We start from the raw sequence: 57671 nt of genomic DNA, 5'->3' as shown, positions 1-57671 counted from the left end.
TGCGGAAGCTGCCGCGTCCGTCGCCCTCGTAGAGCCAGAGGACGCCGGCCTTGTCGCGGGCGACGAGGTCGCCGGCGGGGGCGTCGACGCCGTACAGGTCGCCGGTGGCGGTGAGGTGGTCGTAGACGTTCCATCCGGCGCCGACGCGGGTGCGGCCCGCGTAGGGGGCGTTGGCCTTGCCGGTGCCCTTGTAGAGCCACATGACGCCGGCCTTGTCGGTGGCGACGAGGTCGGGACGGCCGTCGACGTCCAGGTCGCTGCCGGCCGCGATCCGGTCGTAGACCTGCCAGCCGCCGCCGATCCGGGTACGGGTCGTGAAGCTGCCGCGTCCGTCGCCCTGGTAGAGCCAGAGGACGCCGGCCTTGTCGCGGGCGACGAGGTCGCCGACGGCCGAGCCGGCGATGTCACCGGCCGCCTCGACGCTGTCGTAGACGTTCCAGCCGGCTCCCACCCGCGAGCGCTTCGAGATGATCTCGTGGGTGTACGGGCTGTCGAAGGTGCTGTCCCGCCACAGGACACCGGCGCTGTCCCGCGACAGGAGGTCGGGGGAGCCGTTGTCGTCGAAGTCGTGCGGGTTGGCCTTGCGGACGACGGTGAAGGTGCCCTGGGCCGAGACCGGCGCGCCGATGCCGTTGTTCGGAGTGGCGGTGAACTCCCAGGTGTACGCGCCGTTGTAGGCGCTCAGCTCCGGGACGGGCCCGGTCGTGTCGAACAGGTCGCCGCGCCAGTCGAAGTGGGCGATCAGGTCGGTCCCGACCTGGGGACGGGAGACGGTGATGCTCTTGCCGGTCCGGACGTGGCGGAGGGTCACCCGGTAGTCCGCGTTGCCGCGGTTCAGGTGCCACCTGAAGGTGACGTTGCCGCGGTACTTGTCGAGTTCGACGGTGGCGGGCACGTCCGCCGGCTTCGTGAAGGCCAGCCCGGTCGGCTTGCCGGTGGAGGCGACGAGGGTGGCGACGGGCGTGCCGTCCTGGCCGGGGGCGATCCGGTAGAGCCCCTCGCCGCCGTCGATCCGCCCGCCGCGCACCAGCTGGCCGCCGTCGGCCGTGGCGACGGCCGAGGTGATGTGGTCCAGGAGCGGGACCGGGGCGCCGCCCGTGAGGCTGTGGGCGGTGAGCGCGTGCAGCGGGTCGGGCGCGGCGCTGTCGAGGCCGCCGCGCTGCGAGACGGTCAGCCGGTCGCCGACGAGACCGATCTCGATCGCGCCGAGCGTCCAGGTCTCGCCGAGCGGCACGATCGTGTCGTTCGCGCTCGTACCGGTGCCGCGGGCGCGGACCACCACGCGGGCCGTGTGGACGTTCGTGTCGTACTCGACCCAGGCGATGCCGGTCGCGGAGACGGCGACGTCGCCGTAGTAGGCGGACGCGGGGGTCTCGTACGTCTCCGTCACCGCGCCGGTGGCGAGGTCGAGCACCGCGCGGTGGCGCGCGCCCGCGGCGGTGACGTAGGTGACCAGGGCGTGCTCGGCGGTGCCGGGGTGCACCCTGGCGTACTGCAGACCGGTGGGCAGGCCGGTGACGGTGACGGGGCCCTTGCCCTTGACGTGCTGGACGAGGGAGAGGCCGGAGCCTGTCTTCACGGTGGTGAAGAGGGCGCTGCCGGCGGCCCCGCCGAAGGCCACGGTGACGCTGCCCTCGCCGCCGGGGCCGTCGAGGGTGCCCAGCCAGACGCTGTGGAGCGTGGTGTTCGTCCCCATGTCGCGCAGCGACATCGCGTCGGACGCGACCGAGACGACCAGGTCGCCGCTGCCCGTGCCCGTCGTGGCCGGGGTGCCGGGCAGGACGGTCGGCGCGCCGCCGTCGTAGGGCGTCCAGCGGTACTCGGGGACGGCCTTGTCGTAGGTGAGGAAGCCGGTCGTGCCGGAGGCGATGATCACGGCGCCCTCGGGGAAGGCGACGGCGGCCTGCTGGGTCGTTCCGGTCGCGCTCGCCCCGGCGGCCGGGAGCGGCGTGGCCGAGACCGCGGGGACGGCGAGCGCGCCCGCGCCGAGCGTCACGGCGAGGACGGTGGCGACGGACGCGCTCAGGCGCCGTCGGGGGAAGCGTGCGGAAGCCAAGGAGTTCCTCCAGGAGAACCGGGCGGTACGCACGCGTGCGTACCGCCCGGTAAGACTGTTGAACCATAGGTGTGGTTGTACGACCGGATGGCCGAACATCACCGGCGGATGACGGCCGGTCAGGACCAGTGGTCGTACGTGGCGCCCTCGGCGCGGTACGCCGTGCTCACGCGCCCCTTGAACGGGGCCTGCCACCTGCCCGTGCCGGAGTAGAGGTACACCGTGTCGCCGACCGGGCTGTACGCCACCAGGTCGTTGCGCCCGTCGCGGTCGGCGTCGCCCATGGCGACCAGCCGGCTGTACTCGTTCCAGCCGGCGCCGATCCGGACGCGCGGCGCGAAGGTGCCGTCGCCCTTGCCGAGGTGGAGCCAGAGGACCCCGGCCCGGTCACGGGCGACGAGGTCGCCCGCGGCGGCTCCGGCGACGTTCCCGACGGCCGCGATCTCGTTGTAGACGCCCCAGCCGGTGCCGGCGCTCTTCCGCGTGGCCGCGAACGGCGCCGTCTCGCTGCCGGTGCCCCGGTGGACCCAGAGGACGCCCGCCGCGTTGACGCCCAGGAGGTCGGGCCTGCCGTCGCCGGTCACGTCGCTGCCGCCCGCGAGCAGACCGTAGGTGTTCCACCCCGTGCCGACCCGGATCCGGTGCGCGAACCCGCCGTCCCCGATGCCCTTGTGCAGCCACAGGACCCCGGTCCTGTCCCGGGCGACGACGTCGCCCACCGCGGAGCCGCCGAGGTTCCCGGCCGCCTCGATCCGGTCGTACACGCCCCAGCCGGTCCCGACCTTCACGGCGCTGCCGAGCCCCTGCCGGCTCCACAGCGTGCCGCTCGCGTCCCGCGCGAGGAGGTCGGCCGAGCCGTTGTCGTCGAAGTCGTGCGGCTTGGTCGTCCGCGTGATCCGGAACGTGCCGGACACGCGCAGCGGCAGGTGCTCCTTGCCGGTCGCCTCGTCCGGGTACGCCTCGCCGACGTCGATCGTCCAGGTGTAGTCGCCGTTCGGGAGGGCGACCCCGGTCGAGGGGTTCCGCAGGTCGATCACCGCGGGGCTCGACGCGCTGAACGTGTCGACCAGGGTCTGCACGCGGCCGGACCTCACATGACGGATCTCGACGCTGCCGAAGGCGGTCTCGCCGTCGAACGTCCAGGTCAGCTCGGCCGGGCCGGGCCGGTCCAGGTCGGCGACGGCGGGCACGGTGTGCTTGACCAGCTCGATCCGGCTGCGCTCGCCGGTCGGCTGTCCGGTGGACGCCACGAGGGTGGAGACCGGGGCCCCGTCGCCGCCCGGCGCGATCCGGTACAGGCCCTCGCCCTGTTCCTTCGTGCCGCCGCGCACGAGCTGGGAGCCGTCGGGAGCGTCGGCGGCCGAGGAGGCGTACGCGAGGAAGGTGCGGGTGGCCCCGGTCGTCAACGCCCGGGCGGTCAGCGGTCCGGGGACGAAGACACCGTCGGACTCCGCCGCGTTGAGCGGGACGTAGGTGATCCAGTCGCCGAGCAGGCCGACCCGGATCGGCGCGCCCTTCGCGTCCGCCGCGAAGCGCTGCCGGGCGCCGGTGGCCCGGGTGGTGACGACCACCTCGTCACCCTCGGACCAGACGAGGCGCTGCGCGGAGACGGCGACGTTGCCCGTCGTGGCCTTCGGCACCTCGTAGGTCTCGGCGACGGTACCGGTGGCGAGGTCGACGAGGCCACGGAAGTGCTTCTCCGCCCCCTCCACGGGTGCCGCGTAGTCGACGACGCCGTGCGTGGCGTCGCCCGCCCGGACGGTGAAGCCCGAGGCGTCCGCGTGCAGTCCCCTCACCGGGCGGCTGGTGGTCGTGGTGCCGGACCGGGTGTGCATGAGGAAGGTGTCGTTGGTGGTGACCGTGAAGAGCGCGCGTCCGGCGCCGCCCACGTACCGGCCGATGGGGCCCTGGTACTGGCTGTTGACGCCGAACAGCTCCTTGCCGGTCGACACGTCCACGAGGTGGGACCAGAAGGCCCCGTCCTCGGCCAGGACGTTCGGCGCGCCGGAGGGCTGCCGGTTGCTCCCGAGGAGGCGCTTGGCGGTCACGCCGTCGTACCCGGTCCACGTGCCGTCTGCGGAAAGGAAGCCGGTGGTTCCGGCGAGGACGATCTCGGTGCCCTTCGGGAAGGGCACGACGCGGGCGGTGCTCTGGCCCGCCGACACCGCGGCAGGCGCCGCGAACGCCGGCGCCCCGAGGGCCGCGGCGCCCAGCGTGACGGCGAGGGTGACGGTGACGGCCGCGGTGATGCGGCGGCGGGATGCGGCGGTGCTCGACAAGATGAAACGTTCCTCCCCCGGGGAGGGCGCGGCGTGCGGTCAGCGGCGCCCTCGGCACGCACACGTGGGGGTCCCCACGTGTCGCACCGTCAGACACACGGGGATCCCGGATGGTTGCGTCATGTCCTCGCGTGCAGCAGACCCCGCGCGTACGCCGCCTGGCCCGCGTGCTGGAGGTCGTCCGCGATGACGGAGACGAGCCGGACGCCGAGGGTCACCGGCGGGTCCCAGGAGTCGTCCACGATCCGGTCCAGGTCGGCGTCGGTCAGCCCGCCGACCAGGTCGACGGTCCGGGCATGGACGGCGTCGTGGTACCCGAGCAGCAGCTCCGCGGGGGCCCGGACCCGGCCGACCTCGGCGCGCGTCTGGCCGTACCCGGTGGCGCGCTCGGGGAAGGGCAGGGCGAAGCGGTCCGCCCAGCCCTCCGAGGTCCACAGCTGGCCGGTGCCGAAGGCGTCCGCGAGATGGTCGTCCTGGACGCGGGTGAGGTGCCAGACGAGCCAGGCGACCGGGTTGGCGTCCGGTGTGACCCGTGCGGCGAGCTCCGTGTCGTCCAGGCCCTCCACGGCCTCGTGGACGACCTCCCTGATCCGGCCGAACGAGTCGACCAGCAGACCGGCGCTGTTCATGGGGGCTCCTCTCGCCCGGAGATCCGGTCGGGCGGGACGTGGCCCCGACCGGCACGACACCCCCCTCGGCGGCGCGGGACTACGCCGGCCCCTCCCGCTGCGCCCGCTCCTCGCGCCACCGCTCCAGCGTCTCCTCGACGTCGAAGGGCCGGAGGCCCAGCGGCGGACCGGCCGGCGGCCGGGCGAGGGCCTCGGCGATCTTGGTGTTGATCTCGCCGAGGATGCGCCGGACCTGGCTCTCGGAGACGGCGGCGGCCACCGCCTCCGACGCGTCCTCGGCCTCCTTGCGCAGGGCGAGCGAGGGGGGCAGGACCGAGCCGCCCTCGCGGTGCATCTTGCCCTTGATCCACCACAGGTCGTCGTAGGGCGCCGAGTCGTCCGCGAAGGGCTTGCCGAAGCCGGGCAGGTTCCGGAACTCGCCGCGCTCCGCCGCCTCGCGGATCTGCTTGTCCACGAATGACTCGAAGTCGACGCCGGGAGGTTTCCGTTCGGTCATGCGTCCAGCCTACGTAACCGCGGCGGAACGGGGGCGGTTCTCGCGGCCGGTCTCCGCGGCACGCGCTCGCCGCGGGAACGCGGAACGTGAGCGTGCGACAGCATGCGGCTACGTCCGGTCCCGCCGCGAGGCTCCGGCGGGAAAGGCAGGAGCCCCGCTCGTGCCCGGAGGCACGGAGCGGGGCTCCTTGGGTACTGCTCTAGTCGTGCGTGTTCGCCGACCCAGGCACCTTAGGCCGGGGAGACGTTCTCCGCCTGCGGGCCCTTCGGGCCCTGCGTGACGTCGAAGGTCACGAGCTGGTTCTCCTCGAGCGAACGGAAGCCGTTCGCGTTGATCGCGGAGTAGTGGACGAAGACATCCGGGCCGCCGCCGTCCTGGGCGATGAAGCCGAAGCCCTTTTCAGCGTTGAACCACTTCACGGTTCCGGTAGCCATGAGCCCTCCTATGGGCCAAAGGGTCGCCCTGCTCCAGAACCTGCAAACAAGTCTGAAAACTACAAAAGCCTGCGGGTCACATGCTCCGCAGGCTCTGTACTGCAAGGGAAACCAAACTGCAACTTGCGTTGAGCGTAGCACGCAGGACGCTCGCGGCGGTAGAGGGAAAGATCACGTCACCCACATGTTTGATCTTCTTCCGCGTGCTGACGCGGGTCACCCGGCGGGGCGCCGCCGACGGCGTGCCGGAGACCCGGCGATGCCCACGGGGCGAGACGGGTCTAGCCTCACGATGTGGACAATGCAACCGATGACCACCAGCGCAGCCGGCCCCGCGTCGGACACATCCAGTTCCTGAACTGCCTGCCCCTCTACTGGGGGCTCGCACGGACCGGAACGCTCCTCGACCTCGAGCTCACGAAGGACACCCCGGAGAAGCTCAGCGAGAGGCTCGTCCGGGGCGATCTCGACATCGGCCCCATCACCCTCGTCGAGTACCTCCGCAACGCGTCGGAGCTCGTCGCCCTCCCGGACATCGCCGTCGGCTGCGACGGCCCCGTCATGTCCTGCGTGATCGTCTCCCAGCGCCCCCTGGAGGAGCTGGACGGCGCGCGCGTGGCGCTCGGCTCCACCTCCCGCACCTCCGTGCGCCTCGCCCAGCTGCTGCTTTCCGAGCGGTACGGGGTCGCGCCGGACTACTACACCTGCCCGCCGGACCTCGGCCTGATGATGCAGGAGGCCGAGGCCGCCGTCCTCATCGGCGACGCCGCGCTCCGGGCCTCGCTGCACGACGCGCCCCGGCTCGGCCTCCAGGTCCACGACCTCGGGCAGATGTGGAAGGACTGGACGGGCCTCCCGTTCGTCTTCGCCGTGTGGGCCGCCCGCAAGGACTTCCTCGCCCGCGAGCCGGAGACCGTCCACGAGGTCCACCAGGCGTTCCTCGCCTCGCGCGACCTCTCCCTGGAGGAGGTCGCCAAGGTCGCGGAGCAGGCGGCCCGCTGGGAGACCTTCGACGCCGAACTCCTGGAGCGGTACTTCCGCACCCTCGACTTCCGCTTCGGTCCCGAGCAGCTCGCCGGGGTCCGGGAGTTCGCCCGCAGGACCGGCGCGACGACCGGCTACCCGGCCGACGTCACCGTCGAGCTCCTGCCGCCGGCGCACCGATAGGCGCCGGGACGCGAGAGGCGCGGGGCCCCCGATAAGCGGGCGCCGCGCCGCCGCCGAATTACCCGAAAGAAATACCGGTCCGCTCCGGCGGGCTCCCCGGCCGCCCCTTTCCGGGCCCCCGTGGAATGACGCCGCCCCGGTTCCCGCGGACGGCGTCGCGGAATGCCGCGGCCCCCGGCACAGGGGCGGCGGCATTCCACCGCCCGGCCCGGCCCGAAGGGCACGGAATGCCGGGTTCCCGGGCCGCCGCGGCTATTCGCCCGGCCCCGGCAATTCACCGGCCATTCGCCCGCCGCTCGTACGGCCCGGCCGCCCGGCCGACCGCCGCCGACCGTCCACCGGGCACCCTGCGGAAGCCGCCGGGACCGCTGGCGTAGGCTGGTTCGGTCGATCAGAACCCCTCCGAAAGGGACGCACCCGGTGACCGAGAAGGCCGAACTCCAGTCCGTTCTCGACCGCGCCGCCGCGGGTGGCCGGATCACCCCCGAGGAGGCGCTCGACCTGTACCGCTCGGCCCCCCTGCACGCGCTGGGCTCGGCCGCCGACGCGGTGCGCCGCCGCCGGTACGCGGGGACCGAGCACATCGCGACGTACATCATCGAGCGGAACATCAACTACACGAACGTCTGCGTGACGGCGTGCAAGTTCTGCGCCTTCTACGCCGCGCCGAAGGACACGAAGAAGGGCTGGTCCCGCGACCTCGACGACATCCTGCGCCGCTGCGCGGAGACCGTGGAGCTCGGCGGCACCCAGATCATGTTCCAGGGCGGCCACCACCCGGACTACGGCGTCGAGTACTACGAGAAGCACTTCGCCGCCATCAAGAAGGACTTCCCGCAGCTGGTCATCCACTCCCTCGGCGCCTCCGAGGTCGAGCACATGGCCCGCATCTCCGGCGTCTCCGTCGAGGAGGCGATCACCCGCATCCACGCGGCCGGCCTCGACTCCTTCGCCGGCGCCGGCGCCGAGCTGCTCCCCGAGCGGCCGCGCAAGGCGATCGCCCCGCTGAAGGAGAGCGGCGAGCGCTGGCTGGAGATCATGGAGATCGCCCACAAGCTGGGCGTCGAGTCCACCTCCACCATGCTGATGGGCACCGGCGAGACCAACGCCGAGCGGATCGAGCACCTCCGGATGATCCGTGACGTGCAGGACCGGACGGGCGGCTTCCGGGCCTTCATCCCGTACACCTACCAGCCCGAGAACAACCACCTGAAGGGCCGCACGCAGGCCACGCTCTTCGAGTACCTGCGCATGATCGCGATCGCCCGGCTCTTCCTGGACAACGTCGCCCACATCCAGGGCTCGTGGCTGACCACGGGCAAGGAGATCGGCCAGCTGACCCTGCACTACGGCGCGGACGACCTCGGCTCGATCATGCTGGAGGAGAACGTCGTCTCCTCCGCCGGCGCCCGGCACCGCTCCAACCTGCGCGAGATGATCGACATGATCCGCACCGCGGACCGCGTCCCGGCGCAGCGCACCACGACGTACGAGCACATCGTCGTCCACGACGACCCGGCGAACGACCCGGTCGACGAGCGCGTGGCCTCCCACATCTCGTCCACGGCGATCGAGGGCGGCACGGCCCATCCCGAGCTGAAGCTCCTCGACGCGAACTGACGCGCGTGCTCACCCTCCACGTCGCCGAGGCGTCTCCCGAGACCGCCGTGCTCGCCGACGGCGACCGCATCGCCGCCGTCGGCCCCTACGACGAGCTGGCCGCCGCCCACGAGGACGCCCGGCTGCGCCGCTGGCCGGGCATCCTCACGCCCGGCCTGCTCAACCCGTACGGGCCCGAACTCCTCGAAGGCACCTACCACCCCGACCCGCGCGAGGCCGACACGTTCGGCACCGCGCCGATCACGGGGGAGCGGGCCCGGGAGCTCTTCCGCGCCGACCCCGCGCGGCTCGGTGCCTCCGCCCGCCGCGGCGTCCAGCGCCTCCTCGCCCACGGCGCCGTGGCGGTCGCCGGCGACCTGCGCTCCCGGGCGGCCCAGGACGCCGTCCGGCGCGCCGGCCTCGCCGTCGGGCAGCGCCCCGCCTCCCTGCCGGGCCCGCCGTCCCTCGCGCCCCGCCCCCTCGTCCTCCTCCCGCGCCTCGCCCCCGGCGCACCGGCCCGCTTCGCCGTCTTCGACGTCCCCGACCGGGCCTCCCTCGTCCGCCTGGGCCCCGCCACCTGCGTGGCGACCGTCCTCGCCGGCCGCCTGGTCTTCCGCCGCCGGTAGGTCCCGGGCCGAAAAGGTCGAAGCGGTACGAGGGGGAAATCCGGCGGCTGCCACAATGGCCGGGTGACGCGAGCATCCCTGGACAAGCAGCCGCACGAAGTCGCCACGATGTTCGACGACGTGGCGGCGAACTACGACCTCACGAACGACGTGCTCTCCCTCGGGCAGGACCGGCGCTGGCGCAAGGAGGTCGCGAAGGCGGTCGACGCGCGCCCGGCGCAGCGGATCCTGGACCTCGCCGCCGGCACGGCCACCTCGTCGCAGCCGTTCGCGCGCGCGGGGGCGTACGTCGTGCCCTGCGACTTCTCGATCGGGATGCTGCGGGTCGGCAAGAAGCGGCACCCGTGGATGCCGTTCACGGCGGGCGACGGCACGAAGCTGCCCTTCCGCGACGACGTCTTCGATGCCGTGACCATCTCCTTCGGGCTGCGGAACATCCAGGACACCGAGCAGGCGCTGCGCGAGCTGTACCGGGTGACGAAGCCGGGCGGCCGGGTCGTCATCAGCGAGTTCTCGCACCCCACGTGGGCGCCGTTCCGCACGGTGTACGAGGAGTACCTCATGCGGGCGCTGCCGCCGGTGGCCCGCGCCGTCTCCTCCAACCCCGACGCGTACGTGTACCTGGCCGAGTCCATCCAGTCCTGGCCGGACCAGCCGACCCTGGCGGGGCTGCTGCAGAAGGCCGGCTGGTCGAAGGTGGCCTGGCGCAACCTCACCGGCGGCATCGTCGCCCTCCACCGGGGCTTCAAGACCGACTGACCCGCGCCCGCGCCCGGGGCCGGGTCCGGGCACGCGGCGGGAGCGGGGCAGCGGGGCGGGGCGGGCGAGGGCCCTCCGTTTCCGCCGGGTCCGCCCGCCATAGACTGCGATACGTCCTCAACGCCGAACCTTCGGGAGACCCCGCCGTGACTGAGCAGCCCCTCTCCGAGCACACCGCAGATGTGATCGTCGTCGGGGCGGGCCCGGCGGGTTCCACCACCGCGTACTACCTGGCCAAGGCGGGGCTCGACGTCCTGCTCCTGGAGAAGACGGCGTTCCCCCGCGAGAAGGTCTGCGGCGACGGCCTCACCCCCCGCGCCACCAAGCAGCTCGTGTCGATGGGCATCGACATCTCCGAGGAGGCCGGCTGGCTGCGGAACAAGGGCCTGCGGATCATCGGCGGCGGCGTCCGCCTGGAGCTCGACTGGCCCGACCTCGCCTCGTACCCGGACTACGGACTCGTCCGCAGGCGCGACGACTTCGACGAGCAGCTCGCCCGGCAGGCGCAGAAGGCCGGCGCGCGGCTGTACGAGCGCTGCAACGTCGGCGCCCCGGTCATCGACGACCGCACGGGCCGCATCACCGGCGTCCACGCCAAGCTCGGCGAGGAGAAGCGCGAGGTCACCTTCCACGCGCCGCTCGTGGTCGCCGCCGACGGCAACTCGACCCGGCTCTCCGTGGCCATGGGCCTGCACCGGCGCGAGGACCGCCCGATGGGCGTCGCGGTGCGCACGTACTTCACCAGCCCGCGCCACGACGACGACTACCTGGAGTCCTGGCTGGAGCTGTGGGACCGGCGCGGTCCGCAGGACCGGCTGCTGCCCGGCTACGGCTGGATCTTCCCGATGGGCGACGGCACGTCCAACGTCGGCCTGGGCATCCTCAACTCCTCCTCCGCCTTCAAGGAGCTGGACTGGCGCGAGGTCCTCAAGGCCTGGTGCGCCTCCATGCCGGAGGACTGGGGCTACACCCCGGAGAACATGACGACGCCGATCCGCGGCGCCGCGCTGCCGATGGCCTTCAACCGCCAGCCGCACTACACCAAGGGCCTGCTGCTCGTCGGCGACGCGGGCGGACTGGTCAACCCGTTCAACGGCGAGGGCATCGCGTACGCCATGGAGTCCGGCCAGATCGCGGCCGACGTCATCGTCCAGGCGCACGCCCGGGCGACGCCCGCCCAGCGCGAGCTGGCGCTGCGCAACTACCCGCAGATCCTGAAGGACACCTACGGCGGCTACTACACGCTGGGCCGCGCCTTCGTGAAGCTCATCGGCAACCCGAAGATCATGAAGATCGCGACCCAGCACGGTCTGACCCACCCGCTCCTGATGAAGTTCACGCTGAAGATGCTCGCGAACCTCACGGACCCGACGGGCGGCGACGCCATGGACCGCATCATCAACGGCCTGTCGAAGGTCGCTCCGAAGGCCTGAACCGGGGCGGGGCCGACGGCCGGCCGTGCCGCTCCGGGGCGGTCAGCCGTTGCGCCTCGCCGCCAGCCGGATCCGGGCGTCGAGTTCCGACCCGGCCCGGGTCAGGGCCTCGGCGTGCCGCTCGGCGGCCTCCTTCTGGAAGCCGACCTCGGCGGCGTACCAGAGGGCGACGAGCCGGGTCCGCTTCTTGCAGGCGACGTCCTGCGCGGCGGCGGCGACCGCCCTCGGCCCGCCGAACGCGTCCCGGGGGAGTCCGAGGTCCTGCTGGGGGCTGACCGGGTCGTCGGTCCGGTAGCCCTTCTCCGCCATGCAGCGCGACCAGTCGCCGACGGCCCGCGCGACCCCCGGGTCCTGCCGGGCCCGGGTGTACGCCTCCGTCTCCAGCCGGAAGACGAAGAGGGCGTCGACCGCGCCGTCCTCCGGCGCGTACATCCGCAGGAACCCCTCGCGGCCGCAGCCGCCGACGGGGACCTTCCGGCCGTTGACCGTCCGGCCGCTGTCGGTCCGCTCGGACTCGGCGAGGCTCATCGGGACGCGGCCGCGCAGCGGCGGTCCGCCCAGGACCAGTTCGCCGGTGGCGCCGAGCCCCTCGTCCGCCGGTGCCTTGGCCGGGGGCAGCGCCCCGCCGCGGGGCGCGTAGCCGTACCGGGCGGCGGTCGCGGCGTCGGTGAGCCCGTAGCGGGAGGCGGTGCCGGACCGGACGGGCCGGGGCTGCTCCGGCGGCCGGTAGGAGAAGCCGAACCGCCGCATGCAGTCGGCGGTCAGCAGCGCCTGGGCCCGCTCGATCCCGCGACTCTCCTCGTCCGTGGGCTTGTAGCCGTCCAGCGGGTACGTCAGCCGCGCCGCGTCCGTCACGTCGGGCGGCGGGGCGGGGGCGGAGGGGCCGTCGGTGCCGGAGGCGCAGGCGGTGAGGAGCGCCGCGCCCAGCAGGACGGCGGCGGCGTGCGGGGCGCGGGGGCGCATGGGGCTGCTCCGGTGGTCCGGGCGGAACGAGGGGCGGTTCAGCGGGCCTTGTAGTGGTACGCCGAGGAGACCTGGTTCTTGAACGTCGCGGAGGCGTTGCCGTAGTAGTTCGCCGGGAGGCTTCCCTCGACGCCCCCGGCGAACGCGCCGGTGTAGACGTACCAGACGACCCGGTCGCGGTTGAAGTACGAGGCGGCGTTGTTGTCGACGATCTGGCCCTGGCCGGTGCCGAAGCCGGCGAAGCGGTCGTCGGCGAGGTTCGAGTCGGCCAGGTAGAGGTCGAAGACGGAGCCCAGCAGGGACGAGTTGTAGAACAGGCCGAACTCGCGGAGTTCCAGCTCGCCGTTCTTGGTCTCGGCCGCGGCGGTGCCGCCGGTGGTCAGGACGCCCGCTCCGAGGGCGGTCAGGGCGACCACCGTGCTGAGGGCGCGCCGGGCGATCGTGCTCTGCATGCCGTGGCCTTTCGGGACGAGAGGGGAGGGCGGGGGGAGCGGGGCGGGACGGGGCCGCGGGACGCCCGGGGGCCGTGCGGCGCCGATTGAGAAGTACACGTCATGAAATCGCCCCCGGTCTATGGCTGTTCGCGCCAGAGAAGCCACGGTTTACACCCGGTAACTGGCTGAATAACGCTGTCTGTTGAACCTGGCACCGGACGATCGCCCGCATGGCTAGGGTCACGGGAAACCCCCGGAAGGACCGCACCGATGACCCGACTCCCGGCCGCCCCCGCGCGCCCCGAGACCCCCCGTACCCACGCCCCCGCGCCCGGCGGCGACCGCGGCGGGGCGGTCGTCGGTGGCTGAGACCTCCCCCCGGGACCACGCGCCCGCCGACCGCCGGCCGCGCCCGGCGCGGGGCGTCGCCGGCGTCGCCGCCCTGGTCGCCGGATCCGTGCTGCTCACCGGTGCCGGGGTCCTCGCCGGCACCCTCGTCACCTCGCCCGCGCAGCTCGCCGCCGACGCCGGACCGCCGCCGCCCGACGTGCTCACCGCCCGCGTCGAGCGCCGCGTGCTGCACGAGACGGTCGTCCTGCGCGGGACCGTCGTCGCCGGGCAGACCGTCCGCGTCGCACCGCCCCCCGCCGCGGAGGGCGGCGCCGCCGTCGTCACGAAGGTGCCGGTCGCCGCCGGAGCGGCGGTCCGCCCCGGGCAGGTCGTCCTGGAGGTGTCGGGCCGCCCGGTCCTCGTGCTGCGGGGACGGCTCCCCGTCTACCGCGACCTCAGGCCGGGGGCGACGGGCGCCGACGTCGCCCAGCTCCAGGACGCGCTGGCCGCCCTCGGCCACGGCAGCGGCGGCGACCCCCGGGGCACCTTCGGCGCCGGGACCAAGGAGGCCGTGACGGAGTTCTACGCCTCCGCCGGCTACGACCCCCGCCCCGCCGTCGACGACGCGGGGGCCGCCGTCGACGCCGCCCGCCGGGCCGTCACCGGAGCCGAACGCGCCGCCGAGGACGCCCGCGACGCCCTGCTCGCCCCGCCGGACGCCCGCGACGCCCTGCTTGCCCCGCCGGACGCCCCGGCGCTCAGGGCGCTGCGCAAGGCGCGCGACCGGGCCGCGGCCGACCTCGCCGACGCCCGGACCGTGCTCGCCGCGGCGAGGGCGGCCGCCGGCCCCATGGTCCCCGCCGCCGAGATCGTCTTCGTCGAGCGCCTCCCCGCCCGGGTCGCCGCCGTCGACGTCGTCCCCGGCTCCCCGGTGAACGGCTCCCCGATGACCCTCTCCTCCGGCCGGCTCATGGTCCGGGGCTACCTCCCGGAGCACCAGAAGGGCATGGTCAAGGCCGGCCGGACGGTGCGCGTCCTGGACGAGGAGACCGGCACCGAGGTCACCGCCGAGGTGACCTCCGTCGCCGGCACGGCCACCCGACGGCGCGACGGCGCGCCACCGGACGGCGTGCCCGGCCCCGAGGAGGCCGGGGACGCGGCCGCCCCCGCCGCCGACGGCCCCGCCGGCCACCTGCTCACCGTCACCCCCGACCGGGAGCTCCCGGCGGACCTCGCCGGCCGTGAGGTCCGCCTCACCGTCGAGGCCGCCTCCACCGACGGCGAGGCCCTCGTCGTGCCCGTCACCGCCGTCTCCGCCGGCGCGGACGGCAGGACCGTCGTCACCGCCGTCCGCGGCGGCGGCCGCCAGGAGCCGGTCGAGGTCCGGACCGGCACGCTCGGCGACGGGTACGTGGAGGTCGTCCCGCGCGTCCCGGCCGCCCTCGGGGAGGGCGACACCGTGGTGACCGGCGTGGCGGCCACCGGCGCGGGCCCGGAGACCGGAGGAGCCCCGTGACCCCGCCCGGACGGCTCCGGGCGCGGGACCGAGGGCCCGCGCCGCGCACCCCGTACCCCGCCCCCGCCGTCCCCGTCGTCGAGTTCCGCGGCGTCGGCCTCACCTACCCCGGCCCGCCGCCCGTCCAGGCCCTGCGCCCCTGCGAACTCGTCGTCCACGCCGGCGAGTTCGTCACCGTCGTCGGCCCCTCCGGCTCGGGCAAGTCCACCTTCCTGAACGTCGTGGGGCTGCTCGACGCCCCCACGGAGGGCAGCTATCTGCTCGACGGCATCGACACCGCGGCCCTCCGCGACGCCGAGCGCACGGCGCTGCGCGGCCGCCGCGTCGGCTTCGTCTTCCAGGCGTTCCACCTCCTGCCGCACCGCAGCGCGACGGAGAACGTCATGCTCTCCACGCTGTACGCGGCCGTGCCCCGCGCCGCACGCGAGGGGCGGGCGCGCGAGGCCCTGGACCGGGTCGGGCTCGGCCACCGCGCGGACGCCCTCCCCGCGCGGCTCTCCGGCGGGGAGCGCCAGCGGGTGGCCATCGCCCGGGCGCTCGCCGCCCGACCGTCGCTGCTGCTCTGCGACGAGCCCACGGGCAACCTCGACTCCGGGAACGCGGAGACCGTCCTCGCGCTGCTGAGCGAGCTCCACGCCGCCGGCATGACCGTCCTCGTCATCACCCACGACCGCGAGGTCGCCGCCCGCGCGCGGCGCACGGTGACGATCCGGGACGGCGTCCTGACCGAACCGCCCCGTGCGGAGCCGGACCGGAGTCCCGGATGAGGTGCCCCCGCCGGGCCCCCCGCGCCCTGGAGCGCTCCCGCCTCTCCGCGCGCGACGTCCTCTCCGAGGCGGTCGCGGGGCTGGTGCGGCGCCCCGGGCGGTCGGCGCTCACCGCGCTCGGCACGGTCCTCGGGGTGGGCGCGTTCGTCGCCGTCCTCGGCCTGACGGCGACGGCGTCCGCGCGGATCGACTCCCGCTTCGACCTGCTGACCGCCACCGAGGTCACCGTGGAGGACGTCGCCCGGGAGCACGACGCGTTCGCCGGTCCCGCCTTCCCCGCCGACGCGGACGCCCGGATCGAGCGGCTCGGCGGGGTGCGGGACGCCGGTGTCCTGTGGACCGTGCGCCTCGCGCCGGGCACCGCCGTCCGCGCGGCACCGGTCGGCGACGGCGCCGACGGCGAACGGATCGACGTCGTCGCCGCCTCGCCGGGAGCGCTGCGGGCCGCCGTCCCCCGGGTCGCGGAGGGCCGGCTGTACGACGGGTTCGCCTCGGCGACGGCGCAGCCGGTGGCGGTCCTCGGCTCGTCGGCCGCCGCCCGGCTCGGCATCACCACCCTGCGGACGCGGCCCGCGGTGTTCATCGGGGACGAGCCGTTCACGGTGGCCGGGATCGTCGACGACGTACGGCGCCGGCCGGACCTGCTGATGGCGGTGGCGGTGCCCCGCACCACGGCCGAGCGGATCTGGGGCCCGCCGGCGGACGGGGCGGCGCGGATGCTCGTCGCCACGGAACCGGGGGCCGCCCGGCAGATCGCGGACGAGGCGCCGGTCGCGCTCCGCCCGGACCGTCCGGAGTACCTGAAGGCGGTGCCGCCGCCGGACCCGAGGACCCTGCGGGCCGGCGTCACGGGCGACCTCGACCAGCTGTTCCTCCTGCTCGCCGCGGTCTGCCTGGTCATCGGGGCGGTCGGCATCGCCGACACCACCCTGGTCGCGGTCCTGGAGCGGACCGGCGAGATCGGGCTGCGCCGCGCGCTGGGGGCCGGCCGACGGCACATCACCGCTCAATTCCTCGCGGAATCGGGCGTTCTGGGCGCCCTGGGCGGGCTCGTCGGCACGGCGCTGGGCGTCGGCGCGGTGGTCGGGGTGGCGCTGGTGCGGCACTGGACGCCGGTCGTCCCTCCGCCGGCCGTCGTGGCGGCCCCGGCGCTCGGCCTCGTCAGCGGGCTCGCGGCCGGCCTCCACCCGGCCTGGCGGGCCGCCCGGATCGAGCCGGCCGAGGCGCTGCGCCACTGACGTCCCCGCCCGGCGGCGGGCACGACGAAGGGCCGTCACTCCCCCGAGGAGTGACGGCCCTTCGTCGTGCGGAGATCAGAGGATGCGGACCGCGCCCGAGGGCATGTCCCAGTCCAGGGAGCGCTCGACCACACCGGTGGAGGGGTTCTGCGCACCGACGTACTTGCCGCCGCCGACGTAGATGGCGACGTGGTACGAACCGCTGCGGCTGCCCCAGTAGAGGATGTCGCCCGGCTGGAGGCTGCTCAGGGAGACGGAGGTGCCCATGCTCGACTGCTGGTACGAGATGCGGGGCAGGTCGATGCCGGCCTCGCGGTAGGCGGCCTGGACGAGGCCGGAGCAGTCCCACGAGTTGGGGCCGGTGCCGCCGGAGACGTAGGCGTCGCCGACCTGGGCACGGGCGAAGGCGACGATCGCGGCGGCGGAGCCGGTCGGGGCCTGCGTGCTCTCGCCGACGGAGGAGCCGGAGGTGTCGCCGGACGACTGGGCGGAGAGCTGGGTCCGCTCGCTGTCGCGGGAGGCGCGGGCGGCGGCCTCCTGGCGCTCCTGCTCGGCCTTGGCGCGGGCCTTCTCGGCGCGCTCGGCCTCGGCCTTGCGGTCCGCCTCGGCCTTGGCCTTCTTGGCGTCCTTGGCGGCCTTCTGGAGGGCCAGGTTCTCCTGGCTCTCCAGGCTCTGGTCGAGGGCCTCCTGCTGGGACGCCTCCGCGGAGGCGGCGACGGCGCTGGCGAGGCCACCGACGTCGAGCGAGCCCAGGGTGGGCATTTCGATGGTCTCGGTCACCGGCTCGGCGTTGGCCGGTCCGGCGGCACCGGCCACCGCGATGGTGCCGAGGACGCCACCGGCAACTCCGGCGCGCAGGGCGAGCTTAGAAGCGCTGCGGCGGGGCTTCCGGTGGCTGGGTATGTGAGCGGTGTGGGACATGGGAACAACCGCTATCAGGGGTTCGCGGTTCCCTTCAAGAAACGTGGGTTGCGCCACAGTTACGTTCGGAACCACCCAATCCGCTTCTCTGGCGCCCTTATTGACGCCGTAACGGGCAAATCGGGCATGGCCCATCCAGGCCGTGATCACGGGTTTTCATTGAAAGGTCCGAATTGCCCGACGCTTACCACCTCTTGACGCCCATGGCCAAGCCCCACATTTTTGGTGGCCTTGTGGCGTGACGCAGGTCACATCTCCGCTCGTGAATCCGTGCACGCGTCCATCTGCGTCCGCGAGACCCCCCGACCGGGGGACGGCGGGTTCCTTTATCACCCGGATGCGTCCATCACCAATTTGCTTGCAGTGGCCATCACTTGATAGTGCGACACCCCCTCCGAGCTGCCACTTCCGGTCCGGATGTCACATCTGGTGATCACCTGGGCGCTTCGCGCGACAAGATCACCGCTCATCCGACTTCATGATCCTTCGTCAGGTGGTGGAGATCACAAAGTCCTTGGTGTACCCCGTGTCGCAGATCACAGAGGGGCGGGCATAGGATGCGGGGCAGCCGGGCTTGTGAACTGCCTCACATGGGGGCGATCTTTCACGCCGGCGGTGCGGTCCAACGGTCAAGGACGACTGGAAGGAGCGAGGAGCGTGAATGCGTACGCGCCCGTCCTCGTGCTCGGTGCCCTGGGTGCGGGGTTTGCGATCTTCTCCGTGGTCATGGCCACGCTTATCGGGCCAAAGCGGTACAACAGGGCAAAGCTTGAGGCGTACGAGTGCGGCATCGAACCGACGCCCACTCCCGCCGGAGGCGGTCGCTTCCCGATCAAGTACTACCTGACGGCGATGCTCTTCATCGTCTTCGACATCGAGATCGTCTTCCTCTACCCCTGGGCCGTCACCTTCGACGCCCTGGGGCTTTTCGGGCTCGTGGAGATGCTGCTCTTCGTGCTCACCGTCTTCGTCGCCTACGCGTACGTGTGGCGCCGCGGCGGTCTGGAATGGGACTGAGGGGCTGAGGGGCACCTATGGGACTCGAAGAGAAACTCCCGAGCGGCTTTCTTCTGACGACGGTCGAACAGGCCGCGGGCTGGGTGCGCAAGGCGTCCGTCTTCCCCGCGACCTTCGGCCTCGCCTGCTGCGCCATCGAGATGATGACCACCGGAGCCGGCCGGTACGACCTGGCCCGCTTCGGCATGGAGGTCTTCCGCGGCTCGCCGCGCCAGGCCGACCTGATGATCGTGGCCGGCCGGGTCAGCCAGAAGATGGCCCCCGTCCTGAGGCAGGTCTACGACCAGATGCCCAACCCCAAGTGGGTGATCTCCATGGGCGTCTGCGCCTCCTCGGGCGGCATGTTCAACAACTACGCGATCGTCCAGGGCGTCGACCACATCGTGCCGGTCGACATCTATCTCCCCGGCTGCCCGCCGCGCCCGGAGATGCTGCTCGACGCGATCCTCAAGCTCCACCAGAAGATCCAGAGCTCCAAGCTCGGCGTGAACGCCGAGGAGGCGGCCCGCGAGGCGGAGGAGGCGGCGCTCAAGGCGCTGCCGACCATTGAATTGAAGGGTCTGCTCCGGTGAGTGACGAGACACCCAACCCCGAGAAGGAGCTGAGCGCGCAGAACCTGCCCGGCCAGCGGGGGGACCACGGCGAGGAGGTGCGCCTCCAGCGTGGCATGTTCGGCGCGAACAACGGCGGCGACACCACCGGATACGGCGGCCTCGTCCGCTCCGTCCGGCTCCCCGGCCCGGCCGTCCGCCCCTACGGCGGCTGGTTCGACGAGGTCGCCGACGAACTCGAGGGCGCGCTGGAGGAGCAGGGGCTCCTCCCGGACAACGCCGTCGAGAAGACCGTCGTCGACCGCGACGAGCTCACCTTCCACATCGAGCGCGAGCACCTCGTCCGCGTGGCCCGCACCCTGCGCGACGACCCGGCGCTCCGCTTCGAGCTCTGTACCGGCGTCTCCGCCGTCCACTACCCGGGCGACAAGGGCCGCGAGCTGCACGCCGTCTACCACCTGCGCTCGCTCACCCACGGACGGCTGATCCGCCTGGAGGTCTCGGCCCCCGACGCCGAGCCGCACATCCCGTCGCTGGTCGCCGTCTACCCGACGAACGACTGGCACGAGCGCGAGGCGTACGACTTCTTCGGCATCGTCTTCGACGGCCACCCCGCCCTCACCCGGATCATGATGCCGGACGACTGGCAGGGCCACCCGCAGCGCAAGGACTATCCCCTCGGCGGCATCGCGGTCGAGTACAAGGGCGCCCAGATCCCGGCTCCGGACCAGCGGAGGTCGTACAGCTGATGTCCACCTCAGAAGCGTCTCCCCGCGAGACCACCGAAGGCACCGTCTACACGGTGACCGGCGGCGACTGGGACGAGGTCGTCCAGTCCGCGGCCAAGGCCGACGACGAGCGGATCGTCGTCAACATGGGCCCCCAGCACCCGTCCACCCACGGCGTGCTCCGCCTCATCCTGGAGATCGACGGCGAGACCGTCACCGAGGCCCGCTGCGGCATCGGCTACCTCCACACCGGCATCGAGAAGAACCTCGAGTACCGGACCTGGACGCAGGGCACCACCTTCGTCACGCGCATGGACTACCTCACCTCGTTCTACAACGAGACGGCGTACTGCCTCGGCGTGGAGAAGCTCCTCGGCATCACCGAGCAGATCCCGGACCGCGCCAGCGTCATCCGCGTCCTGCTCATGGAGCTCAACCGGCTCTCCTCCCACCTGGTGTGCATCGCCACCGGCGGCATGGAGCTCGGCGCCACCACGATCATGATCTACGGCTTCCGGGACCGCGAGATGATCCTGGACCTGTACGAGCTGATCACCGGCCTGCGCATGAACCACGCGTTCATCCGCCCCGGCGGCCTCGCCCAGGACCTCCCGCCCGGCGCCGTCGACGCGCTGCGCGAGTTCGTGAAGACCATGAAGAAGAACCTGCCGGAGTACGACAAGCTCGCCACCGGCAACCCCATCTTCAAGGCCCGCATGCAGGACGTCGGCTACCTCGACCTCACCGGCTGCATGGCCCTCGGCGCCACCGGACCGATCCTCCGGTCGGCCGGCCTCCCGCACGACCTGCGCAAGGCCGACCCGTACTGCGGCTACGAGGAGTACGACTTCGAGGTCCCGACCACCGACACCTGCGACTCCTACGGACGCTTCCTCGTCCGCCTGGAGGAGATGCGCCAGTCGCTCCGGATCGTCGAGCAGTGCCTCGACCGCCTGGAGCCCGGGCCCGTCATGGTCGGCGACAAGAAGATCGCCTGGCCGGCGCAGCTCGCTCTCGGCCCCGACGGCCTCGGCAACTCGCCCGACCACATCGCGAAGATCATGGGCACCTCCATGGAGGCCCTGATCCACCACTTCAAGCTGGTCACCGAGGGCTTCCGGGTCCCCGCCGGACAGGCGTACGCGGCCGTCGAGTCCCCCAAGGGCGAGCTCGGCGTGCACGTCGTCTCCGACGGCGGCACCCGCCCCTACCGGGTCCACTTCCGCGACCCGTCCTTCACCAACCTCCAGGCCATGGCCGCGATGTGCGAGGGCGGCCAGGTCGCCGACGTCATCGTCGCCGTCGCCTCCATCGACCCCGTGATGGGAGGCGTCGACCGATGACGGAGAACGTCAGCCTGGGGATGCCCCAGCTCCCCGCCCCCGCCTACCCGGCCGAGGTCCTCGCCCGTCTGACGGACGACGCCCGCGCGATCATCGACCGCTACCCGGACTCCCGCTCCGCGCTCCTGCCGATGCTGCACCTCGTGCAGTCGGAGGAGGGCCACGTGACCCGCACCGGCATGCGGTTCTGCGCCGAACTCCTCGGCCTGACCACCGCCGAGGTCACCGCCGTCGCCACCTTCTACACGATGTACCGGCGCAAGCCCTCCGGCGACTACCAGGTGGGCGTCTGCACCAACACGCTCTGCGCGGTCATGGGCGGCGACGCCATCTTCGAGGAGCTCAAGGCCCACCTCGCCGTCGGCAACGACGAGACCACCGAGGACGGCAAGATCACCCTCGAACACATCGAGTGCAACGCCGCCTGCGACTTCGCGCCCGTCGTGATGGTCAACTGGGAGTTCTTCGACAACCAGACCCCCGCCTCCGCCAAGCAGCTGGTGGACGACCTGCGGGCCGGCCGGACCGTCGAACCCACCCGCGGCGCCCCGCTCTGCACCTTCAAGGAGACCGCCCGCATCCTCGCCGGCTTCCCCGACGAGCGCCCCGGCGCCGTCGAGGCCACCGGCGGGGCGGGCCCCGCCTCCCTCGTCGGCCTGCGACTGGCCAAGGGCGAGAACCCGAAGCACCGCATCGTCCACCCGCGTGGTGAGACCTCCGGACAGGAGGGGGAGTGATGACCTTGGCCGCCGAGATCAACAACAGCAGCCCCGAGAAGCTCCTGGCGCCCGTCCTCTCGGCGTTCTGGGACCAGCCCGACTCCTGGACCCTGGAGACCTACGAGCGTCACGACGGCTACCAGGGACTCAAGCGGGCCCTCGCCATGAGCCCCGACGACCTGATCGCCTACGTCAAGGAGTCCGGCCTCCGCGGCCGCGGCGGCGCGGGCTTCCCCACCGGCATGAAGTGGCAGTTCATCCCGCAGGGCGACGGCAAGCCGCACTACCTCGTCGTCAACGCCGACGAGTCCGAGCCCGGCACCTGCAAGGACATCCCCCTCCTCTTCGCCAACCCGCACTCCCTCATCGAGGGAATGATCATCGCCTGCTACGCGATCCGCTCCGAGCACGCGTTCATCTACCTGCGCGGCGAGGTCGTCCCCGTCCTGCGCCGCCTCCACGAGGCCGTCCGCGAGGCGTACGCGGCCGGCTACCTCGGCCGGAACATCCTCGGCAGCGGACTGAACCTCGAACTCACCGTGCACGCCGGCGCCGGCGCGTACATCTGCGGCGAGGAGACCGCCCTGCTCGACTCGCTCGAAGGGCGCCGCGGCCAGCCCCGGCTGCGTCCCCCCTTCCCGGCGGTCGCCGGTCTGTACGCCTGCCCCACCGTGGTGAACAACGTCGAGTCCATCGCCTCCGTTCCCGCGATCCTCCACCGGGGCAAGGAATGGTTCACGTCGATGGGCAGCGAGAAGTCCCCCGGCTTCACGCTCTACTCGCTCAGCGGGCACGTCACCTCGCCCGGCCAGTACGAGGCCCCCCTCGGCATCACCCTGCGCCAGCTCCTCGACATGAGCGGCGGGATGCGCCCCGGCCACCGCCTCAAGTTCTGGACCCCCGGCGGCTCCTCCACCCCGATGTTCACCGACGAGCACCTCGACGTCCCCCTCGACTACGAGGGCGTCGGCGCCGCCGGCTCCATGCTCGGCACCAAGGCGCTCCAGTGCTTCGACGAGACCACCTGCGTCGTCCGCGCCGTCACCCGCTGGACCGAGTTCTACGCCCACGAGTCCTGCGGCAAGTGCACCCCCTGCCGCGAGGGCACGTACTGGCTCGTCCAGCTCCTCCGCGACATCGAGGCGGGCCGGGGCGTCATGTCGGACCTCGACAAGCTGAACGACATCGCCGACAACATCAACGGCAAGTCGTTCTGCGCCCTCGGCGACGGTGCCGCCTCCCCGATCTTCTCCTCGCTGAAGTACTTCCGCGAGGAGTACGAGCAGCACATCACCGGCCGGGCCTGCCCCTTCGACCCGGCCAAGTCGACCGCCTGGGCGGACAACCACAAGGAGGTGACCGCATGACCGTCATCGCGTCCACCCCCGGTGGCGGCGGCAGCGCGCCGGTGCCGCCCGAGGATCTCGTGACGCTGACCATCGACGGCGCCGAGATCTCCGTCCCCAAGGGGACGCTCGTCATCCGCGCCGCCGAACAGCTCGGCATCGAGATCCCGCGGTTCTGCGACCACCCGCTCCTCGACCCCGCCGGCGCCTGCCGCCAGTGCATCGTCGAGGTCGAGGGCCAGCGCAAGCCGATGGCCTCCTGCACGATCACGTGCACCGACGGCATGGTGGTGAAGTCACAGCTCACCAGCCCCGTCGCCGAGAAGGCCCAGCACGGCGTCATGGAGCTGCTGCTCGTCAACCACCCGCTGGACTGCCCGGTCTGCGACAAGGGCGGCGAGTGCCCCCTGCAGAACCAGGCCATGTCCCACGGCCAGGCCGAGTCCCGCTTCGACGGCGTCAAGCGCACCTACGAGAAGCCGGTCCCGATCTCCACCCAGGTCCTGCTCGACCGCGAGCGGTGCGTCCTGTGCGCCCGCTGCACCCGCTTCTCCAACCAGGTCGCGGGCGACCCGATGATCGAACTGATCGAACGGGGCGCGCTCCAGCAGGTCGGCACCGGCGAGGGCGACCCCTTCGAGTCGTACTTCTCCGGCAACACCATCCAGATCTGCCCGGTCGGCGCCCTCACCTCGGCCGCCTACCGCTTCCGCTCCCGCCCCTTCGACCTGGTCTCCTCGCCGTCCGTCTGCGAGCAATGCGCCGGCGGCTGCGCCACCCGCACGGACCACCGGCGCGGCAAGGTCATGCGGCGGCTCGCCGCCGACGACCCCGAGGTCAACGAGGAGTGGATCTGCGACAAGGGCCGCTTCGGCTTCCGGTACGCGCAGCAGCGCGACCGGCTCACCACCCCGCTCGTCCGTGACCCGGAGACCGGCGAACTGGAGCCGGCCTCCTGGCCCGAGGCCCTGGAGGCCGCCGCCCGTGGACTCGTCCGCGGCCGCACCGGCGTCCTCACCGGCGGCCGGCTGACCGTCGAGGACTCCTACGCGTACGCCAAGTTCGCCCGGGTCGCCCTCGACACCAACGACGTCGACTTCCGGGCCCGGGTCCACTCCGGCGAGGAGGCCGACTTCCTGGCCTCCGCCGTCGCCGGCCGCGGCCGGGACCTGGACGGCAGCGGCGTCACGTACACCTCGCTCGAAGCCGCGCCCGCCGTGCTCCTCGTCGGCCTGGAGTCCGAGGAGGAGGCCCCCGGCGTCTTCCTGCGGCTCCGCAAGGCATGGCGCAAGCACGGCCAGCGCACCTTCGCCGTCGCCCCCTTCGCGACCCGCGGCCTGGAGAAGGCGGGCGGCACCCTGCTGCCGGCCGCGCCCGGCACCGAGACCGAGTGGCTCGACGCGCTGACCTCCCGGGTCGGCCTGGAGGGCGAGGGCCCCGCCGCCGCCGAGGCCCTCCGCGAGGAGGGCGCCGTCATCGCCGTCGGCGAGCGCCTCGCGGGCGTGCCCGGCGCGCTCACCGCCGCCCTGCGCGCCGCGGCCGCCACCGGCGCCCGGCTCGTGTGGATCCCGCGCCGCTCCGGCGAACGCGGCGCCGTCGAGGCGGGCGCCCTCCCGGCGCTGCTGCCCGGCGGCCGGCCCGCGACCGACCCGCGCGCCCGGGAGGAGGTCGCCGCCGCCTGGGGCCTGCGCGAACTCCCGCACCGCTACGGCCGCGACACCGGCCAGATCCTGGAGGCCGCCGCCACCGGCGAACTGGGCGCGCTGCTCGTCGCCGGCGTCGAGGTCGCCGACCTGCCCGACCCGGTCCGCGCCCGCGAGGCCCTCGACGCCGCCTTCGTCGTCTCCCTGGAGCTGCGGCCCAGCGAGGTCACCCGGCGCGCCGACGTCGTCCTCCCGGTCGCCGCCGTCGCCGAGAAGCCCGGCACCTTCCTCAACTGGGAGGGCAGGGCCCGGCTCTTCGAGGCCGCGCTCAAGCCCGAGCAGATGACCCGGCCCCTCGCCCCGTCCGACGCCCGCGTGCTGCACATGCTCGCCGACGCGCTCGACGCCCACCTGGCCCTGCCCGACCTGCGGTCGGTGCGGCGGGAGATGGACCGGCTGGGCGGCTGGACCGAGGAGCGGGCCACCGAGCCCGCGGAGCCCGGCCAGCCGGCACCCCGGCCCGGCGACGGCGAGGCCGTCCTCGCCGGACACCGCCTCCTGCTCGACCTCGGCCGGCTCCAGGAGGGCGACACCGCGCTGGCCGGCACCCGGCACGCGGCGGTCGCCCGGCTCTCGGCCGCCACCGCCGCCGACACCGGCGTCAAGGACGGCGACGTCCTGGAGGTGACCGGCCCGGCCGGCTCCACGGCGCTGCCCCTCCAGGTCACCGAGATGCCCGACCGGGTCGTCTGGCTGCCGCTGAACTCCGTCGGCCGAGGCGTCCTCTCCGACACCGGCGCCCGCCCCGGCGACCTGGTCCGCATCGGTCCGGCGGCCCCGCGCCCCGCCGACGTCACGGAGGTGCAGGCATGAGCATGCCGCTCGCCGCAGAAGACCTGTCCATGTTCGGCACGGACCCCTGGTGGCTCGTCGCGGTCAAGGCCGTCTTCTGCTTCGCCTTCCTCATGGTGACCGTGCTCTTCTCCATCGTGTGGGAGCGCAAGGTCGTCGCGTGGATGCAGCTGCGCATCGGCCCCAACCGGCACGGCCCCTGGGGCATGCTCCAGTCCCTCGCGGACGGCATCAAGCTGATGCTCAAGGAGGACGTGATCGTCCGGAAGGCCGACAAGGTCGTCTACGTCCTCGCCCCGATCATCGCCGCGATCCCGGCCTTCATGGCGATCGCCGTGATCCCCTTCGGCCCGGCCGGCAACGAGGTCTCGATCTTCGGCCAGCGCACCACGATGCAGCTCACCGACCTGCCGATCGCGATGCTGTACGTCCTCGCGGTCGCCTCCGTCGGCATCTACGGCATCGTCCTCGCCGGCTGGTCCTCCGGCTCCACGTACCCGCTGCTCGGCGGGCTCCGCTCCTGCGCGCAGATGATCTCGTACGAGATCGCGATGGGCGCGGCCTTCGCCTCCGTCTTCCTCTACTCCGGGTCGATGTCGACGTCGGCGATCGTCGAGGCGCAGGCGGACCGCTGGTTCGTGATCCTGCTGCCGGTCTCGTTCATCATCTACATCATCACGATGGTCGGCGAGACGAACCGCGCGCCGTTCGACATGCCGGAGTCCGAGGGCGACCTCGTCGGCGGCTTCAACACCGAGTACTCCTCCATCAAGTTCGCGATGTTCATGCTCGCCGAGTACGTGAACATGGTGACGGTCTCGGCCGTGTCGGTGACCCTCTTCCTGGGCGGCTGGCGGGCCCCGTACCCCGTCTCCACCTTCTGGGAGGGCGCGAACCACGGCTGGTGGCCGATGCTCTGGTTCGTCGTCAAGGTCCAGCTGCTGCTGTTCTTCTTCATCTGGCTCCGCGGCACCCTGCCCCGCGTCCGCTACGACCAGCTGATGAAGCTCGGCTGGAAGGTCCTCATCCCGGTCTCCGTGGTCTGGCTGATGCTGGTCGCCACCGTCCGGGCGATGCGGAACGAGAACATCGCCTTCTCGAACATCGTCCTGTACGTGGCCGGTGCCGTCCTCGGACTGCTCCTGCTCTCCTTCCTCGTGGACCTCTTCCGCGACCGGAAGGCGAAGGGCGGGGAGGCGGCCCCCGCGGCCGCGGCCGCGCCCGCCTTCGACCCGATGGCCGGCGGCTTCCCCGTACCGCCCAAGCCCGGGCAGTCGCTGCCGCCCGTGCCGCGGCGCAGGCCCCGGCGGGACCGGGACCTCGTGGCCAGTGGCGCCCCCGATACCGCTACTGCGAATGACGGAAAGGAGACGGACGGTGTCTGACTTCCAGAATCCGGTGGCCGGTTTCGGCGTGACCTTCAAGGCCATGTTCAAGAAGCGGCTGACCGAGCAGTACCCGGAGCAGCCGAAGACGACGGCGCCCCGCTTCCACGGCCGGCACCAGCTCAACCGTCACCCCGACGGCCTGGAGAAGTGCGTCGGCTGCGAGCTGTGTGCCTGGGCCTGTCCGGCCGACGCCATCTACGTCGAGGGCGCGGACAACACCGAGGAGGAGCGCTACTCGCCCGGTGAGCGCTACGGCCGCGTCTACCAGATCAACTACGCCCGCTGCATCCTGTGCGGACTGTGCATCGAGGCGTGCCCCACGCGCGCGCTGACGATGACCAACGAGTTCGAACTGGCCGACTCCTCCCGCGAGAACCTGATCTACACCAAGGAGCAGCTGCTCGCGGGCCTGGAGGAGACCATGGTCGACTCCCCGCACGCGATCTTCCCCGGCATGACCGAGCAGGACTACTACCGGGGCCTGGTCACCGAGGCCGCCCCCGGCACCGTCCGGCAGGTGGCCGTCTCCCGGGGCGAGCAGGGCGAGCCCGAGGGGGCGGACGCGTGAACGCCACCCTCGCGGCCTACACGACCTCCACCGGCGAGGCCGTCCAGTTCTGGATCCTCGGGACCGTCGCCGTCCTCGGCGCGCTCGCCACGATCCTGATGAAGAAGGCCATGCACAGCGCGCTGTCGCTGGCCGGCACGATGATCGTCCTCGCGGTCTTCTACCTCGCCAACGGCGCGTACTTCCTCGGCATCGTCCAGATCGTCGTCTACACCGGCGCGATCATGATGCTCTTCCTCTTCATCGTCATGCTGGTCGGCGTCACGGCCGCGGACTCGCTGAAGGAGACCATCAAGGGGCAGCGCTGGTGGGCGGCGGCCTGCGGCCTCGGCTTCGGCATCCTGCTGATCGCCGGGATCGGCCAGGCGTCGCTGACCGAGTTCGCCGGCCTCGGCGCCGCCAACGCGGCGTACGGCGGGAACGTCGAGGGCCTCGCCGCCCTCATCTTCACCAAGTACGTCTTCGCCTTCGAGATCACCGGCGCGCTCCTGATCACCGCCGCCGTCGGCGCGATGGTGCTCACCCACCGGGAGCGCACCGAGCGGGCCCGCACCCAGCGCGAGCTCTCCGAGCAGCGCGTCCGCGACGGCAAGCACCTGCCGCCGCTGCCCGCGCCCGGCGTCTACGCCCGGCACAACGCCGTGGACGTCGCCGGTCTGCTCCCCGACGGCACGCCCGCGGAGCTCACCGTCATGCAGACCCTGCGCAAGCGGGGCCAGATCCGGGACGTGTCCTCCGAGGCGATGGCCGACCTCAAGGCCCTGGAGCAGCGCTCCTCGGAGCGGCTCGGCCGGGACCGGGACGAAGAGGAGGCCACCCGGTGAATCCCGTCAACTACCTGTACCTCGCCGCCCTGCTGTTCACCATCGGCGCGGCCGGGGTCCTGATCCGGCGCAACGCGATCGTGGTCTTCATGTGCGTCGAGCTGATGCTCAACGCCTGCAACCTCGCGTTCGTCACCTTCTCCCGCATGCACGGCAACCTCGACGGCCAGATCATCGCGTTCTTCACGATGGTCGTCGCCGCCGCGGAGGTCGTCGTCGGGCTCGCGATCATCGTGTCCGTCTTCCGTGCCCGCCACTCGGCCTCGGTCGACGACGCCAGCCTGATGAAGCTGTGAGGGGCTGACCGTGGAAAATCTCATTGCGCTGCTCATCGGCGCGCCCCTGCTCGGCGCGGCGGTCCTGCTCTGCGGCGGCCGCAGGCTCGACCGGTCCGGGCACTGGATCGGCACGCTCCTCGCGGCCGCGTCCTTCGCCGTCGGCCTGGCGCTCTTCGCCGACATGCTCGGCAGGAGCGCCGACGACCGGGCCATGCACCAGCGGCTCTACACCTGGATCCCCGTTGAGGGCTTCCAGGCGGACGTCGCCTTCCAGCTCGACCAGCTGTCGATGACGTTCGTCCTGCTGATCAGCGGCGTCGGCACGCTCATCCACGTGTACTCCATCGGCTACATGGAGCACGACGAGCGCCGCCGCCGCTTCTTCGGGTACCTCAACCTGTTCGTCGCGGCGATGCTGCTGCTGGTCCTCGCCGACAACTACCTGCTCCTGTACTTCGGCTGGGAGGGCGTCGGCCTCGCCTCGTACCTCCTGATCGGCTTCTGGCAGCACAAGCCCTCCGCGGCCACCGCGGCGAAGAAGGCGTTCCTGGTCAACCGGGTCGGCGACATCGGCCTCTCGGTCGCCATCATGATCATGTTCACCACCTTCGGCACCTTCGCCTTCGGGCCGGTCTTCGCGGAGACCGACAAGGCGGGCCAGGGCACGCTGACGGCGATCGGCCTGATGCTGCTGCTCGCCGCCTGCGGCAAGTCGGCCCAGGTGCCGCTGCAGTCCTGGCTCGGGGACGCGATGGAGGGCCCGACCCCGGTCTCGGCCCTCATCCACGCGGCCACGATGGTCACCGCGGGCGTCTACCTGATCGTCCGCTCCGCCGACGTCTTCAACGCCGCCCCCGACGCCCAGCTGGTCGTCACCGTCGTCGGCGCCGTCACGCTCCTCTTCGGTGCGATCGTCGGTTGCGCCAAGGACGACATCAAGAAGGCGCTCGCCGGCTCGACGATGTCGCAGATCGGCTACATGATCCTGGCGGCCGGACTCGGCCCCATCGGCTACGTCTTCGCCATCATGCACCTGGTCACCCACGGCTTCTTCAAGGCCGGTCTCTTCCTCGGCGCCGGTTCGGTCATGCACGGCATGAACGACGAGGTCGACATGCGGAAGTACGGCGGCCTGCGGACGTACATGCCGGTCACCTTCGCCACCTTCGGCCTCGGCTACCTCGCGATCATCGGCTTCCCCGGCCTGTCCGGCTTCTTCTCCAAGGACAAGATCATCGAGGCTGCCTTCGCCAAGGGCGGCACCGAGGGCTGGATCCTCGGCTCGGTCACCCTGCTGGGCGCGGCCATCACCGCGTACTACATGACCCGCGTGATGCTGATGACCTTCTTCGGCGAGAAGCGCTGGCAGCCCGACGCCGAGGGCCACCCGCCGCACCCGCACGAGTCGCCGAAGTCGATGACGGTCCCGATGGTCCTGCTGGCCTTCGGCTCGGTCTTCGCGGGCGCCTTCTTCGGGATCGGCGACCGGTTCGTCGCCTGGCTGGAGCCGGTGACCAGCTTCGAGCACGGCCACCCGCCGATCGGCGCCGGGGTCATCACCACCGCCACCGTCACCGTCATGGTGATCGGCGTCGGCATCGCCTACCTCCAGTACGGCCGCCGGCCCGTCCCCGTGGTCGCCCCCCGCGGCTCGCTGCTCACCCGGGCCGCGCGCCGCGACCTCCTCCAGGACGACTTCAACCACGCCGTGTTCGTCACGGGCGGCACGCACCTCACCCGCTCGCTCGTGTACGTCGACCACACCCTGGTCGACGGCGTGGTCAACGGCACCGCGGCCTCCGTCGGCGGACTCTCCGGCCGGCTGCGCAAGCTCCAGAACGGCTACGCCCGCACCTACGCGGTCTCCATGTTCGGAGGTACTGCGGTGCTGATCGCCGCGACCCTGCTGATGAGGGCGGTGTAACCACCATGTCATTCCCGCTCCTTACGGCGACGGCAGCGGTTCCGGCGGTCGGTGCGATCCTCACCGCCGCCGTGCCCGCCGCCCGCCGCACCGCCGCCAAGTGGCTGGCGCTGCTGGTCTCGCTCGCCACGCTGGTCCTCGCCGGTGTCGTCTTCGCCCGGTTCGAGCCGGGCGGCGAGCGGTACCAGCTCACGGAGTCGCACGCCTGGATCAAGGACTTCGGGGTGCGCTACGAGCTGGGGGTGGACGGCATCGGCGTGGCGCTCATCGCGCTCACCGCGCTGCTGATCCCCTTCGTCATCCTGGCCGGCTGGCACGACGCCGACCCCCTGGAGACGACGTCCTCGCGCTGGCGGCCGACCCAGGGCTTCTTCGCCCTGATCCTCATGGTCGAGGCGATGGTGATCCTCTCCTTCGAGGCCACCGACGTCTTCCTCTTCTACATCCTCTTCGAAGCCATGCTCATCCCGATGTACTTCCTCATCGGCGGCTTCGGCGACCGCGCCCACACGGGCTCCGACGAGAACGCGGCGGCCCAGCGCTCCTACGCGGCGGTCAAGTTCCTGCTCTACAACCTGGTCGGCGGACTCATCATGCTGGCCGCCGTCATCGGGCTCTACGTGGTCGCGGGGAACTTCTCGCTCACGGAGATCGCCGAGGCGCGGGCCAACGGCTCGCTGGAGATGGCGACCAGCACCGAGCGGTGGCTCTTCCTCGGCTTCTTCTTCGCCTTCGCGGTGAAGGCGCCGCTGTGGCCGCTGCACACCTGGCTGCCGAACGCGATGGGGGAGGCGACCGCCCCGGTCGCCGTCCTCATCACCGCCGTCGTCGACAAGGTCGGCACGTTCGCGATGCTCCGCTTCTGCCTCGGTCTCTTCCCCGAGGCGAGCAAGTGGGCGACCCCCGCGATCATCGTGCTCGCCCTCGTCAGCATCGTCTACGGCGCCCTGGTCGCCGTCGGCCAGCGGGACATCAAGCGCCTGGTGGCCTACGCGTCGATCTCGCACTTCGGCTTCATCATCCTGGGCATCTTCGCGATGACCACCCAGGGCCAGTCCGGTGCCACGCTCTACATGGTCAACCACGGCATCTCGACGGCCGCCCTGATGCTCGTCGCCGGCTTCCTGATCTCCCGGCGCGGCTCGCGGCTCATCGCCGACTACGGCGGTGTGCAGAAGGTCGCCCCGGTGCTCGCCGGCACCTTCCTGATCGGCGGCCTGGCAACCCTGTCGCTGCCCGGACTCGCCCCGTTCGTCAGCGAGTTCCTGGTCCTGGTCGGGACGTACGTCCGGTACCCGGTGGCCGGCGTCATCGCCACCACGGGCATCGTCCTCGCCGCGCTGTACACCCTCGTCCTGTACCAGCGGACGATGACCGGGCCCGTGAAGGAGGAGGTCCGGACCCTCCCGGACCTGCGGCCGCGCGAGCTGGCGGTGGTCGTCCCGCTGATCGCCGTCCTGATCTTCCTCGGGGTCTTCCCGAAGCCCCTGACGGACGTCGTGAACCCGGCGGTCCAGCACACCATGTCCGACGTCCAGCAGAAGGACCCGCAGCCCGAAGTGGAGGCCGCCAAGTGAGTTCCCTGGCTGTCCACAGCTTGTGGACGACGGCCGCCGAGCCGATCGCCAAGATCCCGGCGCCCCACATCGAGTACACGCAGCTCTCGCCCGTGCTCATCGTGATCGGCGCCGCGATCCTCAGCGTCCTCGTCGAGGCGTTCGTGCCCCGCAGGGGCCGCTACCTCGGCCAGGTCTTCCTGTCCGTCCTCGCCCTCGCCGCCGCCTTCGCCGCCGTCGTCGGCCTGGCGGCCGGCGGCTACGGCTCGACCAAGGCCCACATCGCGGCGATGGGCGCCATCGCCGTCGACGGACCCGCCCTCTTCCTCCAGGGCACCATCCTCCTCGCGTCGATCGTCGCGGTCTTCACCTTCGCCGAGCGCAGGCTCGACCCGGCCGACCACGGCCACAAGGTCGACTCCTTCGCCGCCGAGGCCGCCGCCGTCCCCGGCAGCGACCAGGAGAAGGCGGCCGTGAAGGCCGGCTTCACCACCACGGAGGTCTTCCCGCTCGCGCTGTTCGCGATCGCCGGCATGCTGGTCTTCCCGGCCGCCAACGACCTCCTGACGCTCTTCGTCGCCCTGGAGGTCTTCTCCCTCCCGCTGTACCTGCTCTGCGCCGTCGCCCGCCGCAAGCGGCTGATGTCGCAGGAGGCGGCCGTCAAGTACTTCCTGCTCGGCGCCTTCTCCTCGGCCTTCCTGCTCTTCGGGATCGCCCTGCTCTACGGCTACGCGGGCTCCGTCTCGTACGCCACCATCGCCGACGTCGTCGACGGCACGATCGCCTCCGTCGACCCGGCGCTCGCCGACACCATGGGCAACGACGCGCTGCTCCTCATCGGCTTCGCCATGGTCCTGACGGGACTCCTCTTCAAGGTCGGCGCCGTGCCGTTCCACATGTGGACCCCGGACGTCTACCAGGGCGCCCCGACGCCGGTCACCGGCTTCATGGCCGCCGCGACCAAGGTCGCCGCCTTCGGCGCGCTGCTCCGCCTGCTGTACGTGGTGCTGCCGGGCCTCACCTGGGACTGGCGGCCGGTCATGTGGGGCGTCGCGATCGTCACCATGCTGGGCGGTGCGATCGTCGCCATCACCCAGACCGACATCAAGCGGCTCCTGGCGTACTCGTCGATCGCGCACGCGGGCTTCCTGCTCGCCGGTGTCATCGCGGCCACGCCGAGCGGGATCTCCTCCGTCCTCTTCTACCTGGGCGCCTACTCCTTCGTGACGATCGGCGCCTTCGCCGTCGTCACCCTGGTCAGGGACGCGGGCGGCGAGGCCACCCACCTCTCCAAGTGGGCGGGGATCGGGCGCCGTTCGCCGCTGGTCGCGGCGGTGTTCGCGGTCTTCCTGCTCGCCTTCGCCGGCATTCCGCTGACCTCCGGGTTCTCCGGCAAGTTCGCGGTCTTCTCGGCGGCGGCGGAGGGCGGCGCGGGCGCGCTCGTCGTGGTCGGCGTGATCTCCTCGGCGATCGCCGCGTTCTTCTACATCCGGGTGATCGTGCTGATGTTCTTCAGCGAGCCGAAGGCGGACGGCCCCACGGTCGCCGTGCCGTCGGCGCTGACGACGCTCACCATCGCGACGGGCGTGGTGGTCACGCTGGCGCTCGGCTTCGCGCCGCAGTACTTCCTGGACCTGGCCGGCCAGGCGAGCGTGTTCGTCCGGTAGCCGTCCCGTACGCGCGGAGGGGCCCGGCTCACGGCGAGCCGGGCCCCTCCGGCGTGTCCGGGCCCGGACCCCACGGGCCGTCCCTCCCGCGGCGGGCCGCCGCACGCGGGGGTGACCCGCGGGAGGTGCCCGTGCCATCGTGGGAGCCGCCCCGAATGGTCTGTACCAGTCGTCGAGAGGGAAGCGGCGCGATGAGCGACACCACCGCCTTACCGAGGACCCCGTGTGCCGCCCCCCGGGCCGGCGACCCTCCCATGCACCGCCTGGAGGTCCGGCTGCCCGACCGGGTGCCCTTCGCCGCCGGGACCTTCGACACCATCGGCCCCATGTCCAGGGCCGCCTTCCCGCACCGGCACACCTTCCACGAGATCGTCCACGTCACCTCCGGCACCGGAACCCACGTCCTCGACCTCGCCCGCTGGCCGCTCCGCCCGCCCCACCTCGGGCTGATCCTGCCCGGCCGGCTCCACCACTGGGAGGACGCCCGCGGCCTCGACGGCACGGTCGTCCTCTTCACCGAGGACTTCCTCCTCGACCACCCCGGCGACCGCGACCTCCTGCACCGCCTCGGCGACCACCCCTGGCTCACCCTCGACGGGCCCACGCACGCCAGGACCGCCCGTCTGATGGCCGAACTCGTCGAGGAGTACCGCCACGGCGCCGACGGCTTCGCGACCGTGCTGCGCAGCCTGCTGCACGTCCTGCTGGTCCGCACCGCGCGGCTGCCGGGGCCGGAGGCCGCCGGGCCCCCGCCGGGCCGGCCCGGTGCCGTCGCGGAGGAGTTCGCCCGGCTGGCCGCCCGTACCGGCGCGGAGGGCCGGACCGTACGGGAGTGCGCGGAGCTGATCGGCGTCACCCCCGGCTACCTCGCCGAGGCCGTCCGCACCGCCACCGGCCGCACCCCCGGCGACCTGCTGCGCGCGGCCCGCACCGCCGAGGCTCAACGGCTGCTCGTCGGGACCACTTTGTCGATCCGTCAGGTCGCGGCCCGGGTCGGCTTCGACGACCCCGCGTACTTCTGCCGCTTCTTCCGCCGCGAGACCGGACGCAGCCCGGGGAACTTCCGAAAACACCACGACCGCCGCACTCCGTCCCTCGAAGACGACGGCCCCCGCGCCTAGGTTCGTGCCGATCCCCCAGCCCCCCACCTCCGAGGAGCAGGCATGGACAACGAGACCACCACCGGGCACGTCACCCGCAAGGCGGTGCTGCGCGCCGCGCTGGCGGCCGGCATCGCGGCCCCCGCGGTCCTCATGGGCGTCCCCGCGCTCGCCCGCACGATGACCGAGGCCGACGTGCCGCCCGCGCTCACCCCCGCGTGCGACGACGGCGACGACCCCACGCCGGCACAGACCGAGGGCCCCTACTTCAAGCCCAACTCCCCACTGCGCAGCAGCCTGGTGGACGCCGGCACCGCCGGTGTCCGGCTCACCGTCAGCGGCTACGTCTTCGGGCTGGCCTGCCGGCCGATATCCGGCGTGCTGCTCGACTTCTGGCAGGCCGACACCAACGGCGCCTACGACAACGCCGGATACCGCTTCCGCGGCCACCAGTTCACCGACGCGTCCGGTGCCTTCAAGCTGACCACCATCGTGCCCGGCCTCTACCCGGGCCGCACCCGGCACATCCACGTCAAGCTCCAGGCGCCCGGCCGCCCGGTGCTGACCACCCAGCTGTACTTCCCGAACGAGCCGCGCAACAACACCGACACGATCTTCGACCCGCGGCTCCTCATGACCGTCCGGGACGCGGGCGGCGCCCGGGAGGCCGCCTTCGACTTCGTGCTGAACGTGCCGCAGGACCCGGGCCCCACGCCGACCGCGACCCCCACCGGGGCCCCGGGCGGCACCTGGGCCGCCGGGACCGCCTACCGGGCGGGGGACGCCGTCACGTACGGCGGCCCGGGCTACGTGTGCCTCCAGGCGCACACGGCCCAGGCCGGCTGGGAGCCGCCGAACGTCCCCGCGCTCTGGCGGCTCCGGTAACTACGCGGCGGGCACGACCCGGCCCCGGACCTCGCCCAGCGCCACCCGGAGGCCGTCCGGGCCGGGCGCCCAGGCCGTCAGGACGACCTCGTCGCCGTCCTCCAGGAACGTCCGCTTGCCGCCCGCCAGTTCCAGGGCGTCGCGGCCGTTCCAGGTGAGCTCCAGGAGCGAGCCGCGCTGGTTCACCTCGGGCCCGGAGACGGTCCCGGAGCCGTAGAGGTCGCCCGTGCGCAGCGAGGCGCCGTTCACCGTCATGTGGGCGAGCTGCTGGGCCGCCGTCCAGTACATGGAGGAGAACGGCGGCTCGGCGACCTTCTCGCCGTTGATCTCCACCGTGATGCGCAGGTCGAAGCCGCCCTGCTCCTCCGCGTCCGTGTCGTCCAGGTACGGCAGCAGCGGGAGGTCCCGCGCGGGCGGGGCGGTGCGGGCGGCGTCCAGTGCCTCCAGCGGCGTCACCCAGGCCGACACCGAGGTCTGGAACGACTTGCCGAGGAACGGGCCGAGCGGCACGTACTCCCACGCCTGCACGTCCCGCGCCGACCAGTCGTTGAGCAGCGTCAGGCCGAAGACGTGCTCCCGGAAGTCGGCGAGCGGCACCGGCCGGCCGAGCCGCGACGGGGTGCCGACGACGAACCCGACCTCCGCCTCGATGTCCAGCTTGACCGACGGTCCGAAGACCGGGGCCGGGTCCGACGGCGCCTTGCGCTGGCCCGACGGGCGGACCACGTCGGTGCCGGAGACGGCGACCGTGCCCGCGCGGCCGTGGTAACCGATGGGCAGGTGCTTCCAGTTGGGCGTCAGCGCGTCGCCGTCGGGGCGGAACATCCGGCCCACGTTCGTGGCGTGGTGCTCGCTCGCGTAGAAGTCGACGTAGTCCGCGACCTCGTACGGCAGGTGCAGCGTCACCGCGTCCAGCGGGTGCAGCAGCGGCTCGACGTCCGCCCGGTGCGCGGGCACCGTCACCCACGCGGTGAGCGCGCGGCGTACGTCGCGCCAGGCGGTCCGCCCGGCCGCGAGCAGCGGGTTCAGGGTGGGCTGTGCGAGCAGGTCCGCGTACGGGGAGCCGAGCGCGTGCGCCGCGGCACCCGCGTCCAGCACGTGGTCGCCGATCCGGACGCCGACCCGGCGGCGGCCGGGCTCGTCGGCGGTGGAGAAGACGCCGTACGGGAGGTTGTGCGGGCCGAAGGGATCGCCCTCGGCCAGGTCGAGCGGGCTGTGCTCGGACATCGGTGCGTGCCTCGCTTTCCAGGTGTGTGGAGGACACGTTACGGGCCGGGCCGCCGGGCGCTGATGACATGGATCACACAGAAACCGCGGCCTCCGTGAGCAACTGCCCCCGTATGCCCCCTATGCGCGCGAGGTGGACTCCGAACCCGGGCGTGAGCTGCGGAAACGACCCCCCGGGGCGGCCCGTCGCGGCTTACGATCGCCCAGGCGCGGCGCCGCGTGAAGCCCCCCGCAGCAGCCGCCCGCCCCCACACTTCGCACTCTTTCTCTGACCAGGAAAAGGTCCGCAACGTGAAGATCCGCCGCATTCTCGCGACCGCCGTCGCAGCCGCCGTGACCACCCCGGTCGTGTTCCTCTCGGCCGCTCCCGCGTTCGCCGACACCAAGCCGGCCGCGCCGCAGTCGCAGAAGCCGTCGTCCCACGAGGACGAGGACGACATGCCGTCCCTCGAGGAGCTCAAGGCCGCCGTCGCCGCGGCCCAGAAGGCGTACGACGCCGCGGTCGCCGACGTCGCCGCGGCCGGGGCGGCCATCGATGCCCTCGACAAGGCCGACCACCCGCTGAAGGCCGCGCTCTCGGCCGCCCAGCAGACCGCCGGGGCGGCCGCCGCGGCGAAGACCGCCGCCGACGAGGCGCTCGCCAAGGCCGAGGAGGCCGTGACGAAGCTGCCCGAGACCGCGACGGACGAGGAGAAGAAGGCCGCCGCCGACGCCGTCACCGCCGCGAAGAAGACCGCCGACGAGGCCGCCGCCGCGCAGACCGCCGCCGACACCAAGGCCAAGGAGGCGCAGAAGGCCCTGGCGGACGCGAACGTCGCCGCGTTCCACGTGCTCGGCCTCGCCCAGAAGGTCGAGAAGGCCGCCAAGCAGGAACTCGCCGACGCCAAGGAAGACCTGGAGATCGCCGAGGAGATCGAGGGGGAGTGCAAGGTCGACGACGCCCTCAAGCTCACCCTGAGCGGCCCGAGGACGGTCACCGCGGGCAAGCCGGCCGTCTTCTCGCTGCGCGTCACCAACACGTCCGGCCACGCCCTGGACGTCGTCGACGCCTTCGCGAACGCCATCCGCCTCCCCGCCCCGGGCGAGGAGTTCGACGACGAGACGGTCCTCCAGGGCCGCCTCATCCCGGTCGAGTGGTCGTCGGCCGACGTCCTGGAGTGGACGCCGATCAACGACAAGTACGAGTCCATCGAGATCGGCAAGCTCGCCAAGGGCGCCTCGTACGACGTGAAGCTGCGCCTCACGCCGCCCGCCGACTCGCCCGCCGGCCGGGGCGTCGCCTTCGCCTACGCGGAGTACGAGAACAACGACGGCTCGTGCGGCATGGGCGAGGACTACCCGGACGTCGACTTCACCATCGCGGCGGCCGACAAGGGCGGCAAGCCGAAGCCGACGCAGACCGCGACGCCGACCCCTGCGCCGACCGTCACCACGAACACCACCCAGCAGGGCGGCTCGTCGAACACCCCGGTGAACGGCACGCTCGCCGCCACCGGCGCGGACGACACCCTGCCGCTGGGCCTCGCCGCCGCCGGGGCCGTCGCCCTGGGCGCCGGCGCGATGGTCGTCTCCCGCCGCCGCAAGGCCGGCACGAGCGCCTGATCCGGCGCCGGGGCGCCCGCACCCCCCTCACCGGGGGTGCGGGCGCCTCCGCGCGTCCTCAGCCCGCCGTGCGGACGATCCGCTCCTCCCAGGTGCGGTGGAAGAGGACCTCGCCGCCCTCCTTGCACACCACCTCGTTCCGGGTGAAGAAGGCGTCCGCGTCGCAGGTGATCTCCGAGCGGGTGTCGACGGTGCAGTCCCAGGCCAGCTCGGGCCGGTGCAGCCGGATCGACCACTCCGAGCGGGTCCGGGCGGACAGCGGCCCGCTCTCGTCGATCGTGTACGTCTCCACGGCGTCCTCGGTGAACTCCAGACCGTCGGGGTACACGCGCGTGCCGCCGTACTTCGGGTCGACGTCCAGCCGCCACTCGCCCTTGGCGACGTCCCGGACCACCACCCGCTCCGGGCGGGGCTCCTCCAGGGTGTTCGGGTACACGACGCCGAGCGGCGCGGCCTGTTCCGGCTCCTCCCACTCGACGGCGTCCTCGGTGTGCGCGCGCACCGGCAGGGTGAGGTGCGAGCCCGCCGGGTCGAGGGTGAAGCCCGCCGCGTCCGGCTGCGGCCAGATCCACGGCCAGTACGTGGAGGAGACCGCGAGGCGGACCCGGTGGCCGGGCGGGAAGGTGTGCCCGATGGCGTTCAGCTCGAAGACGAAGCTCTCCGTCTCGCCGATCTGCGCCTCCACGGCCCGGTCGCGGCCGTAGCGCGCGGAGAAGTTGAGCGCGCCGCGGGTGACGAGGGTGGAGGAGCCGTCGGGCGCGATGTCGCAGAGCCGGGCGATCACCTGCCCGGTGGGCGCGGCGCTGCGCAGGGCGAGGCTGACCGACGGCCGGCCCAGGATCTCGATGGGGCCGCCGTCCTCGGGCACGGGGAAGTCGAAGCAGGCCGAGTGGGCGTCCTCCTCCCGCTGGTCGGGCGGCAGGTCGGCGTCGTTGCCGAAGGGGAAGAAGCGGCCCGCGTCGAGCCCGGTCTGCTGCGGCGAGTCGACGACGACGGGCTCGCCCTGGAAGCCGTAGGTGACGGGGGTGACGTGTGGGGAGGGCCAGGACGGGTCGGCGACCCAGCGGCCCGGCAGCTCCTCGTAGACGGTGGCGGGCGGGTGCGTCTCGCTGATCCAGGAGCGCAGCAGCGGCTCGGCCATCACGTCGTTCTCGACGCCCTTGAGGTGGTGGTCCCACCAGCGCAGGGTCTCCTGGAGGAAGCCGATGGCGGGGCCCGGCGGCAGGCCGCGGTCCGGGTACTGGTGGGACCAGGGCCCGATGATCCCGCGCACCCGGTCCTGGGGGAGGTGCTGGACGAGGCGCAGGACGGTGTCGCGGTAGGGGTCGTGCCAGCCGCCGACGGCCAGGACGGCGGCGCGGACGGCCCCGTAGTCCTCGCAGACGCTGCCGTGCTTCCAGTAGGCGTCGCGGGTCTGGTGGGCCAGCCAGGTGTGGACGAGGGGCTCCACGGACTCCAGGCGCCGCAGCCACATCCCGCGCCACTCGTCGCCGACGTGGGCGGGGTCCGGCGGGCGGGCGACGAAGGCGAGCATGGTGGCCGCCCAGGCGTGCATGTCGACGCCGAGGACCGAGCCGCCCATGTAGTGGACGTCGTTGTCGTAGCGGTCGTCGGTGGAGCAGACGGTGACGACCGCCTTGAGCGGTTCGGGGGCGAGGGCGGCGATCTGCAGCGAGTTGAAGCCGCCCCAGGAGATGCCGAACATCCCGACGCTGCCGCTGCACCACTCCTGCTCGGCGAGCCAGTGCACCACCGCCACGCCGTCCGCGAGCTCGACCGCGTCGTACTCGTCGCCCGGCAGGCCCTCGCTGTTGCCGTGGCCGCGGACGTCGACCCGCACGGAGGCGTAGCCGTGTCCCGCGTACCAGGGGTGGCGCTGGTGGTCGCGGGGCGCCGTCCAGTCGGTGAGCCGGTAGGGCAGGTACTCCAGGAGTGCCGGGACGGGCTCGTCGGTCACGGGCCGCCACACGCGCGCGTACAGCCGGGTGCCGTCCGGCAGCGGGATGCGGACGTCCTCGTGGCGGGTCTCGTACGGGAAGTCGGTGCGGATCTTCATGGCGGATACCTCGGGTCCCTCGGGCGGCCTCAGTGGACGGGGTGCATGGTGCGGCGCAGCCAGGGCGCCAGGGAGATGACGACGAGGCCGACGGCGACGGCCACGGCGCCGTTCACGCCGAAGTAGACGGGCTTCGAGACGTCGTCGTAGAGCTTCACGGTCTGCGCCTGGATGCCGTTGGCGAGCGCGAGGGACAGGAACCAGAGCGACATCGTCTGGCTGGAGAAGGCCTTCGGGGCGAGCTTGCTGGTGGCCGACATCCCGGAGGTCTCCAGGAGGACGTCGCCGAGGCCGAGCAGCAGGTAGGAGCCGACGATCCACCAGGCGGCCATCCGGTACGTGTCGTCGGCGTGCCCCGAGGTCGGCAGGACCATCAGGAGGAACGACAGGCCGCCGAGGATCACCCCGAACGCGATCTTGTGGGAGACGTGCGGCTGGCGGTGGCCCATCCGGGCCCAGACGCCGGCCACCACGGGCGCGAGGAGGACCTCGAAGGCGCCCAGGGCGGAGGCGTACCAGCTGGCGGGGAAGTCGAAGCCGAGGATGGTCGTGCGGGCGTTGGTGGACGCGAGCAGGATCATCGTCGAGTACGCCTGGAAGAGGATGAAGTTGAAGACCACCGAGGCGAGGAAGAGCACGACGTACGGCTTGAGGCGGCCGCGCTCCTCGGCCGTCACCCGGGGGCTGGTGAACATCACCCAGAAGTAGACGACGGGGGCGATCACCGAGATCACGGTGAGCACGTCCACGAACCGGTCCAGGGTGAGCCAGCCCGCGAGGGCGAGCCCGGTCGCGGCGACGGCCACCACGACGGCGCCGACGGCCATCGCGCGGACGGCCCGGCGCATGGCGTCCGGTGCGAGGGCGAACTCGGCGGAGTGCCTGCGCCCGGCCAGGTGACGGCGGCCGGCGACGTACTGGATCAGGCCGAGGGTCATGCCGAGCGCGGCGGCCGAGAAGCCCCAGTGGTAGCCCTGGTGGTCGGCGAGCCAGCCGGTGATCAGCGGGCCGGCGAAGGCACCGATGTTGATCGCCATGTAGTAGAGGGCGAATCCGGCGTCGCGGCGGTCGTCGTCCGTGCGGTAGAGCTTGCCGACCATGGTCGCCACGTTGGGCTTGAGCAGGCCGGTGCCGGCGCTGATCAGGCCGAGGCCCACCCAGGTCATCGCGGCCGTCGGCACCGCCATGGCGTAGTGGCCGCAGGCGATCAGGACGCCGCCCCACAGGACGGCCCGGTAGGAGCCGAGGATGCGGTCGGCGAGCCAGCCTCCGGCGACGGAGACGAGGTAGACCAGGGTGCCGTAGGCGGCGGCGACCGAGGCGGCGGCGCCGGGGTCCATGCCGAGTCCGCCGTCGGCGACGGTGGCGGCGAAGTACAGGACGAGGATGGCCTGCATGCCGAGGAACGAGAACCGCTCCCAGACCTCCAGGCCGGACAGGGTCAGCAGGCCCCGCGGGTGGCCGAGGAAGGCGCGGTCGTCCTCGGGGGGCGGCTGCTCGCCGTTCGGGTCGGTGTCGATCGTTGTTCGGGACAAAACGCCTACTCCAGGTCGTATCAGCTGATCACGAACATACCGGGGGTGACGGGAAGGCGCCCACGGTGATCGAAAGGTGACCGGATACGCTGGCTGGAGTGCATCCAGCGACACATCGACAATCCATGTGATCGTCAGCAGGCGTCAGCAGACAGGAGACCCCCTCGTGACCGTCGTCGGGCCGTTCGGTCTTAGCGTGCGGGACCAGGCTCTTGAGGCCGATGTCCAGACCGGTTTGGCGGCTGTGGAGGCGGGCCTCCTGGACGCCACCAAGAGCGATGTCCCCTTCATCACCGAGGCCGCGCAGCACCTGGTCCTCGCCGGTGGCAAGCGTTTCCGCCCCCTGCTCGTGATGCTCGCCGCACAGTTCGGCGACCCCTACGCGCCGGGCGTCGTGCCTTCCGCCGTGGTCGTCGAGCTCACCCACCTGGCCACGCTCTACCACGACGACGTCATGGACGAGGCGGACGTGCGGCGCGGTGTCGACAGCGCCAACACCCGCTGGGGCAACTCGATCGCCGTCCTCACGGGTGACTTCCTCTTCGCCCGCGCCTCGCACACGCTGGCGGACCTCGGTCCGGAGGCCGTCCGGATCCAGTCCGAGGCGTTCGAACGCCTGGTGACCGGCCAGATCCTGGAGACCGCGGGCCCGACCGACGGCCGTGACCCCGTCGACCACTACCTCGACGTCCTCGGCGGCAAGACCGGCTCGCTGGTCGCCGTCTCCTGCCGCTTCGGCGCCATGATGGCCGGCGCCGACGAGAGCGTCGTCGACACCCTCACCCAGTACGGCGAGCGGCTCGGCGTCGCCTTCCAGCTCGCCGACGACGTCCTCGACATCGCCTCCGACTCCCACGAGTCCGGCAAGACCCCCGGCACCGACCTCCGCGAGGGCATCCCCACCCTGCCCGTGCTGCACCTGCGGGCCGCCGCCGCCGCCCACGGCCGCCCCGAGGACGTCGAGCTCGTCGCCCTCGTCGACGGCGACCTCACCGACGACGCCCGGCACGCCGAGGTCCTGCGCCGGCTGCGCGTCCACCCGGCCCTGGAGCAGGCCCGCCGGGACACCGTGCGCTACGCGGAGGAGGCGCGCGCCATGCTGGCGCCGCTGCCCGACGGGTACGCGAAGTCGGCCCTGGTCGAGCTGTGCGACGCGGTGGTCCACCGCGCGGGCTGAGGGAGATCCCGTACGCCGCGCGGGCGAGGCCGCCCCGCCGGCGGGTCATCCCGCAGCAGTACGCGAGTTGATCCCGGGGGCTGACGCTTCCGGGCGCCCGCTTTGGTGTGATGGGTACATCGACCACACAGGGCGCACGGAGGTAGCGGAGACCATGGCAGCGAACGAAGCCCGTAGCGAGACCCGTCGCAAGGCGAGCCGGTACGTCATCCCGGTCGCGGTGGCCGGAGTGGCCGCGGCGACCATCGGCCTCGTCCCGGCCCTCGCGGCGTCCGGTGACCCGGACCTGCCCGAGATCACGGCCCAGCAGCTCATCGAGAAGATCGCCGCGTCGGACACCCAGACCCTGTCGGGTACGTTCCGGATCTCCACCGACCTCGGACTGCCGGCCCTCGGCGGCCTGGCGTCCGGCCTCGGCGGCGGCTCCGGCTCCGCCTCCGCGGACCCGTCGGAGAAGCTCACCGAGCTCGTCTCGGGCACCCACACGCTGCGCGTGGCGGCCGACGGCCCCGAGCGCCAGCGGCTCACCCTGCTCGACGGTTCCGACGAGTACAGCCTGATCCACAACGGCGACGACGTCTGGGGCTACGACAGCGCGTCGAACGAGGTCTTCCACGAGAAGGGCGCGGCCGGCGCCCCCGAGGCGGACAAGGAGCTCCCGGGCACGCCCAAGGAGCTCGCCGACGAGGTCCTGAAGGCGGCCGGCGACACCACGTCGATCACCGTCGGCGGGACGGCGAAGGTGGCCGGCCGGGACGCGTACCAGCTGGTGATCAAGCCGAAGCAGGCCGGTTCGACGGTCGAGTCGGTGAAGATCGCGGTCGACGCGTCCACCGGCACCCCGCTGAAGTTCACCCTCGCCTCGGTCGAGGGCGGCAAGCCGGTCGTCGACGCGGGCTTCACCAAGGTCGACTTCAGCCGGCCGGCGGCCTCGGAGTTCACCTTCGCGGTGCCCAAGGGCGCGAAGGTGACGGAGGGGGCCGCGGAGAAGGGGCTCGAGGAGTCCGGCGGCGACCTGCCGAAGGGGTTCGAGGACGGCCTCGGCGGCCTCGGGAAGGGCTTCGGCGGCTTCGGCGACCTCGCGGACGGCGGCACCGGCCCGAAGGTGATCGGTGAGGGCTGGACGGCGATCGCGTCCTTCGACACGGGCGCTCCGGTCCCGAAGACGGACGAGGCGCCGAAGGAGCTCCAGGGCTTCCTGGACTCCTTCGGCGACAAGGTCACCGGGAAGTTCGGCTCCGGCACCGTCTTCAGCACGAAGCTGGTGAACGCGCTCCTCACCGACGACGGCAAGGTCTACGTCGGCGCGGTGACGAAGGACGCGCTGGTGAAGGCGGCCGACGCCGCGAGGTGACGGCGCCGGGGGACCGCGGGGTTGGGACCCCGGGCGGGTCGGGGGCGATGGTCACCGACCCACCCGGGAGTTCTTCCGGGACCTACGGGAACGTCAGCTTGAACCCGTTGATGTACCCGGTGTCGGCGCCGGCCTTGTCCTGGGCGCGCAGCTTCCAGACGCCGTTGGCGACCTCGGAGGAGGCGTTGACGGTGAAGGTCTGCTGGATGTTGTCGGCGCTGCCGCCGGAGCGGTTGCTCAGGCTGTAGACCGAGCCGTCGGGGGCGACGAGGTCGACCACGAGGTCACCGCGGTAGGTGTGGATGATGTCCACGCCGACGGCGAGGTTGCTCGGGGCGTTGCCGGTGACGCCGGAGACGGTCACCGAGGAGGTGACCGCGGCTCCGGGGGAGTCCGGGATGGTCACGTCGGCGGTGTTCTCGAAGACCTTGCCGGTCGGCGGCGTGGTGGCCCCGGAGAGCGTCCAGATCGCGTGGGCGACGGCGTCGCTGTTGCGGTCGAGGGCGGTGTCGTTGATGTTCGCCGTCGTGTCGCAGGACGAGTGGTAGCAGCGGTCGAAGGCCTGGCCGGCGGTGCCGCCCCACTTCTGGGCCTGGGCCGCCGTCTTGGTGTAGTCGGCGCCGGTGAAGAGGCCGCCGACCGGGATGCCGACGTTCTTGAACGGGGCGTGGTCGGAGCGGCCGTCGCCCTCCGTCTCGATCTCCGTGGCGATGCCGAGACCGGCGAAGTAGTCCTTGAACGTCTTCTCGATGGTGGGGTCGTCGTCGTAGACGAAGTAGCCCGGGTTCGGCGAGCCGATCATGTCGAAGTTCAGGTAGCCCTTGACCTTCGCGCGCTCGGTGCTGGGCAGGTTGTTGACGTAGTACTTCGAGCCGATGAGACCGAGCTCCTCCGCGCCCCACCAGCCGAAGCGCAGGTGCTTGGTGGGCTGGTAGCCGGCGCGGGAGACGGCGAGGGCCGTCTCCAGGACGGCGGCGGAGCCGGAGCCGTTGTCGTTGATGCCGGGGCCCGAGGTGACCGAGTCGAGGTGCGAACCGGCCATCAGGACCTGGTTCGGGTCTCCGCCCGGCCAGTCGGCTATGAGGTTGTAGCCGGTGGCGCCGCTGGAGGTGAAGGTCTGCAGGGTGGTGGTGTAGCCGGCGGCGTCCAGCTTGGCCTTCACGAAGTCGATCGACGCCTTGTAGCCGGTACGGCCGTGGGCGCGGTTGCCGCCGTTGGCGGAGGCGATCGACTGGAGGTCCGTCAAGTGCTGCTTGACGTTGGCCAGCGAGATGTCGGGCGCGGCCGCGGCGGCCTGCGAACCGGCGGACGCGGTGCCGGTGAGTCCGCCGAGTGCGAGCGCCGCGAGGGCGGCGGCCGCGGTGATGCGTCTGGGCACGGAGATGTTCATCTGTGGGGGCTCCGGATTCCGAACGGGGATGGGACGGAACGTGCGAGACGCCTCGGGCTTGGGTGCCACGAGGCGCTGGAGCTGTGCGAGTGCATGTGCGGTGTTCAGTTGTGCTGATGTGCGTGCTGAATGTTCAGCGAGATTTTGACTCCGCGTCAAGAGCGGAAACCGGTCAGCCCCGTTCGCTCACCGGACGCACACCTCCGTGCCCCCGTCCCCCCCCCCGCCCCCCCTGGTCCTCCGTCAGTGCACGCAGAACTCGTTTCCCTCGGGATCGGCCATCACGACCCAGGAGCCGGAGGGCTCGTCGACGCGGCGCAGGACCGTGGCGCCGAGGGCTCCCAGACGGTCGACCTCCGCGTCGCGGGTGCCGGCCTCGGGGTGGAGGTCGAGGTGGAGGCGGTTCTTGACGGTCTTCGGCTCGGGGACGCGCTGGATCAGCAGGCGGCGGCCCAGGCCCCCGCCGGTCACCGGGTCGTGCGGGTCGTCCGGATGGCGGACGGCGGCCAGGTCGCGCCAGCCGAGCCGGGCGTGGCCGGTGCCCTCGTGGAGGGTGACGGTCGCCTCGGCGGGGGCGGCCCCGAGGTCGAGCAGGCGCCGGATCTGCGGGTCGTGGTCCTCCTCCAGGTAGCCGAGCGCGGCCGCCCAGAAGGTGGCCTGGGCGTGCGGGTCGGCGGCGTCGAGCACAAGCTTCCAATGGATCGTGGTCATGTAACTCGTTATAGTGGTTACGTGACCCAGTCCGCCACCGGAACCACCCCGTCCGCCGGAATGACCCTCCGGCCCCGCCACGGCCGGAGCTTCCGGTTCGACGCCGGCGCCCTCTGCCTGGAACTGCTGCTCACCGGCGGTCCCGGTCCCGTCGCCGCCCGGTACGAGACCCTCGGCCGCGTCGGGGGCCTCCTCGACTGGGTGCGCGACTGCCGGCTGCCGCCCGGCCTCGCCGTCACCGTCACCGACGCCGAACTCGCCGCCGTACGGGAGACCCGGGACGCGCTCTGGGAACTCGCGCTCGCCCGCGCCGAGGACCGGCCCCTGCCGCCCGGACCCCTCACGGTCCTCAACGCCGCCGCGGCCGGGACCCCGCTGGCCGCCCTCGTCACCGCCGACGGCACCCGCGCCTGGGCCCCCGGCGCCACCGGCGCCCGCCTTCTGGCGACCGTCGCCCGCGACGCCGTCGACCTGCTCACCGGGGCCTGGGCCGACCGCATCAGGATCTGCGGCGCCGACGACTGCGCCCTGCTCTTCGCCGACACCTCCCGCCCCGGGCGCCGCCGCTGGTGCTCGATGGAACGGTGCGGCAACCGGCACAAGGTCCGGGAGCACCGCGCCCGCACCCCCGCCGGGACGGAGGGCTGACGGGCCGGGACGGCGTACGGGTGGCGGTCGCGCGTCCCGGGACGGGACGGGACGCCCGCCGCGCCCCGCAGACCGTAGGGTCGGGCTCCCGGACCTCCGGTCCCCGCCGCCCCGAAGGAGCGCACGCCCATGCACATCGCCGTACTGGGAACGGGTGAGGTCGGCCGCCGCCTCGCCACCAAGCTGGCCTCGCTCGGGCACGAGGTCACCATGGGCTCCCGCACCGCGGACAACGCCGAGGCCGCGAAGTGGGCCGAGGAACACGGCGGCGCCCACGGCACGTTCGCCGACGCGGCGGCCCCCGCCGAACTGGTGGTCAACGCGACCGGCGGGCTCGTCTCCCTCGCCGTCCTGCAGGCCGCGGGCGCCGACAACCTGCGCGGCAAGGTCCTCGTCGACGTGTCCAACGCCCTCGACTTCTCGGAGGGCTTCCCGCCCAAGGTCGTCACGCCCGAGGGCGGCAGCCTCGCCGAGCAGCTCCAGCGGGCGTTCCCCGACACCCGCGTCGTCAAGACGCTCAACACCATGACCAACACCGTCATGGTCGACCCGGACCGCGTCCCCGGCGCCCACAACGTCTTCCTCAGCGGCGACGACGAGGCCGCGAAGGCCGTCGTCGCCGGCCTGCTCGGCTCCTTCGGCTGGCCTGCCGACCGGATCGTCGACCTCGGCGACCTGTCCAGCGCCCGCGCCACCGAGCAGCTCATGCAGCTCTGGCTGCGCCTCTACGGGGTGCTCGGCACCGGCGACTTCAACCTGTCCGTCTCCGTCGCCGGCTCCTGAGCGACCAGGTGGCCGAGGAGGCCGTCGGGCGTCGGGTACGGCTCCTCGCGGGGCAGCAGCCGGCCCGCGGCCTCCGGGTCGCCGGCCCGCACGAGGCCGTGGACCTCGTGGGCGAGCGCGGTCACGTCCCGCACGCCGACGGTCCACTCGTCCGCGTACGCGCGGGACGCCTCGCCCGAGAGTCCCAGCTGGAGCGACCGGTGCGCCAGCGGACGCAGGCGCAGGTCGCGCTCCGGATCCCACTGGACCCGGGCCGGGGAGGCGCGCAGCCGCCGCTGCCAGGTCTCCCGGTCGGGGTGGAACCCGCGGACGTGGTGCGACAGACAGGCGTTCCGCAGCGCCCACTCGAAGCCCTCACGGGTGATCTCCACGGCGAGGACGGTCTCCTGGCCCTCCTTCGTCCCCCAGCCCGAGCGGTACATCATCCACAGGAACGAGGGCTTGATCCACGTCATCCGGTCCCGTTTCCAGGCGGCCGGAAAGCGCCCGTCGCGGGCCGCGGGCAGCCCGATCGCGGCCGGGTAGGCCTGGTAGACGGTGACGGTGTCCGGGGTGTGGAGCGCCCGGATCCGGTACTTCGGCTCTTCCATGGGCCCAGCGTGCGCGGGCGCGGCCGCGCGGGGCCACCGGATTTCGGGCCTTCGGACACCCGGCGTCCGGGCCGGGGGTCCCGCCGACTGCGACGGACGTCACGGCCGGGACGCCCCCGTACGCGCCTAACCTGAGGGGATGAACGACGCGCCCGGCTGCCCGCTCCTCGGTGTCGCCGCCACGTACATGCCCCGGCTCGCGGAGTTCCCCTCCGAGCCGGGGCTCGTGGCCGCCGTCGACCAGCACGCCGCGGCGGTGCGCGAGGCCCTCGTCCCGGCGCCCCGCCGCGGCCGGCGGAACCCGGCCCTGCGGCGCGAGGAGCTCGCCGACTACGTCCTCGGCTTCACCGACCGGCTCTCCGAGGTGCAGTGGACCGAGCCCGCGGGCCACGACTTCGCGACCCTGCGGCTGACGGCGGTCTGCTGGCTGATCCGCGAGCACGACCTGCTGGCCGGCTGAGCGGAGGGCCCCCGCCGGCGGCGCCCGGGGTCAGCCGCCGGCCCGGGCCGGCGGCGGGGAGGCCGGGGTGTCGGCGGGCGCGTGGGCGGGGGAGCCGGCCGCGGGGCCGGCCGGCGCGGAGGGCGGGATGTCGGCCGCCAGCGCGGCGGCCTTCGCCGCCTCGACCTCGATCCGGCTCCGTCGGTTCGTGCGCAGCGCGTCCCAGGTGAGCAGCGTCAGCGCCAGCCAGACGAGCGAGAAGCCCGCCCAGCGCTCGGCCGGCATCGCCTCGTGGAAGTAGACGACGCCGAGGAGGAACTGGAAGGTCGGCGCCAGGTACTGGAGGAGGCCCAGCGTCGACAGCGGTACGCGGATCGCGGCCGCCCCGAAGCAGATCAGCGGGACCGCCGTGACGACGCCGGTGGCGGCGAGGAGCGCGGTGTGGCCCGCCCCCTGGGTGCCGAAGACCAGGGTGCCCTGGGTGCCGAGCCAGATCAGGTAGGCCAGGGCGGGCAGGAACTGGACGGCGGACTCCGCGGCGAGCGACTCCAGGCCGCCGAGGTTGACCTTCTTCTTCACCAGGCCGTAGACGGCGAAGGAGAACGCGAGGGTGAGGGAGATCCACGGCGGCTGCCCGTACCCGATCGCGAGGACGAGGACGGCGGCGAAGCCGACGCCGACCGCCGCCCACTGCGCGGGGCGCAGCCGTTCCTTGAGGACGAGGACCCCGAGGGCGATGGTGACGAGGGGGTTGATGAAGTAGCCGAGGGACGCCTCGACGACGTGCCCCGTGTTCACGGACCAGATGTAGAGGCCCCAGTTCACCGTGATGACGGTGGCGGCGACCGCGATCATGCCGAGCTTGCGCGGACTGCGCAGCAGCTCGGGTATCCAGGCCCGGCGTCGGAGGACGAGGAGGGCCAGGCCGACGACGACCAGGGACCACGCCATCCGGTGGGCGAGGATCTCGACCGCCCCCGCGGGCTTCAGGAGCGGCCAGAAGAGCGGGACCAGGCCCCACATCCCGTAGGCGCCGATCCCGTAGAGCAAGCCTGCTCGTCCTTCGTCATCCGTCTTCACCGGACCTCCTGCCCCGCGCCGCGCTGTCCTGTCGAAGGTAGCGCCGCACGGGGCGGGTTGTCATGCCCGTACCGCGATACGGTCATGACCCCGTTACGCGGAGGCCAGCGCCTCCTCGATCGTCACCGCGATCGGGGTGGTCGGGCGGCCGATCAGGCGGGCCAGGTCGCCGGTCCGCACGGCCAGCGCGCCGTGCCGGACGGCCCGGTCGACGTCGACCAGGATCTCGGCGAAGACCTGCGGGACGCCGGCGCCGGTGAGGATCGCGAGGTGGGTCTCGGCGGGGACGTCGTTGTAGACGATCTCCCGGCCGGACTGCGCCGCGACCTCGGCCGCGTACTCGGCGAGCGACCACGCGGTGTCCCCGCTCAGCTCGTACGCCCGGTTCAGGTGCTCCTCGGCCGGCCCGGTCAGCACGGCGGCCGCGGCGGCGGCGTAGTCGGCGCGGCTCGCGGAGGCGATCCGGCCGTCACCGGCGTTGGCGACGACGGCGCCGTGCGCCAGGACCGGGGCGAGGTTGGCGGTGTAGTTCTCCGTGTACCAGCCGTTGCGGAGGAAGGTGTACGGCAGGCCCGACGCGAGGATCAGCCGCTCGGTCTCCTTGTGCTCGGCCGCCAGGTCGAAGTCGGCGTCGTCGCCGCCGAGGACGCCGGTGTACGCGAGCTGGGCCACGCCCGCCGCCCGGGCCGCGTCGATCACGGCGCCGTGCTGCGCCACGCGCTGCCCGACCTCGCTGCCCGAGATCAGCAGCACCCGGTCGCCGGCCGCGAAGGCCTCCGCCAGCGTCTCCGGGCTGCCGTAGTCGGCGATCCGCAGCTCGACGCCGCGGTCGGCGAGGTCGGCCGCCTTCTCCTTGTTCCGGACGACGGCGGCGACGGTCCCGGCGGGGACGGTGGCGAGGAGGGCGTCGATGACGAGACGGCCGAGCCGGCCGGTGGCTCCGGTGACGACGATGCTCATGGTGCTTCCTCTTCCCGAGGGGTGCGGTGGGCGATGCACTCACCGTACGTCGGGCGCTAACCTTTCGTAAGTACCCACTTTGAAGTAAGGTACTGGTATGGGAGTAAGTGAGGAACCGAAGAGCCTGCTGGCCGACGTCGACGGCGCCATGTGCCCCGCCCGCCTCGTCCTGGAGCACGTCACGAGCCGCTGGGGGGTGCTCGTCCTCATCGCGCTCCACGAGCGCTCCTACCGCTTCAGCGAGCTCCGGCGCCACGTCGGCCGCGTCAGCGAGAAGATGCTGACCCAGACCCTCCAGACCCTGGAGCGCGACGGCTTCGTCCACCGCGACGCCAAGCCCGTCATCCCGCCGCGCGTCGACTACTCCCTCACCCCCCTCGGCGAGGAGGCCGCCCGCCGCGTCCGGGAGCTCGCCCGCTGGAGCGACCGGCGCGTCCCCGAGGTCCTCGCCGCCCGCGAGCGCTACGACGCGCTGCGTCGCGAGACGGCTACCGGTTCGTCCCAATGACGTTGTAGCCGGAGCGAGTTGTCCGCCCCGCACCGTACGATCTGCTCACGTTCGGGGGAAACCGTGAGGGACCGTAGGGGGAGCTGTGACGTACGGGGACCGAAGACTGCTGCGCGCCTGCTGCGCCGTGCTGGTGGGCGGACTGATGGCCACCGGGTGCGCCGGCGGCGACGACGACGGGAAGAGACCCGCCGGCAAGGGCGGTACGAGCGCGGCACGGGGACCCGCCGAGGCGTCGACCACCGCCCCGGCGCCCACCCCGACCGCCCTCGACTTCACCCCGGACCCGAAGCGCGCACCGAAGACCGAGGCCGAGGCCCGCCGCCTCGCCCTCGCCGTCGTCGCCGGGCCCGACGCCTGGGCCCCCGGCTACGTCAAACGCACCCCGTACCTCAGCGACCCTGACTACTGGCCCGTCCTCGGCGCCAACTGCTCCTGGGAGACCGGCGCCAGGCCCGCCGACGTCCTCGCCAGCGTGACCGCCTACAGCGAACTCCCCGCGACCGGCGGCAAGGGCGTCCTGCGCGTCGCCGCCACCGTCACCGTGCACCGCACCGAGTCCGACGCCGACTGGGAGATGGCCTCCACCCTCGAAGAGGCGCTCAACTGCCCCGACCAGAAACTCCGCGACGGCGAGAGCATCACCGGCCTCATGTCGCTCGGCAACCCCTTCGGCGTCGGCGGCAACGCCACCGCCCACGACTCGATCCGCGAGGGCGGCTACTACCTCAACAGCGCGGTGAAGGGGAAACAGCCCTACAGCTGGTACCAGTCCCGGATGGGCCAGGTCACCGTCGCCACCGTCGTCAAGGGCGCCCCCGGCTACCAGGAGCTGAGCGACGCCACGTCCATCGGCACCTCCCAGGCCCAGGTCCAGGCACTCGTCACCATGCTCGACCGCGTCGAGCGCGCGCTGGAGGCCCAGTCGTGAGCACCCCTTCGCAGCCCCGTCCCGAGCCCGGCGCCCTCCAGCCGCTGCTGCCCTCCGACCCGTCGACGATCGCCGGCTACCGGCTCCTCGGCCGCCTCGGCGCGGGCGGCATGGGCGTCGTCTACCTCGGCCGCACCGCCGCGGGCGAGCTCGCCGCCGTCAAGGTCACCCACGCCGACCAGGCCGACCAGCCCGACTTCCGGGCCCGCTTCCGCCGCGAGGTCGAGGCCGCCCGCCGGGTCTCCAGCCCCTGGGCCGTGCCCGTCACCGGCGCCGACCCGGACGCCCCCGAACCGTGGATGGCCACCGCCTTCGTCGCCGGTCCGTCCCTCGGCGAGGCCGTCACCGCGCACGGCCCGCTGCCCGAGCGCAGCGTCCGCCTCCTCGGCTGGTCCGTCGCCCGCGCCCTCGCCGCCGTGCACGCGGCCGGACTCGTCCACCGCGACGTCAAGCCCGGCAACGTCCTCCTCGCCGTCGACGGCCCCCGCCTCATCGACTTCGGCATCGCCCGCTCCACCGGCGAGACCGCCCTCACCGCCACCGACATGGTCGTCGGCACCCCCGGCTTCCTCGCCCCCGAACAGGCCGAGGCCCGCACCGACGCCATCGGCCCGCCCGCCGACGTCTTCGCCCTCGGCTGCCTCCTCGCGTACGCGGCGACCGGACGGCCCCCGTTCGGCACCGGCGCCGTGGACGCCCTGATGTACCGGACCGTCCACGACGAGCCCGACCTCACCGGCGTCCCCGAGGGACTCCTCGACCTCGTCCGGGACTGCCTCGCCAAGGACCCCGCCGGACGCCCCACGGCCGCGGAGATCGGGGTCCGGCTCGTCGAGGACAAGCCCGGCGACGGCGCCGAATGGCTGCCCGCCCCCGTCGTCCGGACCATCGCCGAGCGCTCCGCCCGGATGCTCGCCCTCCCCGAGATCGACGCCACCGAGGCCGGCGCCCCCACCGCGCCGGCCGACCCGCGCAAGAGCAGGCGCGGCTTCCTGCTGCTCGCCTCCGGCGCCGCCGTGGTGGCCGCGGGAGGCGGCGCGGCGGCCCTCTGGGCGGGACTCGCCGAGGACGAGGACGACGCCAAGGGCGGCGGGAAGGCCGCCCCGCCCCGCACCGCCTGGACCATCGGCGTCCTCGCCGACCTGTCCGGCCCCGCCAAGGAGATCGGCCGGGCCCAGGAGAACGGCGCACGCCTGGCCGTCGAGCAGTTCAACGCCCGCAAGGACAAGCCCTTCACGCTCGCCCTCAAGGTCGTCGACGACCGCGGCGACGCCCCCCGGGCCCTGGAGACGGCCAAGACACTCACCACCGACCCCGGGGTCCTCGCCGTCCTCGGCCCCACCACCGACGCCGTCGCCCAGGCGGTGATGCCCGCCTTCGAGGAGTCCGGCATCCCGCTGATCACGGTCTCGGCGGGGTACAACCTGCTCACCCTCCGCACGGGCACCACGTCCAACGAGACGTTCCTGCGCGCCATCCCCAACCACATCAGCGCCGGCACCCATCTCTCCTTCGCCGCCACCCTGCTGCCCCAGATCCGCCGTCCCGGGGTCCTGGAGGACCGGACCGAGGACCACTACAGCTGGCAGGTCACCGGCGGCGTGCGCTTCGGCTTCGGGCAGGCCGGCATCGCCCCGCACTTCCGGGTCGTCCCCGCCCACGCCGACGCCGCCGCGTACCGCCGCGTGCTCGGCGAGATGATCGACGCCGGCATGGACGCCTACGTCCACTGCGGAGTCACCGAGACCGCCGTCCACGCCGCCCGCGCGCTCGTCGCCCTCGGCTTCACCGGGCCCAGGTTCACCGGGCAGGCCGTCTTCGGCCAGGACTTCCTCCAGCAGGCCGGGGCAGCGGCTGAGGGCTGGTTCGTGTGCGCGCCCGTCGCCGACCCCACCGCGCAGAAGACGGCCGCCGCCTTCGTCGCCGCCCACCGCAAGCGGTTCGGCACGGCTCCCGCGTACTACGCGGGCGAGTCGTACGACGTCGTCACCATGACGATCCAGCAGCTGACCGCCCAGGCCAAGGCGGGCGGCAAGCCCGCCCGCAAGGGCCTGTGGGCCGCGCTGCGCAAGCAGAAGTACACCGGCGCGATGGGCGGTTACCACTTCAACGAGTTCGGTGACCTGGGGCTCGGCGGCACCTTCGTCTTCGCGGTGCAGAACGGCGCGTACAAGCCGATCGGCTCCGCCCCCCTGCTGCCGAACAAGCCCGAGAACGACAAGAAGGCCTGACCCGTGCAGCCGCTCCGCAAGGCCGACCCGTCCACGATCGCCGGCTACCGGCTCCTCGGGCGGCTGGGCGCCGGCGGCATGGGCGTGGTCTTCCTCGCCCGCGCCGCCGGCGGCACGCTCGCCGCGCTCAAGCTCATCCGCGCCGAGCACGCCGCCGACCCCGGTTTCCGGGAGCGGTTCCGCCGCGAGGCCCGTGCCGCCGAACGCATCACCGGCCGCTGGGTCGTCCGCGTCCTCGGCGCCGACCCCGAGGCCCGCGAACCGTGGCTCGCCACCGAGTACGTGCCCGGCCCCTCGCTCGCCGAGGCCGTCGCACTGCACGGCGCCCTCCCCGAGCCGACCGTCCGCGCCCTGGGCGCCCGCCTCGCCTCCGCCCTCGTCGACATGCACGAGGCGGGGCTCGTCCACCGCGACGTCAAACCGGGCAACGTCCTCCTCGCCCTCGACGGGCCCCGCCTCATCGACTTCGGCATCGCCCGCTCCGCCGGCGCGACCGCCCTGACCGCCACCGACGCGATGATCGGCACCCCCGGCTTCCTCGCCCCCGAACAGGCCCGCGTCGCCGGGTCCGGCGAGGTCGGCCCCGCCAGCGACGTCTTCTCGCTGGGCTGCGTCCTCGCGTACGCGCTCACCGGCGAACGGCCCTTCGGCGCGGGCGCGGTGGCGGCCGTCGTCTACCGCACCGTCCACGAGGAACCCGACCTCGACGACGTGCCCGACACCCTCCTGCCCCTGGTCACCGCCTGCCTCGCCAAGGACCCGGCGGAGCGGCCCACGGCAGCCGAGGTCCGGTCGGCCCTGGGCGCGGCCGACGGCCCCGCGGGCGACTGGCTGCCGCCCGGCCTGCCCGCGCTGATCGCCCAGCGCTCCACCCGCGTCCTCGACCTGCCCGTCGCCGAACCGACCCTGCTCACCGGCGAGGAACCGTCCCCGGGCGTCTCCCGCCGCCGGTTCCTCATGGCCGGCTCCGCCGTGGCCGTCGCGGGTGCCGGCGGCCTCACCGCCTGGCTCCTCACCCGCTCGCCGGGCGGCACGGGCACGGGCGGCACCGGCGGCCCCCTCGCCTCCTACACGATCGGCGTCCTCACCGACCTGAGCGGCCCCACCAAGGCGGACGGACGGGGGCAGGAGCGCGGCATCCGGCTGGCCGTGGAGGAGTTCAACGCCCGCGCCGACCGGCCCTTCGACGTGCGGCTCCGGGTCGAGGACGACGGGGGGAGCCCGGCGCGGGCGAAGGCCGCCGCGGCGGCGCTGCTCAAGGACCCTCGGCTGGTGGGCGTCCTCGGGCCGACCTCGGAGTCGACGGCGGTGGCTGCGGGCAATGAACTCGCCCGCCACGCCATGCCGTTGGCCAGCGTCGTCGTGGACGTCCCGGCCGGGCAGATCTACGGTCAGGAGACCAAGACCACCTACTTCCAGCCGCGTACCCGTCAGCTGATGATGGCCATTCCCTTCGTCCGCTACCTCTCCGAGCACGACGCCCTCCGGATCGCCATCGTGGAGGACCAGGCCGCCGGGGAGTACAGCTGGACGATCGTCAGGAACCTGAAGGAGTACCCGCCGTCGACGGAGGAGGGCGCGGCGGTGACCTCGCATCCCGTGGCGGCGGACGGCGAGGACTTCGGCCCCGCCGTCCGCGCCGCCCTCGCGACGGACCCCCAGGGCGTCCTGTTCGCGGGGTCCTCGCCGCGCCGGGCCGCCCTGTGCGCCCGCGCCCTGCGCGACCAGGGATACCGGGGTCCCTGCGGAAGCGTCGAGTACGCTCTCCGGCCGGAGTTCCTGACCGTCGCCGGCCCCGCCGCCGAAGGCTGGTACTTCGGTACCGGGTACGTCGATCCCGACGGGCTCACGGTGGCCCGGACGTTCGCCGCCGCGTATCGGAAGCGCTGGGGCCTCTCCGGCACTGTCCCGGTCGAACGGTTCGCGACCGAGGCGTACGACCTCGCCAACTGGGCGCTTCAGGCGCTGCGCCTGGCGGCCGGCAACAACGCCGAATCGGTCGTGGCGGGCGTCCTCAACGGCTTCGTGCAGAAGCCGTACCAAGGTCTGGTCAAGAAGTACACGCACCTGACGGACGCGAACAAAGCCATCGCCCTCGCCGGGCTCTTCCTCTGGCAGGTGAAGGGCGGAGTGCCCCGCTTCCTCGGCGCCTTCGACGAGGCGGCGGCGAAGGGCACGTGAAAGGGGCCAGGTCCGTGCCCACGGACCGGGCCCCCGACGTCGTACGGGCGCGTCAGCCGACGACCGTCCACGTGTCGTTGCCCGCGAGGAGCTGGCCCAGGTCGCCCTTGCCGTACTGCTCGACGGCGGCCTCCAGTTGGTCGGCCATGAGGGTGTCGTAGACCGGTCGTTCGATGGAGCGGAAGACGCCGATGGGGGTCTGGTGGAGGGTGTCGGGGTCGGCGAGGCGGGA

Annotated in this window: 50 protein-coding genes and 1 pseudogene (1 of these 51 running past the window's edge); 34 read left to right on the top strand and 17 right to left on the bottom strand. The window is 72.8% G+C overall.

From position 1 onward, the window contains the following. The 5 genes from ACZ60W_RS27195 to ACZ60W_RS27175 form a co-directional block, all read right to left on the bottom strand. Positions 1 to 2056 carry the 5' portion of an FG-GAP repeat domain-containing protein gene (locus ACZ60W_RS27195; RefSeq protein WP_469758004.1) on the bottom strand. 212 nt of this gene lie to the left of the window's left edge, so the window shows 2056 of its 2268 coding nt (coding positions 1-2056); it begins with the start codon at positions 2054 to 2056; its stop codon lies beyond the left edge, outside the window. 119 nt (positions 2057 to 2175) lie between these two features. After that, positions 2176 to 4335, bottom strand: coding sequence for an FG-GAP repeat domain-containing protein (locus tag ACZ60W_RS27190; RefSeq protein WP_469758003.1), 2160 nt, complete (start codon positions 4333 to 4335; stop codon positions 2176 to 2178). A gap of 119 nt (positions 4336 to 4454) precedes the next feature. After that, positions 4455 to 4964: a mycothiol transferase gene (locus ACZ60W_RS27185; RefSeq protein ID WP_469758002.1), complete on the bottom strand. Its 510-nt coding sequence runs from the start codon at positions 4962 to 4964 to the stop codon at positions 4455 to 4457. A 79-nt stretch (positions 4965 to 5043) separates the two neighbouring features. Beyond that, the gene (locus ACZ60W_RS27180) at positions 5044 to 5460 is read right to left on the bottom strand and encodes a DnaJ family domain-containing protein (RefSeq protein ID WP_469758001.1); all 417 of its coding nucleotides are present in this window, start codon (positions 5458 to 5460) and stop codon (positions 5044 to 5046) included. Between the two features lie 230 nt (positions 5461 to 5690). Further along, positions 5691 to 5894 (bottom strand): cold-shock protein, encoded by a 204-nt coding sequence (locus ACZ60W_RS27175; RefSeq protein WP_015035453.1) that lies wholly within the window; start codon positions 5892 to 5894, stop codon positions 5691 to 5693. 294 nt (positions 5895 to 6188) lie between these two features. On the opposite strand from ACZ60W_RS27175, the gene ACZ60W_RS27170 reads away from it, so the two are divergent. The 5 genes from ACZ60W_RS27170 to ACZ60W_RS27150 all read left to right on the top strand — a co-directional run bounded on the left by ACZ60W_RS27170 (position 6189) and on the right by ACZ60W_RS27150 (position 11478). Further along, complete coding sequence (locus tag ACZ60W_RS27170; protein WP_469758000.1) at positions 6189 to 7061, top strand: menaquinone biosynthetic enzyme MqnA/MqnD family protein; 873 nt, start codon at positions 6189 to 6191, stop codon at positions 7059 to 7061. Positions 7062 to 7481: 420 nt separating this feature from the next. Beyond that, positions 7482 to 8681 (top strand): cyclic dehypoxanthinyl futalosine synthase, encoded by a 1200-nt coding sequence (gene mqnC, locus ACZ60W_RS27165; protein ID WP_366304390.1) that lies wholly within the window; start codon positions 7482 to 7484, stop codon positions 8679 to 8681. A 5-nt stretch (positions 8682 to 8686) separates the two neighbouring features. Next, positions 8687 to 9286: an imidazolonepropionase-like domain-containing protein gene (locus tag ACZ60W_RS27160; RefSeq protein ID WP_469757999.1), complete on the top strand. Its 600-nt coding sequence runs from the start codon at positions 8687 to 8689 to the stop codon at positions 9284 to 9286. Between the two features lie 63 nt (positions 9287 to 9349). Next, positions 9350 to 10045: a demethylmenaquinone methyltransferase gene (locus ACZ60W_RS27155; protein ID WP_469757998.1), complete on the top strand. Its 696-nt coding sequence runs from the start codon at positions 9350 to 9352 to the stop codon at positions 10043 to 10045. A gap of 146 nt (positions 10046 to 10191) precedes the next feature. Continuing rightward, a complete protein-coding gene (locus tag ACZ60W_RS27150; protein ID WP_469757997.1) occupies positions 10192 to 11478 on the top strand; it encodes a geranylgeranyl reductase family protein in 1287 nt (428 codons plus the stop codon). A 42-nt stretch (positions 11479 to 11520) separates the two neighbouring features. On the opposite strand, the gene ACZ60W_RS27145 is transcribed toward ACZ60W_RS27150, so the two are convergent. Beyond that, positions 11521 to 12441 carry a hypothetical protein gene (locus ACZ60W_RS27145; protein WP_469757996.1) on the bottom strand — a complete coding sequence of 307 codons (921 nt, stop codon included), beginning with the start codon at positions 12439 to 12441 and terminating at the stop codon, positions 11521 to 11523. Positions 12442 to 12479: 38 nt separating this feature from the next. Then, the gene (locus tag ACZ60W_RS27140; RefSeq protein ID WP_469757995.1) at positions 12480 to 12893 is read right to left on the bottom strand and encodes a hypothetical protein; all 414 of its coding nucleotides are present in this window, start codon (positions 12891 to 12893) and stop codon (positions 12480 to 12482) included. A gap of 343 nt (positions 12894 to 13236) precedes the next feature. On the opposite strand from ACZ60W_RS27140, the gene ACZ60W_RS27135 reads away from it, so the two are divergent. The 3 genes from ACZ60W_RS27135 to ACZ60W_RS27125 are packed head-to-tail and all read left to right on the top strand — an operon-like array spanning position 13237 to position 16726. Next, the gene (locus ACZ60W_RS27135) at positions 13237 to 14721 is read left to right on the top strand and encodes a peptidoglycan-binding protein (protein WP_469757994.1); all 1485 of its coding nucleotides are present in this window, start codon (positions 13237 to 13239) and stop codon (positions 14719 to 14721) included. Beyond that, positions 14718 to 15488, top strand: a complete 771-nt coding sequence (locus tag ACZ60W_RS27130) for an ABC transporter ATP-binding protein (RefSeq protein WP_469757993.1) — start codon at positions 14718 to 14720, stop codon at positions 15486 to 15488. The genes ACZ60W_RS27135 and ACZ60W_RS27130 overlap by 4 nt, the downstream gene beginning before the upstream one ends. After that, on the top strand, positions 15485 to 16726 hold the full coding sequence (locus ACZ60W_RS27125; protein ID WP_469757992.1) for an ABC transporter permease: 1242 nt from the start codon (positions 15485 to 15487) through the stop codon (positions 16724 to 16726). The genes ACZ60W_RS27130 and ACZ60W_RS27125 overlap by 4 nt, the downstream gene beginning before the upstream one ends. 75 nt (positions 16727 to 16801) lie before the next feature. Here ACZ60W_RS27125 and ACZ60W_RS27120 read toward each other — a convergent pair whose 3' ends face one another. After that, entirely contained in the window at positions 16802 to 17647 is an 846-nt protein-coding gene (locus ACZ60W_RS27120) for a C40 family peptidase (RefSeq protein WP_469757991.1), read from the bottom strand. Positions 17648 to 18304: 657 nt separating this feature from the next. On the opposite strand from ACZ60W_RS27120, the gene ACZ60W_RS27115 reads away from it, so the two are divergent. From ACZ60W_RS27115 to ACZ60W_RS27040, 16 genes are all read left to right on the top strand, one after another. Then, the gene (locus tag ACZ60W_RS27115; protein ID WP_019888619.1) at positions 18305 to 18664 is read left to right on the top strand and encodes an NADH-quinone oxidoreductase subunit A; all 360 of its coding nucleotides are present in this window, start codon (positions 18305 to 18307) and stop codon (positions 18662 to 18664) included. 17 nt (positions 18665 to 18681) lie between these two features. Beyond that, complete coding sequence (locus tag ACZ60W_RS27110) at positions 18682 to 19236, top strand: NuoB/complex I 20 kDa subunit family protein (RefSeq protein ID WP_030318842.1); 555 nt, start codon at positions 18682 to 18684, stop codon at positions 19234 to 19236. Continuing rightward, complete coding sequence (locus tag ACZ60W_RS27105) at positions 19233 to 19964, top strand: NADH-quinone oxidoreductase subunit C (protein WP_469757990.1); 732 nt, start codon at positions 19233 to 19235, stop codon at positions 19962 to 19964. Before ACZ60W_RS27110 ends, ACZ60W_RS27105 begins: the two co-directional genes overlap by 4 nt. Next, complete coding sequence (locus tag ACZ60W_RS27100) at positions 19964 to 21286, top strand: NADH-quinone oxidoreductase subunit D (RefSeq protein WP_469757989.1); 1323 nt, start codon at positions 19964 to 19966, stop codon at positions 21284 to 21286. The genes ACZ60W_RS27105 and ACZ60W_RS27100 overlap by 1 nt, the downstream gene beginning before the upstream one ends. Continuing rightward, on the top strand, positions 21283 to 22023 hold the full coding sequence (gene nuoE, locus ACZ60W_RS27095; protein WP_469757988.1) for an NADH-quinone oxidoreductase subunit NuoE: 741 nt from the start codon (positions 21283 to 21285) through the stop codon (positions 22021 to 22023). Before ACZ60W_RS27100 ends, nuoE begins: the two co-directional genes overlap by 4 nt. Beyond that, positions 22023 to 23372 (top strand): NADH-quinone oxidoreductase subunit NuoF, encoded by a 1350-nt coding sequence (gene nuoF / locus ACZ60W_RS27090; RefSeq protein WP_469757987.1) that lies wholly within the window; start codon positions 22023 to 22025, stop codon positions 23370 to 23372. The genes nuoE and nuoF overlap by 1 nt, the downstream gene beginning before the upstream one ends. After that, a complete protein-coding gene (locus tag ACZ60W_RS27085) occupies positions 23369 to 25867 on the top strand; it encodes an NADH-quinone oxidoreductase subunit G (RefSeq protein ID WP_469757986.1) in 2499 nt (832 codons plus the stop codon). The genes nuoF and ACZ60W_RS27085 overlap by 4 nt, the downstream gene beginning before the upstream one ends. Continuing rightward, positions 25864 to 27231 (top strand): NADH-quinone oxidoreductase subunit NuoH, encoded by a 1368-nt coding sequence (nuoH, locus tag ACZ60W_RS27080; protein ID WP_469757985.1) that lies wholly within the window; start codon positions 25864 to 25866, stop codon positions 27229 to 27231. Before ACZ60W_RS27085 ends, nuoH begins: the two co-directional genes overlap by 4 nt. Beyond that, positions 27203 to 27802, top strand: coding sequence for an NADH-quinone oxidoreductase subunit NuoI (gene nuoI / locus ACZ60W_RS27075; protein WP_469757984.1), 600 nt, complete (start codon positions 27203 to 27205; stop codon positions 27800 to 27802). The genes nuoH and nuoI overlap by 29 nt, the downstream gene beginning before the upstream one ends. After that, positions 27799 to 28626 carry an NADH-quinone oxidoreductase subunit J gene (locus ACZ60W_RS27070; RefSeq protein ID WP_469757983.1) on the top strand — a complete coding sequence of 276 codons (828 nt, stop codon included), beginning with the start codon at positions 27799 to 27801 and terminating at the stop codon, positions 28624 to 28626. Before nuoI ends, ACZ60W_RS27070 begins: the two co-directional genes overlap by 4 nt. Beyond that, the gene (nuoK, locus tag ACZ60W_RS27065) at positions 28623 to 28922 is read left to right on the top strand and encodes an NADH-quinone oxidoreductase subunit NuoK (protein WP_017239464.1); all 300 of its coding nucleotides are present in this window, start codon (positions 28623 to 28625) and stop codon (positions 28920 to 28922) included. The genes ACZ60W_RS27070 and nuoK overlap by 4 nt, the downstream gene beginning before the upstream one ends. A gap of 10 nt (positions 28923 to 28932) precedes the next feature. Beyond that, complete coding sequence (gene nuoL / locus ACZ60W_RS27060; RefSeq protein ID WP_469757982.1) at positions 28933 to 30828, top strand: NADH-quinone oxidoreductase subunit L; 1896 nt, start codon at positions 28933 to 28935, stop codon at positions 30826 to 30828. Between the two features lie 5 nt (positions 30829 to 30833). Next, positions 30834 to 32405, top strand: coding sequence for an NADH-quinone oxidoreductase subunit M (locus tag ACZ60W_RS27055; RefSeq protein ID WP_469757981.1), 1572 nt, complete (start codon positions 30834 to 30836; stop codon positions 32403 to 32405). Next, positions 32402 to 34051: an NADH-quinone oxidoreductase subunit NuoN gene (nuoN, locus tag ACZ60W_RS27050; RefSeq protein WP_469757980.1), complete on the top strand. Its 1650-nt coding sequence runs from the start codon at positions 32402 to 32404 to the stop codon at positions 34049 to 34051. The genes ACZ60W_RS27055 and nuoN overlap by 4 nt, the downstream gene beginning before the upstream one ends. A 191-nt stretch (positions 34052 to 34242) precedes the next feature. Then, on the top strand, positions 34243 to 35172 hold the full coding sequence (locus ACZ60W_RS27045; protein WP_469757979.1) for a helix-turn-helix domain-containing protein: 930 nt from the start codon (positions 34243 to 34245) through the stop codon (positions 35170 to 35172). 42 nt (positions 35173 to 35214) lie between these two features. Beyond that, positions 35215 to 36036 carry a dioxygenase family protein gene (locus ACZ60W_RS27040; protein WP_469757978.1) on the top strand — a complete coding sequence of 274 codons (822 nt, stop codon included), beginning with the start codon at positions 35215 to 35217 and terminating at the stop codon, positions 36034 to 36036. Here ACZ60W_RS27040 and fahA read toward each other — a convergent pair whose 3' ends face one another. Then, entirely contained in the window at positions 36037 to 37263 is a 1227-nt protein-coding gene (fahA, locus tag ACZ60W_RS27035) for a fumarylacetoacetase (protein WP_469757977.1), read from the bottom strand. Between the two features lie 291 nt (positions 37264 to 37554). On the opposite strand from fahA, the gene ACZ60W_RS27030 reads away from it, so the two are divergent. Next, positions 37555 to 38865: a peptidase gene (locus tag ACZ60W_RS27030; RefSeq protein ID WP_469757976.1), complete on the top strand. Its 1311-nt coding sequence runs from the start codon at positions 37555 to 37557 to the stop codon at positions 38863 to 38865. A 58-nt stretch (positions 38866 to 38923) separates the two neighbouring features. Here the strand turns inward: ACZ60W_RS27030 and ACZ60W_RS27025 are convergent, their stop codons facing one another. Next, positions 38924 to 40921, bottom strand: coding sequence for a CocE/NonD family hydrolase (locus tag ACZ60W_RS27025; protein WP_469757975.1), 1998 nt, complete (start codon positions 40919 to 40921; stop codon positions 38924 to 38926). A gap of 29 nt (positions 40922 to 40950) precedes the next feature. Beyond that, positions 40951 to 42456, bottom strand: a complete 1506-nt coding sequence (locus ACZ60W_RS27020; RefSeq protein WP_469757974.1) for a peptide MFS transporter — start codon at positions 42454 to 42456, stop codon at positions 40951 to 40953. 166 nt (positions 42457 to 42622) lie between these two features. Here ACZ60W_RS27020 and ACZ60W_RS27015 point away from each other — a divergent pair, with 166 nt between their 5' ends. Continuing rightward, the gene (locus ACZ60W_RS27015; protein WP_469757973.1) at positions 42623 to 43633 is read left to right on the top strand and encodes a polyprenyl synthetase family protein; all 1011 of its coding nucleotides are present in this window, start codon (positions 42623 to 42625) and stop codon (positions 43631 to 43633) included. A gap of 154 nt (positions 43634 to 43787) precedes the next feature. Next, positions 43788 to 44987, top strand: coding sequence for a LolA family protein (locus tag ACZ60W_RS27010; RefSeq protein WP_469757972.1), 1200 nt, complete (start codon positions 43788 to 43790; stop codon positions 44985 to 44987). 82 nt (positions 44988 to 45069) lie between these two features. Here the strand turns inward: ACZ60W_RS27010 and ACZ60W_RS27005 are convergent, their stop codons facing one another. Both ACZ60W_RS27005 and ACZ60W_RS27000 read right to left on the bottom strand, forming a co-directional pair. Continuing rightward, complete coding sequence (locus ACZ60W_RS27005; RefSeq protein WP_469757971.1) at positions 45070 to 46377, bottom strand: M28 family metallopeptidase; 1308 nt, start codon at positions 46375 to 46377, stop codon at positions 45070 to 45072. A 243-nt stretch (positions 46378 to 46620) separates the two neighbouring features. Beyond that, the gene (locus tag ACZ60W_RS27000; RefSeq protein ID WP_469757970.1) at positions 46621 to 47088 is read right to left on the bottom strand and encodes a VOC family protein; all 468 of its coding nucleotides are present in this window, start codon (positions 47086 to 47088) and stop codon (positions 46621 to 46623) included. Positions 47089 to 47148: 60 nt separating this feature from the next. On the opposite strand from ACZ60W_RS27000, the gene ACZ60W_RS26995 reads away from it, so the two are divergent. After that, positions 47149 to 47736 carry a CGNR zinc finger domain-containing protein gene (locus tag ACZ60W_RS26995; protein WP_469758009.1) on the top strand — a complete coding sequence of 196 codons (588 nt, stop codon included), beginning with the start codon at positions 47149 to 47151 and terminating at the stop codon, positions 47734 to 47736. Between the two features lie 129 nt (positions 47737 to 47865). After that, entirely contained in the window at positions 47866 to 48519 is a 654-nt protein-coding gene (locus ACZ60W_RS26990; protein ID WP_469757969.1) for an NADPH-dependent F420 reductase, read from the top strand. On the opposite strand, the gene ACZ60W_RS26985 is transcribed toward ACZ60W_RS26990, so the two are convergent. Continuing rightward, complete coding sequence (locus ACZ60W_RS26985; RefSeq protein WP_469757968.1) at positions 48462 to 49109, bottom strand: DUF4291 domain-containing protein; 648 nt, start codon at positions 49107 to 49109, stop codon at positions 48462 to 48464. The genes ACZ60W_RS26990 and ACZ60W_RS26985 overlap by 58 nt on opposite strands. 139 nt (positions 49110 to 49248) lie before the next feature. On the opposite strand from ACZ60W_RS26985, the gene ACZ60W_RS26980 reads away from it, so the two are divergent. After that, entirely contained in the window at positions 49249 to 49569 is a 321-nt protein-coding gene (locus ACZ60W_RS26980; protein ID WP_469757967.1) for a DUF6401 family natural product biosynthesis protein, read from the top strand. A gap of 30 nt (positions 49570 to 49599) precedes the next feature. Here ACZ60W_RS26980 and rarD read toward each other — a convergent pair whose 3' ends face one another. Continuing rightward, on the bottom strand, positions 49600 to 50628 hold the full coding sequence (gene rarD, locus ACZ60W_RS26975; RefSeq protein WP_469757966.1) for an EamA family transporter RarD: 1029 nt from the start codon (positions 50626 to 50628) through the stop codon (positions 49600 to 49602). A 93-nt stretch (positions 50629 to 50721) separates the two neighbouring features. Further along, complete coding sequence (locus tag ACZ60W_RS26970) at positions 50722 to 51588, bottom strand: SDR family oxidoreductase (protein ID WP_469757965.1); 867 nt, start codon at positions 51586 to 51588, stop codon at positions 50722 to 50724. Positions 51589 to 51685: 97 nt separating this feature from the next. On the opposite strand from ACZ60W_RS26970, the gene ACZ60W_RS26965 reads away from it, so the two are divergent. The 4 genes from ACZ60W_RS26965 to ACZ60W_RS26950 all read left to right on the top strand — a co-directional run bounded on the left by ACZ60W_RS26965 (position 51686) and on the right by ACZ60W_RS26950 (position 57439). Next, positions 51686 to 52096, top strand: a complete 411-nt coding sequence (locus ACZ60W_RS26965) for a winged helix-turn-helix transcriptional regulator (RefSeq protein ID WP_469757964.1) — start codon at positions 51686 to 51688, stop codon at positions 52094 to 52096. 85 nt (positions 52097 to 52181) lie between these two features. Beyond that, positions 52182 to 53027, top strand: a complete 846-nt coding sequence (locus ACZ60W_RS26960; protein ID WP_469757963.1) for a hypothetical protein — start codon at positions 52182 to 52184, stop codon at positions 53025 to 53027. Then, positions 53024 to 55258, top strand: coding sequence for a bifunctional serine/threonine-protein kinase/ABC transporter substrate-binding protein (locus tag ACZ60W_RS26955; protein ID WP_469757962.1), 2235 nt, complete (start codon positions 53024 to 53026; stop codon positions 55256 to 55258). Before ACZ60W_RS26960 ends, ACZ60W_RS26955 begins: the two co-directional genes overlap by 4 nt. A 3-nt stretch (positions 55259 to 55261) precedes the next feature. Further along, positions 55262 to 57439, top strand: coding sequence for a bifunctional serine/threonine-protein kinase/ABC transporter substrate-binding protein (locus ACZ60W_RS26950; protein ID WP_469757961.1), 2178 nt, complete (start codon positions 55262 to 55264; stop codon positions 57437 to 57439). Between the two features lie 52 nt (positions 57440 to 57491). Here the strand turns inward: ACZ60W_RS26950 and ACZ60W_RS26945 are convergent. Continuing rightward, a pseudogene (locus ACZ60W_RS26945) lies at positions 57492 to 57671 on the bottom strand (2-oxoacid:ferredoxin oxidoreductase subunit beta); the annotation flags it as partial.

The organism is Streptomyces sp. NPDC104202 (genome assembly GCF_055584185.1).
Note: the sequence above shows the minus strand (reverse complement) of the source record. Positions and strands in the feature narration are given on the sequence as shown.

Coding starts and splice junctions, on each gene's coding strand:
- ACZ60W_RS26990 (WP_469757969.1), top strand. CDS start 47,866: ATGCACATCGCCGTACTGGGAACGGGTGAGGTCGGCCGCCGCCTCGCC.
- ACZ60W_RS27110 (WP_030318842.1), top strand. CDS start 18,682: ATGGGACTCGAAGAGAAACTCCCGAGCGGCTTTCTTCTGACGACGGTC.
- nuoE (WP_469757988.1), top strand. CDS start 21,283: ATGACGGAGAACGTCAGCCTGGGGATGCCCCAGCTCCCCGCCCCCGCC.
- ACZ60W_RS27120 (WP_469757991.1), bottom strand. CDS start 17,647: ATGTCCCACACCGCTCACATACCCAGCCACCGGAAGCCCCGCCGCAGC.
- ACZ60W_RS27100 (WP_469757989.1), top strand. CDS start 19,964: ATGTCCACCTCAGAAGCGTCTCCCCGCGAGACCACCGAAGGCACCGTC.
- ACZ60W_RS26985 (WP_469757968.1), bottom strand. CDS start 49,109: ATGGAAGAGCCGAAGTACCGGATCCGGGCGCTCCACACCCCGGACACC.
- ACZ60W_RS27085 (WP_469757986.1), top strand. CDS start 23,369: ATGACCGTCATCGCGTCCACCCCCGGTGGCGGCGGCAGCGCGCCGGTG.
- ACZ60W_RS27005 (WP_469757971.1), bottom strand. CDS start 46,377: ATGAACATCTCCGTGCCCAGACGCATCACCGCGGCCGCCGCCCTCGCG.
- ACZ60W_RS27010 (WP_469757972.1), top strand. CDS start 43,788: ATGGCAGCGAACGAAGCCCGTAGCGAGACCCGTCGCAAGGCGAGCCGG.
- ACZ60W_RS27040 (WP_469757978.1), top strand. CDS start 35,215: ATGGACAACGAGACCACCACCGGGCACGTCACCCGCAAGGCGGTGCTG.
- ACZ60W_RS27180 (WP_469758001.1), bottom strand. CDS start 5,460: ATGACCGAACGGAAACCTCCCGGCGTCGACTTCGAGTCATTCGTGGAC.
- ACZ60W_RS27185 (WP_469758002.1), bottom strand. CDS start 4,964: ATGAACAGCGCCGGTCTGCTGGTCGACTCGTTCGGCCGGATCAGGGAG.
- ACZ60W_RS26995 (WP_469758009.1), top strand. CDS start 47,149: ATGACCCTCCGGCCCCGCCACGGCCGGAGCTTCCGGTTCGACGCCGGC.
- ACZ60W_RS27175 (WP_015035453.1), bottom strand. CDS start 5,894: ATGGCTACCGGAACCGTGAAGTGGTTCAACGCTGAAAAGGGCTTCGGC.
- nuoF (WP_469757987.1), top strand. CDS start 22,023: ATGACCTTGGCCGCCGAGATCAACAACAGCAGCCCCGAGAAGCTCCTG.
- ACZ60W_RS27145 (WP_469757996.1), bottom strand. CDS start 12,441: ATGCGCCCCCGCGCCCCGCACGCCGCCGCCGTCCTGCTGGGCGCGGCG.
- nuoH (WP_469757985.1), top strand. CDS start 25,864: ATGAGCATGCCGCTCGCCGCAGAAGACCTGTCCATGTTCGGCACGGAC.
- ACZ60W_RS26965 (WP_469757964.1), top strand. CDS start 51,686: ATGGGAGTAAGTGAGGAACCGAAGAGCCTGCTGGCCGACGTCGACGGC.
- ACZ60W_RS27000 (WP_469757970.1), bottom strand. CDS start 47,088: ATGACCACGATCCATTGGAAGCTTGTGCTCGACGCCGCCGACCCGCAC.
- ACZ60W_RS27025 (WP_469757975.1), bottom strand. CDS start 40,921: ATGAAGATCCGCACCGACTTCCCGTACGAGACCCGCCACGAGGACGTC.
- ACZ60W_RS26980 (WP_469757967.1), top strand. CDS start 49,249: ATGAACGACGCGCCCGGCTGCCCGCTCCTCGGTGTCGCCGCCACGTAC.
- ACZ60W_RS26970 (WP_469757965.1), bottom strand. CDS start 51,588: ATGAGCATCGTCGTCACCGGAGCCACCGGCCGGCTCGGCCGTCTCGTC.
- ACZ60W_RS27140 (WP_469757995.1), bottom strand. CDS start 12,893: ATGCAGAGCACGATCGCCCGGCGCGCCCTCAGCACGGTGGTCGCCCTG.
- ACZ60W_RS27125 (WP_469757992.1), top strand. CDS start 15,485: ATGAGGTGCCCCCGCCGGGCCCCCCGCGCCCTGGAGCGCTCCCGCCTC.
- ACZ60W_RS27055 (WP_469757981.1), top strand. CDS start 30,834: ATGTCATTCCCGCTCCTTACGGCGACGGCAGCGGTTCCGGCGGTCGGT.
- nuoI (WP_469757984.1), top strand. CDS start 27,203: ATGACGGAAAGGAGACGGACGGTGTCTGACTTCCAGAATCCGGTGGCC.
- fahA (WP_469757977.1), bottom strand. CDS start 37,263: ATGTCCGAGCACAGCCCGCTCGACCTGGCCGAGGGCGATCCCTTCGGC.
- ACZ60W_RS27045 (WP_469757979.1), top strand. CDS start 34,243: ATGAGCGACACCACCGCCTTACCGAGGACCCCGTGTGCCGCCCCCCGG.